Annotated in this window: 50 protein-coding genes, 1 other RNA gene, 1 pseudogene and 1 riboswitch (1 of these 53 only partly in view); of the genes and pseudogenes, 12 read left to right on the top strand and 40 right to left on the bottom strand. The window is 59.8% G+C overall.

Annotated elements, in window-relative coordinates; genetic code table 11:
- Nucleotides 1-820, top strand: partial view of a diacylglycerol kinase family protein gene (locus tag DWW51_RS04010; RefSeq protein WP_117773614.1) — the 3' portion only. The gene continues 143 nt to the left of window position 1, outside the view; the window shows 820 of its 963 coding nt (coding positions 144-963); the start codon falls outside the window, past its left edge; it ends in the stop codon at nucleotides 818-820.
- An 87-nt stretch (nucleotides 821-907) separates the two neighbouring features.
- Here DWW51_RS04010 and DWW51_RS04015 read toward each other — a convergent pair.
- From DWW51_RS04015 to DWW51_RS04030, 4 genes and pseudogenes are all read right to left on the bottom strand, one after another.
- Nucleotides 908-1,216, bottom strand: a pseudogene (locus tag DWW51_RS04015) (peptide chain release factor-like protein); the annotation flags it as partial.
- Nucleotides 1,217-1,372: 156 nt separating this feature from the next.
- The gene (locus tag DWW51_RS04020) at nucleotides 1,373-1,951 is read right to left on the bottom strand and encodes a xanthine phosphoribosyltransferase (RefSeq protein ID WP_117773615.1); all 579 of its coding nucleotides are present in this window, start codon (nucleotides 1,949-1,951) and stop codon (nucleotides 1,373-1,375) included.
- A 158-nt stretch (nucleotides 1,952-2,109) separates the two neighbouring features.
- The gene (locus tag DWW51_RS04025) at nucleotides 2,110-3,414 is read right to left on the bottom strand and encodes an MFS transporter (RefSeq protein ID WP_117773616.1); all 1,305 of its coding nucleotides are present in this window, start codon (nucleotides 3,412-3,414) and stop codon (nucleotides 2,110-2,112) included.
- A 142-nt stretch (nucleotides 3,415-3,556) separates the two neighbouring features.
- Entirely contained in the window at nucleotides 3,557-4,840 is a 1,284-nt protein-coding gene (locus DWW51_RS04030; RefSeq protein WP_117629414.1) for an O-acetylhomoserine aminocarboxypropyltransferase/cysteine synthase family protein, read from the bottom strand.
- 233 nt (nucleotides 4,841-5,073) lie between these two features.
- Between DWW51_RS04030 and DWW51_RS04035 the strand changes: the two genes are divergently transcribed.
- Nucleotides 5,074-5,520 (top strand): C-GCAxxG-C-C family protein, encoded by a 447-nt coding sequence (locus tag DWW51_RS04035; RefSeq protein WP_117635734.1) that lies wholly within the window; start codon nucleotides 5,074-5,076, stop codon nucleotides 5,518-5,520.
- A 67-nt stretch (nucleotides 5,521-5,587) separates the two neighbouring features.
- Here the strand turns inward: DWW51_RS04035 and DWW51_RS04040 are convergent, their stop codons facing one another.
- From DWW51_RS04040 to rpsA, 3 genes are all read right to left on the bottom strand, one after another.
- A complete protein-coding gene (locus DWW51_RS04040; RefSeq protein WP_197032166.1) occupies nucleotides 5,588-6,226 on the bottom strand; it encodes a YigZ family protein in 639 nt (212 codons plus the stop codon).
- 213 nt (nucleotides 6,227-6,439) lie between these two features.
- An RNA gene (rnpB, locus tag DWW51_RS04045) (RNase P RNA component class A) lies at nucleotides 6,440-6,801 on the bottom strand.
- Nucleotides 6,802-7,124: 323 nt separating this feature from the next.
- Nucleotides 7,125-8,291: a 30S ribosomal protein S1 gene (gene rpsA / locus DWW51_RS04050; RefSeq protein WP_022095232.1), complete on the bottom strand. Its 1,167-nt coding sequence runs from the start codon at nucleotides 8,289-8,291 to the stop codon at nucleotides 7,125-7,127.
- Nucleotides 8,292-8,606: 315 nt separating this feature from the next.
- On the opposite strand from rpsA, the gene DWW51_RS04055 reads away from it, so the two are divergent.
- A complete protein-coding gene (locus DWW51_RS04055) occupies nucleotides 8,607-9,365 on the top strand; it encodes an HAD family hydrolase (protein WP_117773618.1) in 759 nt (252 codons plus the stop codon).
- Here the strand turns inward: DWW51_RS04055 and DWW51_RS04060 are convergent.
- A complete protein-coding gene (locus DWW51_RS04060; RefSeq protein WP_117773619.1) occupies nucleotides 9,362-10,681 on the bottom strand; it encodes a serine dehydratase subunit alpha family protein in 1,320 nt (439 codons plus the stop codon). The two genes, DWW51_RS04055 and DWW51_RS04060, sit on opposite strands and share 4 nt — an antisense overlap.
- A 271-nt stretch (nucleotides 10,682-10,952) precedes the next feature.
- On the opposite strand from DWW51_RS04060, the gene rpiB reads away from it, so the two are divergent.
- Nucleotides 10,953-11,420 (top strand): ribose 5-phosphate isomerase B, encoded by a 468-nt coding sequence (rpiB, locus tag DWW51_RS04065; RefSeq protein ID WP_035138007.1) that lies wholly within the window; start codon nucleotides 10,953-10,955, stop codon nucleotides 11,418-11,420.
- Nucleotides 11,421-11,600: 180 nt separating this feature from the next.
- On the opposite strand, the gene ndk is transcribed toward rpiB, so the two are convergent.
- The 3 genes from ndk to DWW51_RS04080 all read right to left on the bottom strand — a co-directional run bounded on the left by ndk (nucleotide 11,601) and on the right by DWW51_RS04080 (nucleotide 15,468).
- Nucleotides 11,601-12,005 (bottom strand): nucleoside-diphosphate kinase, encoded by a 405-nt coding sequence (gene ndk / locus DWW51_RS04070; RefSeq protein WP_055251725.1) that lies wholly within the window; start codon nucleotides 12,003-12,005, stop codon nucleotides 11,601-11,603.
- Between the two features lie 384 nt (nucleotides 12,006-12,389).
- On the bottom strand, nucleotides 12,390-13,820 hold the full coding sequence (gene argH / locus DWW51_RS04075) for an argininosuccinate lyase (RefSeq protein ID WP_117773620.1): 1,431 nt from the start codon (nucleotides 13,818-13,820) through the stop codon (nucleotides 12,390-12,392).
- 421 nt (nucleotides 13,821-14,241) lie between these two features.
- Nucleotides 14,242-15,468, bottom strand: a complete 1,227-nt coding sequence (locus DWW51_RS04080) for an argininosuccinate synthase (RefSeq protein WP_055251721.1) — start codon at nucleotides 15,466-15,468, stop codon at nucleotides 14,242-14,244.
- 554 nt (nucleotides 15,469-16,022) lie between these two features.
- Between DWW51_RS04080 and DWW51_RS04085 the strand changes: the two genes are divergently transcribed.
- A complete protein-coding gene (locus DWW51_RS04085) occupies nucleotides 16,023-16,850 on the top strand; it encodes a Cof-type HAD-IIB family hydrolase (RefSeq protein WP_117773621.1) in 828 nt (275 codons plus the stop codon).
- A 276-nt stretch (nucleotides 16,851-17,126) separates the two neighbouring features.
- Here the strand turns inward: DWW51_RS04085 and polA are convergent, their stop codons facing one another.
- On the bottom strand, nucleotides 17,127-19,871 hold the full coding sequence (polA, locus tag DWW51_RS04090) for a DNA polymerase I (protein ID WP_117773622.1): 2,745 nt from the start codon (nucleotides 19,869-19,871) through the stop codon (nucleotides 17,127-17,129).
- Between the two features lie 166 nt (nucleotides 19,872-20,037).
- Here polA and DWW51_RS04095 point away from each other — a divergent pair, with 166 nt between their 5' ends.
- Complete coding sequence (locus DWW51_RS04095; protein WP_117773623.1) at nucleotides 20,038-21,435, top strand: aminopeptidase; 1,398 nt, start codon at nucleotides 20,038-20,040, stop codon at nucleotides 21,433-21,435.
- 103 nt (nucleotides 21,436-21,538) lie between these two features.
- Entirely contained in the window at nucleotides 21,539-22,348 is an 810-nt protein-coding gene (locus tag DWW51_RS04100; RefSeq protein ID WP_117773624.1) for a YaaA family protein, read from the top strand.
- A 40-nt stretch (nucleotides 22,349-22,388) separates the two neighbouring features.
- Here the strand turns inward: DWW51_RS04100 and DWW51_RS04105 are convergent, their stop codons facing one another.
- Nucleotides 22,389-22,904, bottom strand: a complete 516-nt coding sequence (locus tag DWW51_RS04105; protein ID WP_117773625.1) for a hypothetical protein — start codon at nucleotides 22,902-22,904, stop codon at nucleotides 22,389-22,391.
- Between the two features lie 63 nt (nucleotides 22,905-22,967).
- Nucleotides 22,968-23,083: riboswitch (TPP riboswitch) on the top strand.
- Between DWW51_RS04105 and thiC the strand changes: the two genes are divergently transcribed.
- Nucleotides 23,076-24,410, top strand: a complete 1,335-nt coding sequence (gene thiC / locus DWW51_RS04110) for a phosphomethylpyrimidine synthase ThiC (protein WP_099431544.1) — start codon at nucleotides 23,076-23,078, stop codon at nucleotides 24,408-24,410. (Overlaps the previous riboswitch by 8 nt.)
- A 178-nt stretch (nucleotides 24,411-24,588) precedes the next feature.
- On the top strand, nucleotides 24,589-25,419 hold the full coding sequence (gene thiD / locus DWW51_RS04115) for a bifunctional hydroxymethylpyrimidine kinase/phosphomethylpyrimidine kinase (protein ID WP_117640313.1): 831 nt from the start codon (nucleotides 24,589-24,591) through the stop codon (nucleotides 25,417-25,419).
- 340 nt (nucleotides 25,420-25,759) lie between these two features.
- Here the strand turns inward: thiD and DWW51_RS04120 are convergent, their stop codons facing one another.
- The 4 genes from DWW51_RS04120 to DWW51_RS04135 all read right to left on the bottom strand — a co-directional run bounded on the left by DWW51_RS04120 (nucleotide 25,760) and on the right by DWW51_RS04135 (nucleotide 28,884).
- A complete protein-coding gene (locus DWW51_RS04120) occupies nucleotides 25,760-26,419 on the bottom strand; it encodes a GDSL-type esterase/lipase family protein (protein WP_117640314.1) in 660 nt (219 codons plus the stop codon).
- A gap of 78 nt (nucleotides 26,420-26,497) precedes the next feature.
- Nucleotides 26,498-27,628: a TIGR02452 family protein gene (locus tag DWW51_RS04125; RefSeq protein WP_117640315.1), complete on the bottom strand. Its 1,131-nt coding sequence runs from the start codon at nucleotides 27,626-27,628 to the stop codon at nucleotides 26,498-26,500.
- A gap of 137 nt (nucleotides 27,629-27,765) precedes the next feature.
- Nucleotides 27,766-28,461 (bottom strand): Bax inhibitor-1 family protein, encoded by a 696-nt coding sequence (locus tag DWW51_RS04130; protein ID WP_117640316.1) that lies wholly within the window; start codon nucleotides 28,459-28,461, stop codon nucleotides 27,766-27,768.
- An 84-nt stretch (nucleotides 28,462-28,545) separates the two neighbouring features.
- Nucleotides 28,546-28,884, bottom strand: a complete 339-nt coding sequence (locus DWW51_RS04135) for a hypothetical protein (protein ID WP_117640317.1) — start codon at nucleotides 28,882-28,884, stop codon at nucleotides 28,546-28,548.
- A 250-nt stretch (nucleotides 28,885-29,134) separates the two neighbouring features.
- Here DWW51_RS04135 and DWW51_RS04140 point away from each other — a divergent pair, with 250 nt between their 5' ends.
- The 3 genes from DWW51_RS04140 to DWW51_RS04150 all read left to right on the top strand — a co-directional run bounded on the left by DWW51_RS04140 (nucleotide 29,135) and on the right by DWW51_RS04150 (nucleotide 31,692).
- Nucleotides 29,135-30,184, top strand: a complete 1,050-nt coding sequence (locus DWW51_RS04140; protein ID WP_117640318.1) for an inorganic phosphate transporter — start codon at nucleotides 29,135-29,137, stop codon at nucleotides 30,182-30,184.
- A 67-nt stretch (nucleotides 30,185-30,251) separates the two neighbouring features.
- Complete coding sequence (locus DWW51_RS04145) at nucleotides 30,252-30,875, top strand: DUF47 domain-containing protein (protein ID WP_117640319.1); 624 nt, start codon at nucleotides 30,252-30,254, stop codon at nucleotides 30,873-30,875.
- Between the two features lie 286 nt (nucleotides 30,876-31,161).
- Nucleotides 31,162-31,692: a nitroreductase family protein gene (locus DWW51_RS04150; protein WP_117773627.1), complete on the top strand. Its 531-nt coding sequence runs from the start codon at nucleotides 31,162-31,164 to the stop codon at nucleotides 31,690-31,692.
- Between the two features lie 165 nt (nucleotides 31,693-31,857).
- Here the strand turns inward: DWW51_RS04150 and DWW51_RS04155 are convergent, their stop codons facing one another.
- The 23 genes from DWW51_RS04155 to DWW51_RS04265 form a co-directional block, all read right to left on the bottom strand.
- On the bottom strand, nucleotides 31,858-32,535 hold the full coding sequence (locus DWW51_RS04155) for a DivIVA domain-containing protein (RefSeq protein WP_117640320.1): 678 nt from the start codon (nucleotides 32,533-32,535) through the stop codon (nucleotides 31,858-31,860).
- Nucleotides 32,536-32,596: 61 nt separating this feature from the next.
- Entirely contained in the window at nucleotides 32,597-32,884 is a 288-nt protein-coding gene (locus DWW51_RS04160) for a YggT family protein (protein ID WP_164473347.1), read from the bottom strand.
- Nucleotides 32,885-32,899: 15 nt separating this feature from the next.
- Nucleotides 32,900-33,622 carry a cell division protein SepF gene (locus tag DWW51_RS04165; protein WP_055251691.1) on the bottom strand — a complete coding sequence of 241 codons (723 nt, stop codon included), beginning with the start codon at nucleotides 33,620-33,622 and terminating at the stop codon, nucleotides 32,900-32,902.
- A 60-nt stretch (nucleotides 33,623-33,682) separates the two neighbouring features.
- Complete coding sequence (locus tag DWW51_RS04170; protein WP_117584221.1) at nucleotides 33,683-34,420, bottom strand: YggS family pyridoxal phosphate-dependent enzyme; 738 nt, start codon at nucleotides 34,418-34,420, stop codon at nucleotides 33,683-33,685.
- Between the two features lie 119 nt (nucleotides 34,421-34,539).
- Nucleotides 34,540-35,397: a PhoU domain-containing protein gene (locus DWW51_RS04175; protein WP_117584222.1), complete on the bottom strand. Its 858-nt coding sequence runs from the start codon at nucleotides 35,395-35,397 to the stop codon at nucleotides 34,540-34,542.
- Between the two features lie 92 nt (nucleotides 35,398-35,489).
- Nucleotides 35,490-36,293, bottom strand: a complete 804-nt coding sequence (pstB, locus tag DWW51_RS04180) for a phosphate ABC transporter ATP-binding protein PstB (protein WP_089571588.1) — start codon at nucleotides 36,291-36,293, stop codon at nucleotides 35,490-35,492.
- A 12-nt stretch (nucleotides 36,294-36,305) separates the two neighbouring features.
- Nucleotides 36,306-37,211 (bottom strand): phosphate ABC transporter permease PstA, encoded by a 906-nt coding sequence (pstA, locus tag DWW51_RS04185; RefSeq protein ID WP_117773628.1) that lies wholly within the window; start codon nucleotides 37,209-37,211, stop codon nucleotides 36,306-36,308.
- A gap of 3 nt (nucleotides 37,212-37,214) precedes the next feature.
- On the bottom strand, nucleotides 37,215-38,141 hold the full coding sequence (pstC, locus tag DWW51_RS04190) for a phosphate ABC transporter permease subunit PstC (protein ID WP_117564650.1): 927 nt from the start codon (nucleotides 38,139-38,141) through the stop codon (nucleotides 37,215-37,217).
- A gap of 1 nt (nucleotide 38,142) precedes the next feature.
- Nucleotides 38,143-38,979, bottom strand: a complete 837-nt coding sequence (locus DWW51_RS04195) for a phosphate ABC transporter substrate-binding protein (protein WP_117564651.1) — start codon at nucleotides 38,977-38,979, stop codon at nucleotides 38,143-38,145.
- A complete protein-coding gene (locus tag DWW51_RS04200; RefSeq protein ID WP_117584224.1) occupies nucleotides 38,976-39,776 on the bottom strand; it encodes a polyphenol oxidase family protein in 801 nt (266 codons plus the stop codon). The genes DWW51_RS04195 and DWW51_RS04200 overlap by 4 nt, the downstream gene beginning before the upstream one ends.
- A 210-nt stretch (nucleotides 39,777-39,986) precedes the next feature.
- Nucleotides 39,987-41,141 carry a cell division protein FtsZ gene (ftsZ, locus tag DWW51_RS04205; protein WP_055251674.1) on the bottom strand — a complete coding sequence of 385 codons (1,155 nt, stop codon included), beginning with the start codon at nucleotides 41,139-41,141 and terminating at the stop codon, nucleotides 39,987-39,989.
- A 199-nt stretch (nucleotides 41,142-41,340) separates the two neighbouring features.
- Nucleotides 41,341-42,129, bottom strand: a complete 789-nt coding sequence (locus DWW51_RS04210) for a cell division protein FtsQ/DivIB (protein WP_231501570.1) — start codon at nucleotides 42,127-42,129, stop codon at nucleotides 41,341-41,343.
- Nucleotides 42,130-42,553: 424 nt separating this feature from the next.
- Nucleotides 42,554-43,465: a UDP-N-acetylmuramate dehydrogenase gene (murB, locus tag DWW51_RS04215; protein WP_117773629.1), complete on the bottom strand. Its 912-nt coding sequence runs from the start codon at nucleotides 43,463-43,465 to the stop codon at nucleotides 42,554-42,556.
- Between the two features lie 5 nt (nucleotides 43,466-43,470).
- Nucleotides 43,471-44,889: a UDP-N-acetylmuramate--L-alanine ligase gene (murC, locus tag DWW51_RS04220; protein ID WP_117773630.1), complete on the bottom strand. Its 1,419-nt coding sequence runs from the start codon at nucleotides 44,887-44,889 to the stop codon at nucleotides 43,471-43,473.
- A 97-nt stretch (nucleotides 44,890-44,986) separates the two neighbouring features.
- On the bottom strand, nucleotides 44,987-46,102 hold the full coding sequence (murG, locus tag DWW51_RS04225) for an undecaprenyldiphospho-muramoylpentapeptide beta-N-acetylglucosaminyltransferase (protein WP_117773631.1): 1,116 nt from the start codon (nucleotides 46,100-46,102) through the stop codon (nucleotides 44,987-44,989).
- Nucleotides 46,092-47,585 (bottom strand): putative lipid II flippase FtsW, encoded by a 1,494-nt coding sequence (gene ftsW / locus DWW51_RS04230; protein WP_117773632.1) that lies wholly within the window; start codon nucleotides 47,583-47,585, stop codon nucleotides 46,092-46,094. Before ftsW ends, murG begins: the two co-directional genes overlap by 11 nt.
- 36 nt (nucleotides 47,586-47,621) lie before the next feature.
- The gene (gene murD, locus DWW51_RS04235; RefSeq protein WP_117773633.1) at nucleotides 47,622-49,028 is read right to left on the bottom strand and encodes a UDP-N-acetylmuramoyl-L-alanine--D-glutamate ligase; all 1,407 of its coding nucleotides are present in this window, start codon (nucleotides 49,026-49,028) and stop codon (nucleotides 47,622-47,624) included.
- 9 nt (nucleotides 49,029-49,037) lie between these two features.
- Nucleotides 49,038-50,057 (bottom strand): phospho-N-acetylmuramoyl-pentapeptide-transferase, encoded by a 1,020-nt coding sequence (gene mraY, locus DWW51_RS04240; RefSeq protein WP_117746963.1) that lies wholly within the window; start codon nucleotides 50,055-50,057, stop codon nucleotides 49,038-49,040.
- 3 nt (nucleotides 50,058-50,060) lie between these two features.
- Nucleotides 50,061-51,485 (bottom strand): UDP-N-acetylmuramoyl-tripeptide--D-alanyl-D-alanine ligase, encoded by a 1,425-nt coding sequence (gene murF, locus DWW51_RS04245; protein ID WP_117773634.1) that lies wholly within the window; start codon nucleotides 51,483-51,485, stop codon nucleotides 50,061-50,063.
- 125 nt (nucleotides 51,486-51,610) lie between these two features.
- A complete protein-coding gene (locus tag DWW51_RS04250) occupies nucleotides 51,611-53,311 on the bottom strand; it encodes a peptidoglycan D,D-transpeptidase FtsI family protein (RefSeq protein ID WP_369832559.1) in 1,701 nt (566 codons plus the stop codon).
- Nucleotides 53,312-53,493: 182 nt separating this feature from the next.
- Nucleotides 53,494-53,964, bottom strand: coding sequence for a hypothetical protein (locus tag DWW51_RS04255; RefSeq protein WP_117636013.1), 471 nt, complete (start codon nucleotides 53,962-53,964; stop codon nucleotides 53,494-53,496).
- A gap of 90 nt (nucleotides 53,965-54,054) precedes the next feature.
- Nucleotides 54,055-55,020, bottom strand: coding sequence for a 16S rRNA (cytosine(1402)-N(4))-methyltransferase RsmH (gene rsmH, locus DWW51_RS04260; protein WP_117756997.1), 966 nt, complete (start codon nucleotides 55,018-55,020; stop codon nucleotides 54,055-54,057).
- A 20-nt stretch (nucleotides 55,021-55,040) separates the two neighbouring features.
- A complete protein-coding gene (locus tag DWW51_RS04265) occupies nucleotides 55,041-55,475 on the bottom strand; it encodes a division/cell wall cluster transcriptional repressor MraZ (RefSeq protein ID WP_006234269.1) in 435 nt (144 codons plus the stop codon).
- Nucleotides 55,476-55,853 lie beyond the last annotated feature (378 nt).

A 55,853-nucleotide genomic window follows, 5' to 3' on the forward strand; every position in this document is an offset into this window, starting at 1 on the left:
GCGTATGGGACACGCCAAGGAGCTGGCCGCACAGGCTCAGGGCTATCGCACCGTTATCGCCCTTGGCGGCGACGGCGTGATTCACGAGGTCGTCAACGGGCTTATGACGCAAGAGCAGGACGCCCGCCCCACTCTTGCCGTCCTGCCCGTGGGCTCCGGCAACGATTTTGCCCAGACGCTCGGTATCGACGATTTCTCCGGCAAGGATTTTGGCGCGCTGCTCACCTGCGAGCTGCAGCGTCAGGACATCGGGCGCATTCGCTCGTGGAGCCCTGCGAGCGGCAGCGGCGAGGCTACCGTTGAGTACTACGACCAGACGCTTTCGGTCGGCATCGATGCCGCCATCGGCCTGGGCACCACCGAGCTGCGCAAAAAGACCGGCTTGACGGGCGCGCCGCTCTACACCCTTTCGGGACTTGAGCAGTTTGGCCTGCGCTACCGCAACTACCCCATGACAGTCAGCTTTGACGGCGCGCCCGCCGAGCGCGTGAGGGCGATCATCATGGCGATTCAGCTTGGTCCTACCTATGGCTCGGGCTATCGCATCTGCCCCGATGCCGACCCCTGCGACGGCATGCTCGACGTCTGCTACGCCTGCGGCCCCGTCCCTCGCGCGGTAGCCCTGCCTATGTTCCTTTCGGCCAAGGACGGCCACCATACCAAGTTGCCACCGGTTCGCATGCGCCGCTGCCGCCATGCCGAGCTAACTTTTGAGGAGCCCGACTACCCCATCCAGGCCGACGGCGAGCCCATCGTCGCCTCGCGCATCGAAGTCGACATCCTACCCGGCGCCCTCCAAGTCTGGCACCCAACCCGCTAACCCCACCTAAGTTGCGGTGAAATAGGGACTGTTTATGCAGTTAAAGCCGCGAAACAGTCCCTATTTCACCGCAACTTATTGAGAAGATCATTCCTCCCCGCCCGGCTTGCGACGGTTAGCCTTTTTAATCGCATTGAAGTGCTTGTCGTTGAGCCTGCGCTGGCGCGATCGCTGGGGCACTTTGGTCTTGACGCGACGGCGCGGCGGACGGCCACGACGCTCAAGCTCTGCGCGCAGCTTACGCAGGCAGCTCGCGCGATTCTGAAACTGACTACGGCTCTCGCGCGCCGTCACAACAATCCCCGTGGGCCCATGCTTCATACGCACCGCCGAGTCCGTCGTGTTCACGCCCTGCCCGCCCGGACCCGTCGCACGAAACACCTGCACCTCGCAATCGCGCGCCAACTCCTCGGCCGACATCTCGGCATAGCGCGCATACTCGCGCCATTCCATCTTGTTCTCGTCCATATCAGCACCTCCCCTCATACAAAAAAATGTGACAAAGGGACAGTCCCTTTGTCACATCGCATACCAATCGCTTGTGTTGCGCGCTTAGGCGAAGGTGATCTCGCCGTTCTCGCAGTCCATATCGGCGATACGGGCTAGGCTTTCAACGCGGAAGCCGCGCTCGCGGAGCTTATCGCCACCGCCCTGGAAGCCCTTCTCCACCGCAATGCCAATGCCGGATACCTCGGCACCCGCAGCCTCGCAGATCTTGATAAGACCCTCAAGCGCGCAGCCGTTGGCCAAGAAGTCGTCGATGATCAGGACCTTGTCGCCCTCGGACAGGAAACGCTTACCAACGATGACCGGGTACTCCTTTTGCTTGGTAAAGGAGTAGATGGTCGTGGCATACTGCTCGCCGTCGAGGTTGATGGACTGCGCCTTCTTGGCAAAGACCACCGGCACACCGCCAAAATGCTGAGCCGCGATGCAGGCCATGCCAATGCCCGAAGCCTCAATCGTCAGGATCTTGTTGATCTCGACGCCCTCGAACAGACGGGCCCACTCGGCGCCCATGTGGTCGAACAGCTCAACGTCGCACTGGTGGTTGAGGAAGGCATCAACCTTAAGGACGTTACCGGCCTTTACGATGCCGTCATGGCGAATACGATCCTCAAGCTCCTGCATGGCGCAACCCCTTCTCGCGGCAAGGATGCCGCGCGATTAATAAACGTTGTTCGATAGTCTACCACGGACCGACCCCCGACCGCCCCACAAGCCGCATCGCACCACAAACCAGTCTTTTTGGGACGGCGCGAATACGTGGCAGGCAGCCTCCCAACACGCTAATGGCGGGCGCGCATCCTCACCAAACGAACCATCGAGAGGACAAAGCCCACGGCTGCCACGGCCATCAACACATAGAACACCGAACGAAAACCAAACAGGAACACATCCGGACGGCCTGCAACAAAACTGGTCACGGCCTCGCCCATCGCCACGCTCATCTGCCCATAGAGGATATGCGACGCCACCGTAATGCCCACTGCCATACCCGCATAGCGCGCAAGGCTACCCAGGCTGCCAGCAAAGCCGAGCGCTTCGCGCGGAGCCGAGCCCATATACAGGGAGTTATTGGGGCTTTGGAAAATCGACGTACCAAGCGACATAAATGCGACACAGCACACGATCAGAGGGATGGAAGCGTGCTCGTCGAGCGTGCTTACCGCAAAGAGACCGCACACGTACACACCCAGGCCGACTGCCGTGGGGCCCTCGCAGCCAACGCGGTCCGAAACCGTACCCGAAAGCGGGCCGATAAAGGCATTCACCATCGGCAGCGCTAAAAAGAGTAGTCCAGAGATGTCGGAACCAAAGCCGTGAGCGTCCTGAAAATAGAACGGCAGGATAAACTCGGATGCGCCAATACCAACGAACACGATGAGCATGCAAGCAAGGTTGATGGTGAAGGCCGAATTTGCAAAGCAGCGACGAGCAGCCTCAACCAGGGACATGGGGCGCTCGCCGGCCTCCGGCTTAACATGCGGTAGTGTATAGAGTCCCACGATAAACGAGATGACGCCAATGGGCAGGTTGATGAGGAAGATGCTCTCCCAGGGAAAGCTTGCCACCAGCATGCCGCCGAGCACGGGGCCGCACATCATGCCGAGGGCCACGAAGGTCGCGAGAATACCCATGGCACGACCGCGCTCGCGCGCCGGAAACGACTCGGTGATGATACCCATGTTGTTAGCCATGGCCGCCGCGCAGCCGACGCCCTGCACAATGCGTGCCAGAATAAGAACTTCGAGCGAACTCGAAAGGCCGCAAAGCAGCGAGCCGGCCGTAAAAACGATTACGCCCAGCTGGAATACGCCCACCTTGCCGCGCACGTCGCCCAAGCGGCCAAACGGCAGCATAGCCACGCATGTCGCAAGCAGGTACACCGAGCTCACCAGCTGGATGCGGTCGAGGCCCACGCCCAGCTCCTTTTGCATCACGGGCAACGCCACGGTCACGACGGTCGAATCCAGACACGACATAAACGTCATGATGAGCACGGTAAACAGAATCGCCCATTTGTTCTTGCCATGGGTGTCGCCCTCAAGGGCAAGGTGCTCGCGGCGCAGCTGCTCTGCGGTTTTCTCCATATCCATCCTTTCGAGTGGCACAACGCAAAAAACGGGGCCCCAATCGCCTGCGAACAGTCGCGATTGGGGTCCCGCCTACGGAATCGGAACTATATGTCACCGGAACCCCAAGAGGCTCCGTCGCTTCATACGAGAAGCTAGCCTAGCACTGCTCGAGCGCCTGCTCAAGGTCGGCAATCAGATCGGCCGTGTCCTCGAGGCCGCACGACAGGCGCACCATGTCGGCGGAGATGCCGCAGGCGATGAGCTCCTCATCGTTCATCTGACGGTGCGTAGCGTTAGCGGGATGCAGGCAGCAGGTGCGAGCATCGGCCACATGCGTGGCGATCTGGGCGAGTTTAAGGCTCTTCATAAAGGTCTCGGCCGCCGCGCGACCACCGTTAAAGCCAAAGCTCACGACGCCGCAGGTACCGTTGGGCATGTACTTCTGAGCCAGGTCATAGTACTTATCGCCCTCCAGGCCCGGATAGCTCACAAAGCGCACCTTGGGATGGCTCTGCAGGAACTTAGCAACGGCCAGGCCGTTCTCACAATGACGCGGCATACGCACATGCAGGCTCTCGAGCGAGCTATTCAGGAAAAACGCCGCCTGCGGGTTCTGCATGGGGCCGAGGTCGCGCATGAGCTGAGCGGTTGCCTTGGTAATGAAGGCACCCTCGCGACCGAACTTCTCGGCATAGGTCACGCCGTGATAGCTCTCGTCGGGCGTGGTGAGACCCGGGAACTTGTCTGCATGGGCCATCCAGTCAAACTGGCCGTGGTCGACGATCACGCCACCCAGGTAGGCCGCATGCCCATCCATGTACTTGGTGGTAGAGTGCGTGACGATGTCGGCGCCCCACTCAAAGGGACGGCACATCACGGGCGTCGGGAAGGTGTTGTCGACCATCAGCGGCACGCCGTGGTCATGCGCGGCCTTGGCAAAGCGCTCAATATCGAGCACGGCAAGGGCGGGGTTGGCAATCGTCTCGCCAAAGACGAGCTTGGTATTGGGCTCAAAGGCTGCCTCCAGCTCCTCATCGGTGCAGTCGGGGGCGACAAACGTGCAAGTCACGCCCATGCGGCCCATGGTGTGGGCGAGCAGGTTATACGTACCGCCGTAGATAGCAGAGCTCGCGACCACGTGATCACCGGCACCGGCCACGTTAAAGATCGCGAGGAAGTTCGCGGCCATGCCCGAACTCGTGAGCATCGCAGCGGTGCCGCCCTCCATCTCGCAGATCTTGGCGGCGACCAGATCGCACGTGGGATTCTGCAGACGGCTGTAGAAGTAGCCCGACTCCTCCAGGTCAAACAGCTTGCCCATGTGCTCGGACGTGTCGTATTTCCACGTGGTGGACTGGTAGATGGGCACCTGGCGCGGCTCCGCATCGCCCGGATGATAGCCGCCCTGAACGCACGTGGTACCGATAGTCTGCTCGCACATATCCAACTCCCTTACTTGGGTTTTGTTTTATTCGGTTCACAATACCGCTACCCCGCACCCCTCTCAACCCATCCCGCCGATAGGTTATGGGACAAATTAATCAGGTTTATTTGTCCCAAATCTTAAGAAAGTGTTCGATGGCGAAAAACAATGAGATATGCACTGCGGTCTCGATAAGCGAATGCGCCAGCAAGGGTACCATAGGCGGGTACACCGCAATCAAGGAGACACCGATGAAGCAGATTGATACCACTCAGCTCAACACTGCCACCTGCCAGGCTCAGGCTGCCGAATACCACGCCCGCGGCTTTAACTGCGCGCAGGCCGTCGCCTGCACGCTCGCGCCCGCCGTCGGGCTCGACCCCCAGGTCGCCTTTACCCTCACCGAGGGCTTTGGCGCCGGCATGGGCGGCATGACCGAAACTTGCGGTGCCATCTCGGGCGCCGTGGCCATCATGGGCTTTGTAATGAGCGATGGCATGGAAAACCCCAAGACCAAGGGCCAGACCTACAAACTGTCGCGCGAGATTGCCAAGCGCTTTGGCGAGAAGAACACGACGACCGTCTGCGGCACGCTCAAGGGCATCGGATCGGACAAGGGTCCGCTCCGCAGCTGTCCCGGTTGCATCGACGATGCCGTCGAAATCGCCTGTGATGTACTAAAGCAGCTCGCCGAGTAAACGGCAGCGACATAAAACGACGGTCGGTGTGCTTGGGATCCGTCCAAAAGCACGCCGACCGTCGCCGTTAGAACTCGGCAAATTCGGGAGTGCTGACCTCAATCTCCTCGCACCCCGCCATAAGCTCGCGCATCTTAGCGCAAAACGACCCCTGCTCCCCCGCCTTAAACACCAAATGAAGTGTCACGGCATCCGCGTACTCGGTATCCGAAACCTTGGCACCGGAATCCTGGGCCAAGCGAAGCACCTGCTCATACTGCGGATAGGCCACATGCACGTCAACAGGCACGACACTCGTCATCTCGACGATCTGCCCGGCCTCCTGAGCCGCGGCCACCGCCGCCTGCGTCGCCGCGGTATAGGCGCGTACCAAGCCACCGGGCCCCAACAACGTACCACCAAAATAGCGTGTCACTACGCAGCAAACATTTTTGAGCTCCGCACCGCGCAACACCTCGAGTGTCGGCATACCGCTCGTGCGGCTCGGCTCACCATCATCGCTCTGGCGCTCGCGTCCATCGACCAAAATCCACGCGGGAACATTGTGTCGAGCGTCGTAATGACGCTTGCGAACCATCTCGATAAAGGCATTCGCCTCGTCCTCGGACTCAATATGGACCAGCTGGGCAATAAACCGGCTCTTGCGGTCCACAAACTCGCCCGAAACCTCAATATTCGATTGCAGAGTAAAATAGCTGTCCAACAAAGCCCCTCAACAAAACTAAGCGCGGCAACAAACAGCCTCAATAATACGATAACCCTAGTAAAAAGAATGGCAACGCCGATGATTCCGTCAACGAAAGCGAGAACCCGTCAGCGCGAGCAAGGTGCCTTGAAAGCCGAGGGCATTGACCTTATGGTCATGCCCGAAGGTTTGAAAGGCAGATTGCCGCGCTGACGGGTTCGCAGCGTCAACAAAGTGCCGAGTGGGCCGATAAGCCGGGTTCTGTCGTGAACGGTCATTTATCTTGTCTGCACGTTACCGTGCAGCTCCACGCACGCTACCCGAACGCGGACCGGGCCGGCCCATAGCGTTCCTATTCGCGCTTGCTCCGGATGGGGCTTGCCAAGCCGCCGTGTTGCCACGACGCTGGTGGTCTCTTACACCACCGTTTCAGCTTTTCCCTTTACGCCTTGCGGCGCAGGTGGGAGTCTTCTTTTCTGCGGCGCTTTCCGTCGGATCACTCCGCCCGGCCGTTAGCCGGCATCCCGCCCTCTGGAGCCCGGACTTTCCTCACGCGTACTGCAAGCAGCACATCGCGCGACCGTCTGGCCCACTCAGCAGTGCAAAAGTGTAACACACCGTTGCCGCAGGCAATGGCACAACGCAAACGCTCGACACGATAAACCAAGAACCGCCATGCGCTACAATGGTCCTGTCGATGGGCAACGTCGTCAGTCGAGACGCGACCGCGCTCCGCACCCCTCCGTCTACTCGGTGTGTTCCCGCCTCCTCCCCGAGGCGGGATGTCGGCTTTTTTCATGCACCGACAATCCAATAGCCTGTGGACAACCCGGCAGCATTGCGCATCTCGGCGCCAAATGCAAAAAGGGACCCGTCCATTACGGACGGATCCCTTAAAACAAGTGATCGTCAAACCGAATTACTCGGCGTCAGTCTCCTCGTCCTTCTTCTCGGAAGGCAGCGGGGTAACCTCGATCTCGACGCCCAGAGTCTCAGCAGCAGACTTCATGGACAGGGAGATACGACGACGGTCGAGATCGATCTCCATGACCTTGACCTGAACCTTGTCGCCCACGTGGGTGACCTGAGAAGGCTGATCGACGTGCTTGTTGGCCATCTCGGAGATGTGCACCAGGCCCTCGATGCCCTCGCCCAGGTCGACGAAAGCGCCGAACGGGACAAGCTTGGTCACAGTGCCCTCGACGATAGCGCCGACGGGGTACTTCTTGACCAGTGCGCGCCACGGATCCTCGGTGGTCTGCTTGAGACCCAGGGAGATGCGCTCGCGGTTGAGATCGACGTCGAGAACCTCGACCTCGACCTCCTGGCCGACCTTGACAACCTCGGAAGGATGGTTGACGTGGTTCCAGGAGAGCTCGGAGATGTGGATGAGGCCGTCGATACCGCCGAGGTCGACGAAGGCGCCGAAGTCGACGATGGAGGAAACGGTGCCCTGGAGACGCATGCCAGACTTGAGCTTGGACAGGATCTCGGAACGCTCGGCCTTACGGGACTCCTCGAGCACGACGCGACGGGAGAGGACGACGTTATTGCGGTTGCGGTCCATCTCGATGACGCGAGCCTCGATGCGGGTGCCCATGTAGGAGGTGAGGTCCTTGACGCGACGGAGGTCGACGAGGGAAGCGGGCAGGAAGCCACGCAGGCCGATGTCGAGGATCAGGCCGCCCTTGACAACCTCGATAACCTCGCCCTCGACATTCTCGCCGGAGTTGAACTTCTCCTCGATGCGGTTCCAAGCACGCTCGTACTCGGCACGCTTCTTGGACAGGACCAGACGACCGTCCTTGTCCTCCTTCTGGAGAACCAGAGCCTCGATGGGATCACCGAGTGCAACGATGTCTGCAGGGTTAGCGTCCTTGCGGATGGACAGCTCGCGGACCGGGATAACGCCCTCGGACTTGAATCCGATGTCAACGAGCACCTCGTCATGCTCGATCTTAACGACAGTGCCGTTAACGAGATCGCCCTCATCAAAGTCGGTAATCGTACCGTCGATGAGGTTGTTCATCTCCTCCTCGTTGACATCGTCAAGAGAGAAAATGGACGAGTTCTGAATCTCACTCAAAGGTGGACCCCTTTCGAACTACGGGGCCCCGATTGCTAGGACCTACAGAAGGGTGCGACAAGCACACAACGTTTAGGAACACTCGGGAGCCGACAGATACTAATGTGACGCTTATGCAATCACGTTCGTATAGGTTACGGGGAAATGAGTTCGATTTCAAGCGTGAACTGCGATTTTTTACTCGTGTGGAGACTTTTTCGTAATCTTATGAACACACGTCTCCGCAACTTGACGATAACCAGCCAGGCATTCGGCTTTGGGGTAAAGTATCCGGAGCCAACGATTCTAGATCGATTTTTCGAGAAAGGTGCCCGCGTGCTCAAAGCAGTCGTTTTCGATATGGACGAAACGCTTCTTAGCATCAACCTCAACGCGTTCATCCTTCGCTATTTTAAGGATGTCTCTTCGATGCTCGCGGATATCGGGCGCCGCAGCCGCGGTGGCACGATGGCACGCCTCGGCACCATCCTGGTCGACCTCAACGCCAATCGCCGCAGCGGCACGGACAACCGCACCAATCTTGAGTTTTACCAAGAAGAGGTCGAGCGCCGATGCGGGATTTGCCTCTCGGACCCACTTATCTACGAGGCGTTTACCTACTACGACCGCGAAGTTCTTCCGTACAAGAATGACGAACTCATCAACGCCCATGCCATGCCGGGCGCACACGCCGCGCTCCAGGCCGTACAGGGCGCAGGGCTGCGCTGCGCGCTCTTTACCAACCCCAGCTTTCCGCAGGGGGCCATCGAGTGCCGCATGGGTTGGGGCGACCTGGCCGACGCCCCCTTTGAGCTCGTCACGCACATGGGAAACGCCACCCGCTGCAAGCCTGATGCCACCTACTATCTAGAGCAGCTTCAGGTGATGGGGCTCGAACCGCACGAGGTCCTTATGGTGGGCAACGATCCCAAACGCGACTTCCCTAGCCCCGCCTGCGGCATTCAGACTGCCTATGTAGGCCAGGGCAAGCCCAACCGAGTCACCTGGCGCGGAACCATGGAAGGCTTCGCCCGCGACTTTAACGCCGTAGTAGAGGCCTTCTACGAGCACCAAGTAGCCGACGAACTGTCCTAGCACACTTGGGTTTTGCCGATCATGATGTTGAGGATCTCGACGTCGGTATCTTTCATGCCCACACGGCCTACGTAGCCCATACTGGCGATTGTCTGCTCAACGGTATCTTGGATCAGGCCCTCGCCGGCGCGGAAGCCGCGGCCCTGCATGGCCATATCGTGGCCCAGAATCGCCGCATCGACGGCAGCGGAAATCTTGGCGGCACAGCTCGCCTTGGCGCCGTCGCACACGATACCGCCCACGTTGCCGAGCGTGTTCGAGACCGTCGCACCAATCTGTTCGCGCGTGCCGCCACACAGCCAGGTAATCGCGGCACCGGCACCGCACGCGGCGCAAATAGCGCCGCAAAACGCCGAGAGCGCACCAATATAGCTCTTGATATGCACGGCGATAAGGTCGGACAGCATCACGGCGCGCACCAGGCGCTCGTTGTCGCAACGCAGGTAGTCGGCATACTCCATAACGGGCAGCGCACAGGTGATGCCCTGGTTGCCCGAGCCGCACACAATGGCGACCGGCAGCGCACAGCCGTTCATACGGGCATCGGACCCGGCGGCCGCACGGGCACGGGCACGGCAGGCGACGTCGTCGGCACGAGCGCCCAGCAGCGTACGGCCTACCTCGGCGCCCCAAGCGTGCGCCAGGCCCTCGGCGCTTATTGCGCCGTTCAGCTCAATCTGACGTTCAACGGCGGCGCGAGCACCCTCGATGTCGCCGTCCTCGATAAAGTCGATGATGGATTCGATCGACATGGGCGTGTCGGCCTTATCGGCGGCACGCTCGGCCACGACGCGCTCGGCGCAGGCGGCACACTCCCCCGCCGACTTGCCACACACCGGAATACCGTCGAGCGTATGGCACGTAACATTCGTGTGGTGGTCGGTGATCTCGACGACCGCGGTATGGCCCCCGGCAGTGGCAGTTACCTTGATATAGAGGTTAGGCACACCCTCGACAAGCGACACGTCGCAGTAGTCAGCGTCGGCGAGCAGCTCGGTCACGCGAGCGCGGTCTGCATCGTCAACACTCTCGAGCACCTCGAGCGCGCTCTTGGCGTCACCGCCCACGGCACCCAGCACGGCCGCAGCCTCGATACCGTGCATACCGCCCGAGTTGGGCACGGTCACGCTCTTAACGTTCTTAATGATGTTGCCCGAGCAGGCAACGTCCATATGATCGGGTTCGCAACCGAGCGTCTGGCTCGCCAACGCCGCTGCATAGGCAACGGCAATAGGCTCGGTGCAGCCGAGCGCACAGACAAGCTCGCGGTTCAAAACATCGCAAAACGCGGCATCACGGATGGAATCGGTAGGCATAGGTATCTCCTGCTTGCATAACGGGCTGGACTCTCAAAAAAGTTGGCTCCTTTATTTGATAACAATGCATCAAAAACCGCAACCATGGTTCCGGCGGACGGCGCTCAAGCACAAACTGGCGGCATTCATTCATGAAAAGCGGGTCTTGTTGCCTGCTAAAGCGTTTGATCAAAAAACGCCCGAGCGTTTACACAAAAGTCGCGCTATCATGCAGTCGAACGCGGTAAACACCTTTAGCATTTGCGCCGCACAGACCAGAGAGGAACCATCCATGAAGATCGGTATCGGTAACGACCACGCCGCCGTCGAGCTCAAGAACATCATTTCCGAGCACCTGAAGGAGCGCGGCTGCGAGGTCGTGAACTTTGGCACCGACACCTCCGAGAGCTTTGACTACCCCATCGCCGGCTACAAGGTGGGTAAGGCCGTTGCCAACGGCGACGTCGACCTGGGCATCCTGATCTGCGGTACCGGCGTCGGGATCAGCCTGGCTGCCAACAAGGTCGAGGGCGTACGCGCCGTCGTGTGCTCCGAGCCCTTCAGCGCCAAGCTCTCCCGCATGCACAACAACACCAACGTGCTCGCCTTTGGCGCCCGCGTCGTTGGCTCCGAGCTCGCCAAGATGATCGTCGACGAGTGGCTCGACGCCGAGTTTGAGGGCGGCCGTCACGAGCGTCGCGTTAACCTCCTCAACGAGATCGACCACACGCGCGGCCTTAAGATCGTCGACGAGGCCTAAAGATTCACAAAGCCATACGACGCTAACGCCAGCCCCCGCCCGGAAGAAACATCCGGACGGGGGCTCTTTAGTAGATTTGTGGGGGTTTACCAAAAGTCTACTGGAATAAAAAGGGCGCCGCGGATGAAGTTCCGCGGCGCCCAAGCCACACGCTAACAGCTTTAAGGAGTCAAAGCTGGTTTAGCCAAAAAAGCGCTTGATCTCGATCTCGGCGTTCTCCAGGCAGTCGGAGCCGTGGATCACGTTGGCGTTGACATCGACAGCAAAGTCGCCGCGAATGGTGCCGGGGGCAGCATCAAGCGGGTTGGTGGCGCCCATAAGGGTGCGCATCTTGGAGACAGCGGAGAGGCCGGAAACGACCATCTTGACGACCGGACCGCTCGTCATAAAGTCGCAGAGACCGCCAAAGAAGGGCTTGTCGGCCAGATGGGCGTAGTGCTCCTCGACGGTAGCGCGCTCGAGCGTGGTCATCTCCATGCGCTCGATGACAAGGCCGCTGCGCTCAATACGAGCAACGATCTCGCCGATCTTGCGGTCGCGCACGGCGTCGGGCTTAATCATGATGAAGGTCTTCTCGATAGCCATAAGGTAGCCTTTCAAGTAGGTTCGCGCGTGCCCAAGTCCCATTCCGGCACCCGCCTGGACTGCATCGTAACAGAGTTTTAGCTGCAGTTAAACAAAAAGCTGTTTATTGAAACGCTGCAATTTATTAAAGCGCTCCATATGTGTCGCTTCTGTTTCGAAGCCCGATTAGAGTACCATCCGACCGCTCATCAACCACATCGAACAGAGCGGGCGGTCGGTTGCCACCCGCGAACGTACCCCCTTCACAACCTGCCCAAAGGTCCTACAGAAGTTCTCGACAAGCCCCTCCCCCATAGCAGCAAAATAGGGGCGCCCGCATCAGCAGACGCCCGTAAAGCAAAAACGATTTATCAATAAATGGACAATACGTCTTCAGCCAAACCTCTACTTTGCCCCGTGACCCATCTCGACAACCTTGGTCAGCGATCCAAACACGCCCTCGTCGGCCACGAGCTGCGCCTCGGCACGCTGCAGCTGCACGGCAACGGCGGCAGGAGCGGTGCCGCCCTCGGTCGTGCGCGCGGCAACGATCGACGGGATGTCGAGTGCCTCGGTAATATCGCGCTCAAAGAGCGGGCTTGCCTCCTGGAACACCTCAAACGGCAGGTCCTCAAGATTGCAGCCGCGCTTCTCACACATCAGGACCAGATGGCCCACCACGGCATGCGCCTCACGGAACGGCAGGCCACGCTTGGCCAGGTAATCAGCAACATCGGTGGCGGCAAGATGACCCACACCGCACTCGCGCGCCATGGCATCCTCGTTGACGGTCCAAGTCGAAATCATACCGGCCATAACCGACAGGCACTGCATGAGCGTGTGGGCGGTATCGAGCGCGCCCTCCTTGTCCTCCTGCAAGTCCTTGTTATAAGCAAGCGGCAGGCCCTTCATGGTCACGAGCAGCTGCACCAGGTTGCCGTACACGCGACCGCTCTTGCCGCGGATAAGCTCAGCAAAGTCGGGGTTCTTCTTCTGCGGCATGATAGACGAGCCGGTGGAATACGAGTCAGAAAGCGTGATAAAGCCGAATTCGGAGCTCGACCACAGCACGATCTCCTCGGAAAGACGCGACAGGTGCATGGCCATGACGGAGCCGGCGCAATGCAGATCGAGCAGGAAATCACGGTCGGAAACCGCATCGAGCGAGTTGGGAATCACACCCGCAAAGCCAAGCTCGGCAGCCGTCATCTGGCGATCGAGCGGATAGCTCGTACCGGCAAGCGCGGCGGCACCCAGCGGGCAGTTGTCAGCGGCATCAAAGGCGGCCTTCAGGCGTGTAAAGTCGCGCGCGAACATCCAGGAATACGCCAGCAGATGATGCGACAGCAGCACGGGCTGAGCATGCTGCATGTGCGTGTAGCCCGGCAGAATCACCTTGTCGTACTTCTTGGCCGCATCCACCAGCACATGGCGCAGCTCAAGATTGGCCTCCATGAGTTCCTTGGCCAGCGCCTTGACGCCCAGACGCGTATCGGTCGCCACCTGGTCGTTGCGCGAACGCCCGGTATGCAAGCGCTTACCGGCCTCGCCGATGCGGCGCGTCAGCTCGCTCTCGATGGACATATGAATGTCCTCATCGTTGATATCGAAGGTGAAGTTGCCGGCATCGATATCCTGTTCGATTCCGGTCAGGCCCTCGGCAATCGCCTGCTCGTCCTCGGCACTGATGATGCCCTGGGCCGCCAGCATCTTGGCATGCGCCTTAGAACCGGCGATATCCTGCTTATAGAGATGTTTGTCGACAGGCAGCGACGCGCCAAACTCCTGCGTGACCTCGGCCACTCCCGCCTCAAAACGACCGCCCCAAAGAGCCATGGAACCGTCCCCTTTCTCCAAATACCAAAACAAGCGCCCAAAGCAATGAGCCATGTCGCTAAAGCGATTTTTCAACCGCTAGTTTTACACATTCCCCACCGTGCACGGGAACATGCAGCTAATTTGCAAAGAAGTGACGCACCTGGCACTTGGCGCCCTTCGACTCCCGCCAACCGCATTGAACATAATGGATACTCCTCGGATATATAAAGGTGTAAAGCCCTCAAATTGATAGAGAGAGCCCCGCCGGACAACCCCGGCGGGGCTCGGACTCAGCCGCAGGCGCGGCATCATATATGCGGGCGGAACGTAGGGGCCACCGATGTTAAGAAGTGCCAGCAAGCATAACGAAAGGCAGGGACCCCGTGCGCCCGTTACGTATCACGCGGATGGGCCGCGCGGATACCAAGGAAGAGAAGCCTTAGGCCTGGGCTGCAGCAGAGCTGGGACCCTGGACCTTAGCCCACGTCTTGAGCGACAGCGTATCAATCTCGATAAAGCCGGCGCTGGCCTTCTCGTCAAACGTGGTGTCACGGTCGTAGGTGGCGAGACCGTAGTCATAGAGGCTGAAGGGGCTCTTGCGGCCGACGACATGGCAGTTGCCCTTGAAGAACTTCAGGCGAACGGTACCGGTCACGAACTTCTGGGTGTCGGCCATAAAGGCGTCGAGCGCGTTTTTGAGCGGGCTGTACCACTGGCCGTTGTATACGGCGGTGGCCCAATCCTGCTCGAGTTTGATCTTGGTCTTGAGCAGGTCGCCCTCAACGCAAATATCCTCGAGCGCCTTGTGGGCGGTGATGAGCGTCAGGGCGCCGGGAACCTCGTAGCACTCGCGGCTCTTGAGGCCCACCAGACGATCCTCGACCAGATCGAGACGGCCAAAGCCGTTGTCACCCGAAATCTTGTTGAGGGCGATGACGATCTCGGAGAGCTTCATCTTCTTGCCGTCGACGGCGACGGGCTTGCCGGCCTCAAACTCAATCTCGGTATACGTCGGGGTGTCGGGCGCGTCCTCGGGGTTCTTGGTCATAACCCAGGCGTCATCGAGCGGCTCGTTCCAGGGATCCTCCAGGTGACCGCACTCAATGGCACGACCCCACAGGTTGTCGTCGATGGAGTAGGGGTTGTCGTTGGCACCCTCGGGAACCGGCACGTTGTGGGCATGTGCGTAGGCGACCTCGTCGGGACGGCACTTCAGGTCCCACTCGCGAACCGGGGCAATAACCTTAAGCTCGGGGTCGAGGGCCTTGACGGCAGCCTCAAAACGAACCTGGTCGTTACCCTTACCGGTGCAGCCGTGGGCGACGTAGGTCGCGCCAAACTCATGGGCGACCTCGACAAGCTTCTTGGCGAGCAGCGGGCGAGACAGGGCGGAGAGCAGCGGGTACTTGTTCTCGTACATGGAGTTGGCGGCGATGGCTTTGGTCAGGAACTCATCGGAGAACTCATCGCGCAGGTCGAGCACCTGGCAATCAAGAACGCCCAGGTCGAGCGCCTTCTGCTTCTTGGCGTCCAGGCCGGTCTCCTCCTGGCCCACGTTGCCGCAGACACAAACGACATCGAGATTCTTCTCGTCCTGGAGCCACTTGACACATACGGATGTATCAAGACCACCGGAATATGCGAGAACGACTTTTTCCTTGCTCATGGCTGTTTCCTTTCGCCCTTGGTAGCTAATTAGAACATCGGTCAGTTGCAAGTCATTTCAAGGTCATATACCGTGCAATATCAGGTTAAATAGCAAAAATCAGCACATACATGCCCTAGAAACATGCAGCAATGTCGTGCTAAAACCCAACGACCTCAAAATGACTCTGTTGAGGCAATTCGCCCCATGCGGACAGAGACGATTGTTATCGTCGTCGGGAAATTGCGCGCTGGCGTCGGATGGCATTGTCTGCAGTAGTGATGATCTTTACGAACTGCATCTGCCTCTCCTTTCACCTATCGCCGGGCGCAATTCTAATATCGTAAACGGTACCTTTTCCTCGGTAAGCGGCTCTTTTGCCGTCTCCGTTTTCGATGGTCGCTATATTACGCTAAAGTGCCTGCTGTACAAGCGGCAAATTCAAATTACTGAAAAGTTTTTTCATTAGTTTGTGAAGCGTGGTGCAAATACGCTCCGTTCCTGCGACAATACGCTCAGTTACTGGTTGATGGTTATAACGTCTGAAACAATTTCGAAACGAAAGGCGCGCTTTTATGCAAACTTACGAATCGGACACCCATATCGGAAACATTAAGATTCTCGCCGTCGACATGGACAAGACGCTGCTGACCGACGAGCGCGTGTTGCCGCAGGGTCTTGACGAGCGCCTGGACAAGCTCGCCGACGCAGGCATCGTATTCTGCCCCGCCAGCGGACGGCCTGCCCCCAAGCTCGAGGAAATGTTCGAGGGCATTAAGAACCGCCTCGCCTTTTGTCCCGACAACGGAGCGTGCGTGATCTATCGCGGCAGCTATATCTATAAGAGCAACATCGATGTGGCGCTGTATCAGCAGGTGCTTGCTCGTGCCTCGGAGGACCCGCGCGCCGTTCCCGTCCTGTGCTGCTACGACGAGTTCTATGTGCTCGCCCGCGACCATCAGTACCACGACGAGATCAGCGTCTACTACAACACGATCAACTACGTCGATACCTTTGAGGGCCTTGACGTCGAGTCCAACAAGATCTCGATCTTCTTCCCCGCCTACGATGCCGAGCCCGCATTTCGCGAGGACTATAACCCCGCGTTCTCGGACCAGCTCTACGTTACCAATGCGGGCCGCGAGTGGATCGACTTTATGAACCTGGGCGTCGACAAGGGCTCGGGCGTGGCGCATCTGTGCGAGCAGCTCGGCATCGATATTGCAGACGCCGCAGCCGTGGGCGATACCTACAACGACATCCCCATGCTTGAGCGCGTCGGTCACAGCTTTATCGTGGACAACGCCGAGGAGCATATGAACGCACATGCTAAATGGCGCATTCCGAGCAACAACGACGGGGGCGTACTGACGCTCATCGACGCTATCCTGGCGGCACGTTAACGTTGCTCGTCGGACCTGGCCGGGCGAGTCGGGTAAGTTTTTCGTTCGGTCAGGTCCTGGGCTCGCTCGGAAAGCACATTTGGTGCTTTCCGGCTCGTGCGGAATCTACGAAAAACTTACCCGACTCGCCCGGCCAGGTCCTTGGGCTACTTGCTTGCCGCCTGGATGGCGTCTTGGCGCCTAGATACTTGGCTGAATTTAATTGAACGAAGGACGCTCCTTGTTGATGAGGGGCGTCCTTCTGTTTTCGGTTACTTTGGAACTGTGGTTGCTTTCCTATTTCGCGTCGGCCCAGGTTATGCCGGTGCTGGCTTCGGCGATGAGGGGTACACGTAGGTCTACGACGTGCTCCATGACGTCGCGGACCATGGCGGTAAGGCGCTCGACTTCGTTGACGGGGCACTCAAAGTCCAGTTCGTCGTGTACCTGCAGGATCATGTGGGCGGCAAAACCCTCTTCTTCCAGGCGGCGGCTTACGCGGGCCATGGCGATCTTGATGATGTCGGCCGCGGTGCCCTGCATGGGGTGGTTCATGGCCGTGCGCTCGCCAAAGCCGCGGAGTTGCGGGTTTTTGGCCTTGAGCTCCGGAATATGACGCCGGCGGCCGTACATGGTCTCGGCGTAGCCCGTCTGCTTGGCACGTGCCACCACGCTGTCGAGGAACGTACGCACGCCCGGGTAGGCCTCGTAGTAGCGATCGATCATATCGCGCGCCTCGGCCATCGAGATGTGCAGCGACTGCGACAGACCATAGGCCTGCTGACCGTACACGATGCCAAAGTTCACGGCCTTGGCGCGGCTACGCAGGTCGGGTGTCACCTCGGACACCGGCACGCCAAATACGCGCGCGGCCGTCTCGGCATGGAAGTCCTCGCCCTCGTTGAAGGCGCGCACCAGGTGCTCGTCACCCGAAAGATGCGCGAGCAGGCGCAGCTCGATCTGCGAGTAGTCCACCGCCAAAAAGACGCTGCCCTCGCCCGCCGAGAACGCCGTCTTGACGGTACGCCCCAGCTCCGAGCGCGTCGGAATGTTTTGCAGATTGGGGTCGCTCGAAGACAAACGCCCCGTCGCGGTGATGGTCTGGTTGTACGTGGTGTGCACACGCCCGTCACCACGGCGCAGCGGGCCCAGCGTGTCCAGATAGGTCGACTTAATCTTGGACTTCTCACGCCAGTCCAAAATCAGGCGCACGATCTCGTGGTCGCGGGCAAGGTCGCTCAGCACCTTGGCGTTGGTCGAATAGTAGCCGCGCTTGGTCTTTTTGAGGCCCTTGGTCGGAAGTCCCATAACATCAAACAGCACGTGCGAGAGTTGCATGGGGCTGCCGATGTTAAAGGTCTCGTCGCCGGCCAGGTCGCGAATGCTGCGCTCGACATCGGCAATCTGGGTCGCCAGGCCCTCGGACAGACTGTGCAGGCGGTCGGGGTCCACGAGCATGCCCGCGCGCTCCATCTTGGCAAGCACCGGCACGAGCGGCATCTCGATCCCATCGAACACGTTGGCGGCGTTCTCGCGGGCCATGCGGTCACGCAGCGGTGCAACCAGCGCCAGCGTCAAGGCCGCCGTGCGAGCGGCGGGCGCAGGAGCGTCCTCGCCAGCACCCTCTGCGCCGCGCGCCGCAGGCAGCGCCATCTGCAGATACGTATCGGCCAGATACACCTCGTCAAACTCGGAGCGGTCGGAATCCAACAGGTAGGCGGCAACAACGGTATCGAAGATGCGCGTGGAATCGACTGCCAGCGGATCCATGAGCTCGAGCTCAGAAGAATCGATGGGCGAAAGCTCATGCAGAAGCGCCTTCATATCCGGGCTCGCCACACGGCCTTCCATAAACAGACGCGCGAGCACGCCGGCAATCACGCCGTGGGCGAAGTTGAAGCCCTCAACCTCAGCCGCCGCACCACTGTCGCCCTCCTCGAGCGCAAACAGGCCCTTGGACGTCGCCAACCACAGCGTGCGCGTCAGCCCAAAGAGCGCGCCCTCTTCCTTGTCATCGTCCACCACGGCGGCGACCCACTCGCCGGCATCAATCACGCGGGAGACCTCAGCCGCAACGGCACCAAGCGCGCCAGCATCGCCGGCGGCTGCGCGCAAAACGGCGGGAATCTCAAACGTGCTGGCAGCTGCCCCGCCCTCGCCGCCGATCAGCGCCAAGAAACGGTTCTGCATGGCGGTGATACCAAGCGTGCCCAGCGCCGCGGAAACCTCATCGGCGGAAAACGCCGGGAAGGACGTCGCCTCAAAATCGAGCTCAACGGGTGCATCGGTGCGGATGGTCGCCACCTTACGGCTCAGCAGCGCGTCGTCGATGTGTGCGCGCAGGTTTTCTCCCATCTTGCCCTTGACCTCGTCAGCATGCGCGATGACCTCGTCAAGGCTGCCGTACTGCGCGATGAGCGCACTCGCCTTTTTGGGGCCGATGCCCGGTACGCCGGGAATGTTGTCCGACGTATCGCCCTTCAGACCGTAAAAATCGGGCACGAGCGCCGGCGTGATGCCGTGATACAGGTCGTCCACGCTCTCGGGCGTCATGATCGCCACGTCGGACAGGCCCTTGCGAGTCGAGACCACGTTAACGTGCTCGGTCACGAGCTGATACATGTCGCGGTCGCCGGTCACCAGCAGCATGTCGCAGCCGGCCTCCTCGCCCAGGCGCGCCATGGTTCCCAGGATATCGTCGCCTTCCCAGCCCTCGGACTGCAAAATGGGCACGTTGAGCGCGGCGAGCAGCTCCTTGATCATGGGGAACTGCGCGTGCAGGTCGGGGTCCATGGGCGGGCGCTGCGCCTTGTACTGCGGCAGCATCTCCATACGCACGCGCGGCTTGCCCTTGTCAAACGCCACGACAACGCCGTCGGGATTAAAGGCATCGATCATCTTGAGGAACATGTTCAGAAAACCAAAGATCGCGTTGGTGGGGCGACCGTCCGGCGCGTTCATGGTCGGCGGCACGGCGTGGAAGGCGCGATGCATGAGCGAGTTGCCGTCGATGACGGCAAAGGTACGGCGCTTTTCAGACATATTGAATACCTCGCTTTGGGCTGGGCACGGTTTGCTCACACCAGTTTACACGCTCCCCGCCCCGCGGCCACCGCACATCAGGCTTCCCTGCCGCCGCGGGCCCGCGCGTGATACGATGGCTCACGGTACATCAACCAGCACGATCGATCCGAAAGGAGCCTGCGTCATGGAGCGTCCCAGCGCATGGAAAAAGTACACGCCACAGCAGATCGAGGAGCTCGAGGAGCTTTGCCGCGGCTATAAGCGGTTTTTGAGTGAGAACAAGACCGAGCGCCTGTGCGTCAAGGCCGGTATCAAGATGGCCGAGGAGGCGGGCTACGTCAATCTGGAGACCGTGATCGCCGAGGGCCGCGCGCTCAAGGCCGGCGACAAGGTGTACGCCGCCAACCACGGCAAGGACCTCATGCTCGTCAACCTGGGCACCGCCCCGCTCGAGCAGGGCTTTAACATCCTGGGCGCCCACGTGGACTCGCCGCGCCTGGACCTCAAGCAGAACCCCGCCTTCGAGGCCGGCGACATGGCTTATCTCGACACGCACTACTATGGCGGCGTCAAGAGCTACCACTGGGTCGCTTCCCCGCTCGCACTCGTGGGCGTCATCTGCAAAAAGGACGGCACCACCGTCGACATCAACATCGGTGACAAGGCCGACGACCCGGTCTTTACCATCTCCGACCTGCTGATCCACCTCTCGAGCGAGCAGATGGCCAAGCCCGCCAAGGACGCCGTCGACGCCGAGATCCTCGACGTGATCGTGGGCGGCCGCCCCGTCAAGTTTGACGAGGACGACAAGGACGCTCCCAAGGAGCCCGTCAAGCAGATGTTCCTGGATATCCTCAAGGAGCAGTACGACGTCGAGGAGGAGGACTTCCTCTCCGCCGAGATCGAGGTCGTGCCCGCCGGCCCCGCCCGCGACATGGGTCTCGACCGCTCCATGATCTTGGGCTATGGCCACGACGACCGCGTCTGCGCTTACCCCTCCATGCTCGCCCAGATCAACGTGGCAGACGTCGAGCGTACGAGTATCACGCTCATCGTCGACAAGGAGGAGATCGGCTCCGTGGGCGCCACCGGCATGACGAGCCGTTTCTTCGAGAACACCGTCGCCGAGATCATGACGCTCGCCGGCGAGAGCAGCCCGCTGGCCCTGCGCCGCGCACTCGCCCGCAGCCGCATGCTCTCCTCTGACGTGTCCGCCGGCTTTGACCCGGGCTACGCCGGCAAGTTCGAGACCAAGAACGCCGCCTTTATGGGTCGCGGCCTGTGCTTTAACAAATACACGGGCAGCCGTGGCAAGGGCGGCTCCAACGACGCCGACGCCGAGTACGTCGCTCTCATCCGCGACATCATGGACGAGGCAGGCGTGGACTTCCAGACCTGCGAGCTCGGCCGCGTCAACGCGGGCGGCGGCGGCACCATCGCCTACATCATGGCCGAGTATGGCATGAACGTCATCGACTCCGGCGTTGCCGTCCTGTCCATGCACGCCCTGTGGGAGGTCGCCAACAAGGCCGATATCTACGAGGCCTATCGCGGCTACAAGGCCTTCATCGAGCGCGCCTAACCGACCCTTCATCCGTTGCGGTGAAATACGGACTAAACTGGCCCATAAATGGCCAAAACAGACCGTATTCCACCGCAACTTCCTTTTTGGCAGAGGAGAGTCCATGCTGCAGGTCATCATTTCGCCCGCCAAGCAGATGCGTGCGGCCCAAGATGCTTTTGAAGTCCTGGGCATTCCACCTTTTGCGCACGAGACGGCTCACCTCCACCGCGCACTGCTAGATATCGAGCGGAATGAAGGCAGCGGTGGCCTGCAGGCGCTCTGGAACGTGAGTGACAAACTGCTGGGGCCTTGCCTCAACACCCTGCATGAGTTCCGGCCCATCCTGAATAACAGCGATCTCGACAATCCCGCACTCGCCCGCCACCTCTCCCCTGCCGTCATGTCCTATCACGGCATTCAATACCAGAGCATGGCACCCGAGGTGATGGATTCCGCGCAGCTCGCATGGCTGCAAGACCATCTGTGGATCCTCTCGGGCCTTTACGGATGCGTACGCCCCTTTCATGCCGTTGAACCGTATCGGCTGGAGATGGGCGCGAAGCTTGCCGTCGACGATGCCCGAGACCTCTACGCGTTTTGGGGCGACAAGCTCGCACGGGCCATCGCTCCGGCGGGCTCCAACATCACGATCGTCAACCTCGCCAGCATAGAGTATGCCAAAGCCGTTCTGCCCTGCCTCGCGTGCGACGCCACGGCCGTCACATGCCTCTTTGGCGAAGGCATTCGCAACGGCAAGCCCATCCAGCGCTCGACCGCCAGCAAAAAGGCGCGCGGCTCCATGGTGCGCTGGATGGCAGAAAACAAGCTCGAGGATGTAAGCGGGCTCACCGCGTTCGATGTTGGCTATCGCCACTTTCCCGAGCTTTCAAATAAAAACACTTTGGTCTTCCTGAACGAACAGGCCTTGTAGGACCACCGCCGCTTTTGAATGTGCTGCCTAGGCACGGCGTCTATTCCGCTAAGCCATCGGCCTTTGCAATCCCGTTTGTCGAGCCGTCCTGATAGACAATCTTGACGTGCTCTACCTCGGACACCGCAACACCCGATGGGGGTTCCAAGCGCCATTCCGTCAGCGCGATATCCATCGTCGTGGGCACATCCCCTTGATCTTTGAGCTCGACCGACAGCGTCTTAAGCGACGCATCGAAGGTCACGCGCTCGATCTCTTCACCAGGAATGGAACCGCCGCTCAGCTGCAGCTGGACAAATCCATCGCGCGGATACCAATAGTCGCCCGGCGCGGCAACGGTATTGCCACCCGCGACCTTCACCGTCATTATCGGTAGGCTATCATCAGCCTCGAACTCCCATGCAGCGCCGCCGCGACCACCAAACGTCCAGATACAAACGGCAATCACCAGCACAGCAAGCACCGCAAAACCAATCGCGACAAGGCCATGGTGCGCACGGCTTTCCTCGGCCGATACATCCCATTGCGTCTCTCGATATAGATGCTTGTCTTCCATGTTCGCCTCCCCACAGGCACGCTCGTTAGGCCAATCGTACCCATTCGAGCTATACTTGAGCCCATTACATAAACGGGGAGCTTGCAGGACAAGACGGCAGGCTGAGACTGGGCGCGCCCGCCCTGACCCGCAAACCTGATATGGGTAATGCCAACGAAGGGAGCCGTGCCAATGAGCACACAGACCGAGCCCAAGCTCGTCACGCAAATCGACTTCGCCCGCGCCGGGCAGATCACGCCGCAGATGAAGGAAGTCGCCGAGCGCGAGCATCGCGACCCCGAGTACATCCGCGAGCGCGTGGCCGACGGCCGCATCGCCATTCCCGCCAACATCGTGCACATCAAAAAAGGCATGCGCGCCTTTGGTGTCGGCGAGGGCCTGTCTACTAAGGTCAACGTCAACCTGGGCATCTCGGGCGATAAAGCCGATGCCGCCGAGGAATGGAAGAAGGTCAAGATCGCCGAGGACTTTGGCGCCGACGCCATCATGGACCTTTCCAACTCGGGCAAGACGCGCCAGTTCCGCCAGCAGCTCATCGACGAGACGCCGCTCATGGTGGGCACCGTCCCCATGTACGACGCCATCGGCTACATGGAAAAGCCGCTGGTCAAGCTTACCAAGGATGACCTGTTCGAGGTCGTGCGCGCGCACGCCGAGGACGGCGTGGACTTTATGACCATCCACTGCGGCATCAACAAGTCGGTCACCAAGACCTTTAAGGAGACCGGCCGCCTCATGAACATCGTGAGCCGCGGCGGCTCGCTGCTGTTTGGCTGGATGGAGGTCACCGGCAACGAAAACCCCTTCTACGAGTACTTTGACGAGCTGCTCGAGATCTGCCACGAGTACGACGTGACGATTTCGCTCGGCGACTCCTGCCGCCCGGGCTGCCTCTACGACTCCAACGACGCCACAGAGACTGCCGAGATGATCGAGCTGGGCAAGCTGTGCAAGCGCGCTTGGGCTGCCGGCGTCCAGGTCATGGTCGAGGGCCCGGGTCACATGGCGCTCGACGAGATCGCCGCCAACATGAAGCTACAGAAGCGCCTGTGCCACAACGCCCCGTTCTATGTGCTGGGGCCGCTGGTGACCGATATCGGCGTGGGCTACGACCACATCACCGCTGCCATCGGCGGCGCTATCTCCGCCAGCTCCGGTGCCGACTTCCTGTGCTACGTGACGCCGGCCGAACACTTGTGCCTGCCCAACGCCCAGGACGTGCTCGATGGCCTCATGGCTACCAAGATCGCCGCACACGCCGCCGATATCGCCAAGAAGGTGCCGCACGCCCGCGACATGGACGACAAGATGGGCCAGGCACGCCGCAAGCTCGACTGGGACGCCATGTGGAAGTGCGCGCTCGACCCAGTTACGGGCAAGAAGCGCTACGAGGAGTCTCCCGCCGCCACCGAGGGCACTTGCACCATGTGTGGCAAGATGTGCGCCGTCCGTACCGTTAACAAGGTGTTCGAAGGCACAACGATCGACCTCGGCATGGAGGATTAACGCGTCACCGGAGCCGCAATCGGTAACATGGTGTTCGTCAATTGTTGACATGTGAACATTTGCTTACATTTGCGTAAAGATTGCATCGCCCGCCCGGGTTCGGAATACAGCCGGCCCGGGCATCTTTATAATGCAGACTTAAAGACCCATTTGAATCCGACCGGACAAGGGAGTGAGCATGGATCGCAGTAAGGTACCCGCCGTTCTATCCATCGCGGGATCCGATTCCAGCGGCGGTGCCGGCATTCAGGCCGACATCAAGACCATCACGGCGCACCGCCTGTATGCCGAGACGGCCATAACCGCCATTACAGCGCAAAACACACTGGGCGTCACCGCCGTGCAGGATATCTCGCCAGATATCGTAGCCGCGCAAATTGACGCTGTCTTTGACGATATCCGCCCAAGCGCCGTCAAGATCGGCATGGTTTCTTCTGTCGAGATTATCGAAGTCATCGCCGACCGCTTGAGCGCCTGGAACGCAACGAACGTGGTCGTCGACCCCGTCATGGTCGCCACCTCGGGCGCGCGCTTGATTGCCGAGGATGCCTCCGAGGCACTCACCCGCCGCCTGTTCCCACTAGCAACCGTCATCACGCCCAATATTCCCGAGGCCATGGCCCTGCTTGACTACGAGGTCGACTCCGAGCGCACACAGCAAAATGCTGCCATGCTCCTCACCCGCCGCTTTGGTTGCGCATCCCTCGTTAAGGGTGGGCATCTTGTCAACGAGGCTAACGATGTATTGGCCGAGCCCGCGCCACTCGATGACGAGGGCAACCATCTGGGCGATCCGCTCACTACGTGGTTTCGCCACAAGCGCATTGAGACCAGCAACACGCACGGCACCGGCTGTACGCTCTCATCCGCCATCGCTTGCGCGCTGGCCCAGGGCATGGAACTTGCCGACGCCATCAACGCCGGCAAGGCCTACCTGACCGGCGCTCTCGCCGCTGGCTTTGACATGGGCAAAGGTTCCGGCCCCGTCAACCACATGTGGCAGTATTAAGATTCACAGCCCAGAGCCACCGCAAAGGGGGCAGGCACCTTTGCGGTGGCTCCCACAAACATCTCGATCTGTAACAGTTAGAGCCCATTTTTCGGCCCACCTGTTACAGATCGAGACATTCAAATTCCGCTGAGAAGATAATCTCAATCTGTAACAGTAACTCGGCAAAATCGACCCTAGATGTTACAGATCGAGACAAACGACCGATATCGACCTAAATAATCTCAATCTGTAACATCTAGCCCGTTTTCGACCTTACAACTGTTACAGATCAAGACAAACAAACGATCCAAAACCACCGCAAAGGGGGCAGGCACCTTTGCGGTGGCTTGGGCTCGCGCTACTCACCGAGCATCTCTTGGAGCTTGGCTGCCACGGCATGTCCCAAGCTCTCGTGGCTTTCGGGCATCATATGCAGATAGTCGATATCGCCCGGCTCGGCATAATCGGCGGCATTCAAAAAGTCGCAGCCAAACTGCTCAGCCACATGCGCGTAGTACTCACCAAAATGTTCCGAGGCTTCTACGGAATGCTCGTCAAAGTCGGTCATATATACATCGGCGATCTGCGGCTTAATCTTGATAGGTGCCATCAGCAGAATCCGTGGGCAGGGCGCGGCATCGGTCCAGGCAAACGCACGGACGGCGCGAATCAACGCCATGGCACCACGGGCGATATCGGAAGCTGTCACGCCAAAGACCGTCTTACAGTCGTTGGTGCCCAGCATGATCACAATGGCGTCCAGCGGCTTATGGGCCTCGAGCAGCATCGGAAGTGCGCGGATGCCGTTAAGATTGGTGTCCAGATGGCACATGTCGTCGCGTACCGTCGTGCGGCCGTTGAGGCCTTCTTCAATTACATGCCAGCCCTCGCCTAAGTCACGTTGGGCCACGCCGCACCAGCGCACATCCTGCGCATAGCGCACCGCGGTGCCGTCGCGCATGCCCGCCGGATCGTAACCATAGGTGTTGCTGTCGCCAAAGCATAGAACGTTTTTCATCGTAAGCCCCTCGCTCAGTAAAAAGCCGACGGAAGCAGCCTCTCCCGTCGGCTCGACCTATCTGTCAGCACGTACCGATTACAGGTACTTGCGCCAATCGTCCTCGTCCTCATCATCCTCGGTAGCAGCCTGGGCCTGCTCGGCGGCGCGAGCTGCCGCAGCGCGAGCGGCAACCTGGGCATAGGACTCCTCGTTGCGCTCGGGGAAGTTTGCCAGCACGTGCTCGAACTTGGCAAAATCCTCATCCCAGCGCGTAGAAGGCACGGCAAAGAAGACTTGCTTGACCTTGAAGTCGCCCGATGCGAGCTCCTTGCGGAAAATCTCGGCCACGGCCTCGGCATCAAAACCGTTGTTGTCGCAGCCCCAAGCGCCCAGTACGAGCTTCTCGCGACCCAGCTCGTCGCAGATGGCGAGCACAAAGCGGATACGGTCGCGCAGCGCGTCCAGCAGCGCATCGTCGCTCACGCGGTACTCCTGGCGTGCGCGCTTGGCATTGGGCGCGGCGGCCACGATCACATCGGCATACGCATGCACGTGGTTGCGGTCAAAACGCACCGCAGGCACTACCAGCGCACGGTTGCGGTAGAGCTCGCAGTTGATATTGCGGCGACGGTTCTCGCCATACCACTTGCGCTGCTTGTCGAGCACGTTGTACAGATACGAATCGGCGCAGAGCGTAGCCTCCTGGCCCAGATAGCCCTGGATGTAGCCGCCACCCGGGTTGGTGAACGAGGCAAAGGCGAGCACTGCCATGTCGCAGAACTGCGCATAGCCACGGCCGTTGTCCAGAATGGCCTGCGTGGCGGAGGCATCAAGCACGGTGACCTCGGGCAGGGTCGGAGCGGGCTCCTCGGCAGGCGCGGACTCGGTCTCTGCGGGTTTCTCGGCAGGCGCAGACTCGTCCGTGACCTCGGTCTCGACGGACGCAACCTCAGCGGCCTCGACCTCGACGGACTCAGACTCCTCGGCAACCGGCTCCTCGGCAGCCGCAGCCGCTTGGGCCTTGGCCTTCATCGCCGCGACAAAGCCGGCAGGCATACCGTCAAACTCGCGAACACCGGCAAGCGAACGCTCGATATCCTTGGCGCACGCTTCGGACACAGTTGCCACGTGACGCTCGGCGGCCTTAGCACGGGCCTCGCGCTTGGGATTGGGCTGACCCGCTCGGTTGGACCTGCGGTTACGGTTCCTGTTGTCGACGTCTGCCATACGTGGCCACCTTTCCTGTCGCTGCCGCTATCGGCTTTTCCCATCCATGATACCCCGCCGCGTACAAAAAAGACGGCCCCGAAGGACCGCCTTTCGCATCGATTTGCACGCACGGCAAGCACCGCCGCAATTCGCCACTAATCGCGACGGCCAAGGATGTTCAGGATGCGCAGGAACACGTTGATAATGTCCACGAACAGATTGGACGCCATGAGCACGGCGTTGGGCAGCGTAGGCGGCACCGTCGTGGCAACATAGGTGTCGTAGCCAATAAAGCCGGCGAACACCACGATCACGATCAGATCGGTGATGGTCTGCGAGACGCCCATGAACATCAGCACGATCTCAACCAGAATAGTGGCGAGCAGAATGCCAAAACCGATGCCATATACGCGCTGGAAAAACTTGGGGAACGTCACGCCCAAAGCGCCAAAGACAAAGGTGATAGCGGCCGTGGCGATAAAGGCAGTGTTGATGGTGGGCAGGTCGTAGTTGGCAAGGCCAAACGACGCGGTCAGGCCAAAGGTACTCGCAAAGATTACGTAGCCCACAAGGGACAAGCCCACGGACTGCTTGCTGGCGGCGGCCGACATCATGACCATGCCGACGATGGTCAAAATAAACGAGCCAAAGACCAGCGGCAAGGCGGCGCCGCTCATCATCATGCGCGCAAACGACATGGTGCTCGTAAAGTAGGCGCCAGCGCCCATGGCGCAAAAGCCCAAGAAGATCAGGGCAGACATGGCGAGATTGTACGCGCGCGGCGACATCTCCTTGGCGCGGCTTGCGCCGGTCTCGACGGGGCCGTTCTGATAGCCCTGGATATCGTTCATAGGTTCGTCCTTTCAAAAAGCGCCACAAATAACGGCGCAGTAGCTGACAAGATTCCTGTCATTGTACCCGAATGCCGTACGTCCTTACCCACGGCGCTCGCCCTCGAGCGTACGGTCGAATGCCCACACCCACCAACGCATCAGATGGGCCTGCGAGCCATCTGGTCGTTCGCGCGTCTGGTCCTCCAGATACAACTCGGTCGCATGACCGCCAAAACGGACCCTATAGGTTGCCGTACGAATGCCGTGAACCGTCAGGCCAAACCCAGTGGTCGAGACAATCTCGTCAATCGTAAAGCAACGACCGTCGACCCAGCAGACGGTGACCGGCACAACCTGTCCGCCCGCGAGGATGCGAGCCACGACGTCCACATACTGCTTGTGCACGCGTCGAGTTTTGCCATCTGTCTGTCGATATTCCATGCCCCCTATTATCGAACGCATGTTTGCATGTTGTAAAGCGAACAGACTGTGGTTTTTGGAGTGTCGTAGCAATCGCGCGTGTCCGCATGGCGTGATAGCAAAAAGAACACCCACGGTCAACAGGGCTAATATTCAATTTTAGTGCCAAAAAATTACTTCTCCCATCAGAACTCGGCAAAGAAACCCGCAGGAGGTGATACGATTTATCATGTTTTTGTAACGTGTCTGCAAACTTCGAGAAAGCCCATATATGGACGTAACGTTCTCAACCTTCCTCGGCCAAATTGTGTCGAACCCAGTCCTTGCCGTCACCGTGATCCTCGCGTTGGGCGCCATCTTCGTCAACGGATGGACCGACGCGCCCAACGCCATCGCGACCTGCGTCACTACGCGTTGCATGCCCGCCCGCGCCGCCATTCTCATGAGCGCCGCATTCAACTTCCTCGGCGTGCTCATCATGACGCACTTTAACGCGAGCGTCGCCAATACCATCTCGCATATCGTTGACTTTGGCGGAAACAGCACCATGGCGCTCGCCTGCCTGTGCGCGGCGCTCTTCTCCATCGTCGTCTACGGCGCCACGGCATCGCGTTTTGGCATCCCCACCTCGCAAAGCCACAGCCTTATCGCCGGCCTGACCGGTGCCGCTATCGCCCTCGGCGGCGCGAGCAGCGTCAACGTCCACGAGTGGATGAAGGTCATCTACGGCCTGGCGCTCTCCATCGGCCTGGGCTTTGTCATGGGCTGGGTCCTGTGCAAGCTCGTCTCGATTCTTTTCGCCGCCGCCAACAGGCGACGTGCCAACGTCTTCTTTAAATACGCTCAGATCGCGAGTGCCGCGGCCATGAGCTTCATGCACGGCGCGCAGGATGGACAGAAGTTCATCGGCGTGCTCTTTTTAGGCGTGGCCTTTGCCAGCGGCCAGACGAGCGTCGGCGATGCCGGCATCCCCATCTGGATTATGCTGCTATGCTCGGCCACCATGGGCATCGGCACCAGCGTGGGCGGCGAGCGCATCATCAAGTCCGTTGGCCAGAGCATGGTCAAGCTCGAAAAGTACCAGGGCTTCTCCGCCGACCTGGCGGGCGCCGCGAACCTGCTGCTTGCCACCCTTACCGGCATCCCCGTGTCCTCCACGCACATCAAGACCTGCGCCATCATGGGCGTCGGTGCCGTCAAACGCCTCTCGGCCATCAACTTCGGCGTCGTCAAGGACATGATGTTCACCTGGTTCTTCACCTTCCCCGCCTGCGGACTCATCAGCTTTGTCATGGCCAAGCTGTTCATGATGTTCATCTAGTCAAACCGAACGTCCATCCGGACCGTAACACCTCGCCCACCCGTCTTCGCCTCGAAAGGACCCACTCATGGCAAAGAAACCCGATTCGTTCTACTTTGACAACTACGTCGCCTGCGCCGACCTCGCCGTCCAGGCCGCCGAGCTGCTTACCAAGATTTTCGAGAACTTCGATCCCGCAAAGATTCACGATATGCTCGACAAGATGCATGCGATCGAGCATGCGGCCGACAAGAAGCACCATGAGCTTGAGGACGCCCTGCTCACCGCCTTTATCACCCCGCTTGAGCGCGAGGATCTGGACCTGATGAGCTGCTCGCTCGACACCGTGCTCGACCGCATCGAGGGCGTCGTGCAGCGCGTCTACTTCACCAACATCCAGAGCATCCATCCCGATGCCATCGTGATCGCCCACAAGGTGACCGACGCCTGCTGCGCCATGAAGGACCTTATGGTCGAGCTTCCCAACTACCGCAAGTCCAAGACTCTGCGCGAACTCGTCATCCAGATCAACACCATCGAGTCCGAGGCTGACGAGCTCTATATCAACGCCATGCGTAACCTGCACGTTAACGGCAAGGACCCGCTCGAGGTCATCGCCTGGCGTGACGTGTACGCCTTCCTGGAGTACTGCGCCGACTGCTGCGAGAATGTGGCCGATGTCGTGGATTCGATTGTCATGAAGAACAGTTAATTGGGGGTACATGTCCCACCGGTCGCGGGCCCGGCCACTAATAACCTTTTTCACTCCGGCTGCAAGCAGAGTCGTTCAAAAGGTTATTAGTGGCCGGGCCCGCTCCCTTATGCACCACCATTGGGAACTTTGGCTGATAGATTTAGCGCGATGGGGGTTTGGCTGAAGGGACCTTTGGTATCCGTTCGGACACTTTGGCCCTTGATGAGCGTTTGGCTGATTGCTGCTTTGGGTACTCTTTGGGTTACTTTTGGTTTGTTTGATTTTTAATTTTAGGAGGGCTTGTATGTCTTATTTGGATCTGGCTCGTGGTCGGTATTCTTGTCGTTCTTTTGAGGACCGTTCTGTTGAGCAGGCTGTGGTGGATGCCATTGTTGAGGCTGGGCGTATTGCTCCTTCTGCTTGTAATAATCATCCAGCCCGTGTGATGGTGCTGGATACGCCTGAGCTGTTGGAGAAGGCTGCTGCTTGTCAGCCTCGGTTTGCTCGTGATGGGTCTATCTTTGGAGCTCCGCTTGTCTTCCTTATTTGCAGCGTTACCGATGATGCTTGGGTGCGCCCGTATGACCAGATGAATTCCAGTGAAATCGATACGTCCATCGTGTGCGACCAGATGATGATGGAGGCCACCGAGCAGGGCCTGGGAACGTGCTGGGTATGCCATTTTAAGCCTGAGATGGCACAGGAGCAGTTCAATCTGCCCAAGGGCGTCTATCCCTATCACATGCTCGTCTGTGGCTATCCCGCCGACCACATCGCCGATCCCGAGCATCGCGAGGCCCGCACTATTCCCCTCTCCAACTTCCTCCTCAAGTAGTTTTTAGACATACCTTAAAATCTACCTTTTACCACGCGCCCTTCGCCGAGTTCTGTCCTATCGCATGCAGAGCTCGGCGTTTTGTTTCCCAACCCGTATACAGCCACAAAAAAGGAGCCCGCAGGTGCGAGCTCCTCTTACGGACACTAGATTGTAGTTCTGGTGTTAGTCCAGGTCGTCGGCGGCAAAGTTGTCGATCGGGGCGAAGGGATCGGCCACGGGGACAACCGGATCGGCGACGGGCAGCGGCTCGGCGGCGGGAACGGTCACCGCGGGAGAAGCGGCAGAACCGACCGGCGTGGAGGCCATGAGGTCGGCCGGGAAGGAGTTCTGGGCGTCGTCCATAAAGTGCTGGATGAGCTTGAGATACTCGGCCTTGAACTCCTCGCGGGAAGCCTTCAGACGGTCGATTTCCTCGAGCTCGGCCTGCTTCTCGGTCAGAGCCTGGCGGATAACCTCGCGGGCCTTGGCGTCAGCCTCGTTGCGGATGCGATCAGCGTTCTCGTTGGCGTCGTTGACAATTGCCTCGGCGGTCTGCTGGGCAGCGATCAGGGCAGCGGAGATCTGACGCTCCTGAGCGGAGAAGTCGGGTGCGGGAGCGGCCACAGGAGCAGCGGGAACGGCCTGAGCGGCGGTATCCTGGGCCTGGGCAAGCTGAGCCTGCGCGTCGGCAAGCTGCTGCTCGGTGGCGGTCAGGCGACCCTTAAGATCAACGATCTTGGCAAGCATAGCGTCAACCTCGGAGGACAGCGTCTCCAAGAAGACGTCGACCTCGGCAGGATCGTAGCCACGCTTGGCCTCAGAGAAAGTCTGAGCCTGGATGTCTGCAGGGGTAATAGCCATAACAAGTCTCCTTTTTCATCGCCTCGGCGCTACACGCCCGACGTAAGTTACTAAGTCAGTTCTATACGAGTATACCTATAAGAAGCTGCAGAATCAGCCTCTGCACCAACTGCAACGCAATAATCGCAACGACCGGCGAAAAATCAACGCCGCCCATCGGCGGGATAAACCGACGAAAGAGGTTGAGCCACGGGCCGCAGACGCTATCGAGCACTGCAGCGATATCCTGCAGCAGGCCGCCCTGCTTCATGGGAATCCACGTCATAAAGCAATAGACCACGATGAGCGTGGAGTAGAAGTTGAACAGCGTGTTGACCAGCTGGACAATGGTGTAGATGTTGATGAGAATCTCCTCGTCTTGGGTTTACTTAAGGTAGCCGTCGGCACGAAGCTTCTTGAGGTCCGAATCCTTAACCTCGCAGCCGGCGGGCAGCACCATGAATACGCGGTCGCCTACCTCCTTGACCGTGGCGCCCAGACCGCAGGCAAAGCCGTAAGAGAAGTCCAAGACGCGCTTGGCAACTTCGGTGCGTACGCCCACAAAAATCAGTGCGACAGGCTGCTTGGTGCGAACGCGGCGCACCACGGTCTCCACGTCGTCATAGCTCTCGGGGCGCAGGACATAGGCCGGCAGCTGCGGTGTGGCGTTGATGATATTGCTCGCATAGGCCGAGGCATCGCTCGGTGCAGGCGCGGGCGCAGCGGCGGCACGGGCGCGGGTGTTCTCGGCGTAGCTAGACGGCGTGTCATAGGCACCAGGACGATAACCGCTCGCAACACTGTCCTGCGAGCGCGAAGGCGGGTTATACGTTGTGGCATGGCGAGAGTCATCGCCGACCAGCTGACCGGAGCGCGTATACACGGCAACCGACTCAGCTTCACCGCGGCGCGTCTGACCAAGCAGGCCGTTGCTCGGCTCGTCTTGGGTGTAGAAGCCCTCGCCCGAAGCACCGCTGTAGCCGTTGCCCTGATAACTATCGTCATAGCCGTCATCGTAGCCGTAGTCGTCGTCCTGGCCATAACCCTGGTCGTAACCCTGCTGGCCGCCCAGGTGCATCTTATTTTTAATCTCGTCAAGGAAGCCCATGGTTGTGTCCTCTCGCGGTTTAGTGCAGGCGCCCCGATAATCAGTGCGCACTTCAGAGCCTTATTTTACTGCAAACTCCGGGCTAAATACTACCCTGCCCAGGCGAACGAGCGTAGAGCCCTCCTCAAGGGCAGGCTCAAAGTCCTCGCTCATGCCGCAGGAAAGCTCAGGCAGGTTCAAATCGGGATGCGCCGCCTCCAGCTCATCCCTCAGCTCACGAAGCCCCGCAAAGGTGCGGCGTGCCACATCCTTATTCCCCCGGGGCGCCATAGTCATAAGCCCCTGCACGCAAATTCCCTCAAGTTCCGCAAGCTCACCCGCGGCGGCGCGAATCTCATCGGGCGAAAAGCCTCCCTTCGACTCCTCACCACTCACATTGACCTCAATGAGCACACGCTGGGGGCCGGCGAGCTCGCCTGCCTCAATCTTGCGGACAGCACGGCTCGAGATCGCCTGCGCCAGATGCAGCGAACCCACCGAGTGAATCAGCTCGGCTGAGCCCAGCACCGCATTGATCTTATTGGTCTGCAGGTTGCCGATCATATCGAAGCGCACCTCGGGCAGCTCCGGATGCTCCGCCAGACCCGTGAGCTTGCGAACCAGCTCCTGCGGGCGGTTCTCGGCAAAATGGCGATACCCCGCCTGGATGGCGGCAACGGTCTCATCGACACCAACGGTCTTGGACACGGCAATGAGGCTCGCGGCGTCGTGGGGACGGCCTGCGCGATCGAGCGCCGCATAAAAACGTTCCAGAATCTGCTCGCGGCGAGCGCGCATCAAGTCCAAATAGTTATCCATTGCCAATCGCCTCCGCTGACGGCCAAACAAGTAGTCCCATGCTAACGCAAGAGCGCGGCCCCGCATGTGCAAGGCCGCGCTCACTTAGGTATTTACAATCTTTCGACGAACGGGATTACTTACTCCTCGTCGTCCTCGTCATCGTCCTCGTCCTCAAGATGATCGAGCAGGTAGCGAAGTCCCTCGCTGACCTCGTTAACGGGCACCTTGGCAACGTAGCGCGCATCGACGGCGGGCCTCATGATGACGCCCTCGCCCGAAGGCACGCGCATGCTCTCGAGCTCGTCCTCGTCCGTGCGGGCGATATCGCCGGCATTCATGCGCTGACCAGTCAGCAGGAAGGTCAGGCGGCAGGCGGCATCGATGGAAATCGAGGCGATGCGATCGAGGTAGCGCGAAACCATGATGGCGCGGCGCAGGTCGTCATAGTTGCTGTCGTCGTCCATAAAGTCGCCCGTATCCATACGGTTAAAGGTGCGGAAGAACTTCTCGTAGGCGGCGTGCACTGGCTCGTCCTCGACGGCCAAGTTGCAGATGATGGACATGTCGTTGGTGACGAGCGCAGAAAGCGAAGAGCCCAGCACCTGGTAGACGGCCTCAGCCTCGGCCTCGACCGTGCCGACAAGCTCCTTGGGCAGCGAGATGTCGGCCTTGATCATATGACGCGTGGCACGGCAGATCTGACGGACCTTATCGGTCATGCGTTGCAGGTTAAAGTCGACGTAGATGATCGTCTGAAGCAGGCGGAAGTCGGAGGCGACCGGTGACTGCGTGGCAATCAGGTTGTAGCAGACGGCCTCCAGGTTGGCGCAGCGTGCGTCAATCGAAAGCGTGCGCTTCTTGGTCTTGGTGGCGAGCTTGCGGTCGTCGGTCACATAGGCCTTAACGGCATCGTGGAGGGCCAGATCGACGGCCTCGTAGATGCTCAGCATCTCGTGACGGGCCTCGATGAGCTGACGGGAAAACAGTTTGCGCATGGTTCACTCCAATCAGTTGGGTGCGGTCATGCCGCCCGCACAGTGAATACGCACCGGACCAGGTCCGATCGGATTGGGACTAGTCGCACCGATCAGCCAAAGCGGCCGGTGATATAGTCTTCCGTCCGCGAATCTACCGGGCTTGTGAAGATCGCGTCGGTTTGACCATACTCGATGAGCGTGGCGGGCTCGCCGGCAACTTCCTGCAAGAAGAATGCGGTGTAGTCGCTGATACGAGCTGCCTGCTGCATTGAATGCGTGACGATGATGATCGTCATCTCGGGCGCCAGCTCGGCCATCAGATCCTCAACCTTAGAGACGGACGTGGGGTCGATGGCGGAGCATGGCTCATCCATCAGAAGGACATCGGGCTGCACCGCAAGCACGCGCGCGATGCACAGACGCTGCTGCTGACCGCCCGAGAGCGCCAAACCATCCTTGTTGAGCTGATTGGATACCTCTTTCCAGAGGTTGGCGCGTTTGAGCGATTCTTCCACGATGTCATCGAGGTCGCTTTTGCTAGTCACGCCCTGCAGACGAGGGCCAAAGGCGACATTCTCGTAGATGGATTTGGGAAACGGGTTGGGCTGCTGAAAGATCATGCCCACACGACGACGGAGGTCGACCGGGTCGACACCCTCGGCATAGATATCATTGCCGTCGAGCGTCATGGTGCCCTCGACGCGCGTACCCTCGATCAGGTCATTCATGCGGTTGATGCAGCGCAAAAACGTCGACTTGCCGCAGCCCGAAGGGCCAATGAAGGAGGTGATGGCGTTTTTGGCGATGTTGAGGTCGAGCCCCGTCAGCGCATGAAAGTCACCGTACCAAAAGTTGAAATCCTTGGCCGTAATGGCCGCTTGCTCCAGCGTGGGAGCGGACTGATAAACGGACATGGGACTCCTTAACTAGCGACGCTTGCGCGACAGGAAGCGCGCAAACAGGTTGAAGGCCAGAATGATCAACATCAGCAAGAGCGCGGTGCCGTAGGCTGCGTTCATGTTGATGCCGTCGTTGGCAAGCAGGTACAGGTGAACGGTCATGGGGCGGCCGGAATCGAGCGGCGAGATAGGTAGATTGATGGCCTGGCCCATGGTGTAGAGCACCACGGCGGTCTCGCCAATGGCACGGCCGATGGCAAGGACAATGCCCGTGGCAATACGGCCAAAGGCAGAAGGAAGCACGATCTTGGAGACAACCTGCCACTTGGTGGCGCCCAGGCCGTACGCGCCCCAACGGATATAGCGCGGAACGGCGCGAATGGCCTCTTCGGTGGTGCGCATGACGATGGGAAGCATCAAGAGCGCAAGCGCCAGGGCGGCCGAGACCATCGAAAGGCCCAGACCCATAGCCTCGACAAACAAGGCGTAGCCAAACAGGCCCATAACGATGGAGGGCACCGAGGCCAAAGCGTCAGCAGCGTAGCGAATGAGCTCGACGATCTTGCCCTGCTTGGCGTACTCGGCCAGATAGACGGCTGCCAGCACAGCGATCGGCGTGCAGATAAGCATGGCGAGCGCCGTCACATAGACGGTCGAGACGATCGTGGGCCAAATACCGCCCTCGGCGTTGACGCCCTGGGGCCAACCGAAGATAAAGTCGAGCGAGATGTGTGGCAGGCCGTTGATGACCACGTAGGCGATGATAGCGACCAGCACCAGCGTGGTGATGTATGCCGCGGCACGGAACACGCCAAGCATGATCTTGTTGGACAGGTCCTTGTTGATGCGGCCCTTCTTGCCGTGGGAAAGGGCACGCTTGATGCGCTCGCGCGACGAGGTCGTATCGACCGTCGTGTCAACGGAATCGGACATAGCCTACCCCCTCTTCTTCTTGGAAACCAGGCGGACGATGCCCACCAGCGTGGCGGAAATGATAAACAGGACCACGCCCATGCCGAACAGCGCCGAGCGATGCAGACCCGAGGAATAGCTCATGTCGAGCGCAATCTGGCTCGTGAGCGTCGAGATGGGGCTCGCAATGCTGTCGGGAATAACCGGGGCGTTACCCACGACCATGAGCACGGCCATGGTCTCGCCGATGGCACGGCCCATACCCAGCACGATGGCATCCACGATACCCAGCTTGGCGGCAGGTAACACGACCTTATAGATAGTCTGCCACTTGGTGGCGCCCATGGCATACGATGCCTCGCGAATGCCCATGGGAATGGAATTGAGAGCATCGATGGTAAGCGTCGTGATGGTGGGCACGATCATAATGGCGAGCACGAACCACGCCGTCAGCGCGCCAAAACCAAGACCGCCGGTCAGTTGTGCGATAAACGGGCGGATGATGATCATGCCAAAGAAGCCATAGATGATAGAAGGGATGCCGGCCAACAGGTCAACGGCAGGGCTGATGAGCTTGCGCACGCGCTTGCTGGCGATCTCGACCAGATACACGGCCGTGCCCACGCCTAGGGGCACACCCATGGCGAGCGCGCCGACGGTCACCAGACCCGAGCCGGCAAGCAGCGACACGATGCCGTAGTGACCCTCAGAGGGCGCCCACGTAAAGCTAAAGAAGTCCGCCAGACCGATGTCGGTAAAGACGGGCAGCGCCGAGTACGTGGTAAAGACAAAAATCAGGATGACGGTAACAACCGCCAAGAACGCGCAGGCAAAGAAGATCCACTGCAGCGCCTTCTCCTTGATATAGGTGCTGCGCGATACGAGCGCCAGCTCGCGCTTCTTGGGCGCCTGACCATTCTGCTCAGTCTGGGAGTTTTCCTGTGCTTCCATGCTACTCACTCCCCTTCTCGTCGTTGGTGACGGGGATAAAGCCCGCCTCGCGAATCTGCTTGTCCATCTTTTCGGACGTCACATAGTCGATGTAATCCTGCGCCTGCTGCGAAGGCGCACCCTTCACAAAGAAGTAAAGGTCGCGTGAGATGGGATAGCCGCCGCTCGCGACCGTCTTCTCGGACGCCTCAACATGATTGACCGAGACGGCCTTGACCGAGGTCTTGGCGTTGAGGCTATCGACGAAGCCCAGCGAAATGTAGCCAATGGCACCGTGCGAACGAGATACCACGTCGCGCACCTGGCCCGTGCCCGAAAGAACGGCCGAGCGGCGATCGAACGGGGTGCCGTCCATCACGATGGTGCGGAATGCTTCACGCGTGCCGGATGCCTCGTCTCGGTTGATGACCTGAATCTTCAGGTCCTCGCCACCGACCTCTTTCCAATTAGTAATCTTGCCGGCATAGATATCGCGGAGCTGCTCGGTCGAGAGGTTATCGACCGGGTTATCGTCGTTCACGATGACCGCGATACCGTCGTGGGCAATGACGATGGGAGTCAGGCCCAGATCCTGTTCGTCGGCATTGAGTCCACGGGAGGAGCTGGCGATATCGGCCGTGCCAGCGCTGACGGCTTCGATGCCAGCGGAAGAGCCCAAACCGGAAACGAGCACGTCGATGCCAGTCTCCTCCTTAAAGCCCTCTGCCGCAATCTCGGCGATAGGAAGGCAGGTCGTGGAGCCGGCCACGGTAATGGAAGAGGTAGAAGATCCCGAAGAACAGGCGCACAGCGTAAGCGTAAGCACAGCGGCGCTCAGGACCGATACGATCTTTCTCATAGCATCACGCCAATCGCGGCATGGCGCCCACAGGTGCCGTCCTCGTTACGGTAGGAATAAAAGCGGTCGTTCTGACGCACAGTCGAAAGCTGGGTATCCACGATATTATCCGCGTCCACACCGATATCTACCAACGCCTCACGAATGGCGGCAGATAGATCGAGCATGCGAGAAGCGCCCGCATCGATGCACGAAAACTCGGCGGCAAAGCGGTCCATGAGTTCCTGGGATACCTCATATTCGTCAGCCAAGATATGGGGGCCGATATAGGCGGAAACGTCGCTCGCATCGCAGCCGGCAGCATCGCAAAGCGCCTGGCACGCCTTGGCAGAAATACGTGCAATCGTGCCCTTCCAACCGGAGTGCACCACGGCAAACCCGCCGGGGGCCACCAGCACCACGGGAACGCAGTCGGCAAAGCAGAGCAGCACGGGCACGTCATGGGCCGTACAGACGATGGCATCGCAGCCCTCGGCAATCTGCTCGCGAACAGCCTCAAGATCGTCGGCGCCGTTCGAAGTCACCGTAACGATATGGTCACCATGTACCTGATTGGGCACGAGCAGATTATGCTCGCACTCAGTGGCACCCATAGCTTCGAGCGCTCGACGACGATTTTCTTGAACAGCAAAGGGGTCATCGCCTACATGCGAGCCCAGGTTGAGCGAGGAGTACGCATCTTCAGAAACGCCACCGGTGCGCTCGGTAAAGGCAAAACGGACATCGGATGTCGCGCCCTCCACCAACGTAACTCCATCATGGTCGACACGCGAAACGTTGTCCGCACGTGCTGCCATACTAAAGCCTCCTAATAACACAAGTACCGCGGCGTCGCCGCGCAGTCCGCGTTTATACGGCTGTCATACTTCCTTAAAAGGATACCCGCAGCGGTAGGGACCAAACGTAAAGGGAACGTAAGGAGATTGGAGGCTTTCGTTTACAAACGAGAAACAAAACGGGGTGCATCCAAATGGACACACCCCGTGCAGGTCGTTGAGAAAAACGAACTAGAAGCTACCGCGCTTCAGGAAGTCGGGAAGCTCGAACTGGTCGTTGCCAAAGTTGGGCAGCTCGGTACCACCGACGTTGCGGGTCGGAGCGGCCTGAGCCGGGCTGGCAGCCGGAGCGGTGCGCTGCGGCTCAGCGGAGGCAGCGGCCTTGCTCTGAGACTGCTGAGCAGCAAAGAGCTCATCCTGACGGTTGACATTGGAGTCGGAGAAGCCCGTAGCGATGACGGTGATACGCACCTGATCGCCCAGGGACTCGTCGACAACGGTACCGAAGATGATGTTGGCCTCGGGGTCGACGGCGTTGGCGACAACGTCGGCGGCGTCGCTGATCTCCTGGATGCCCAGGTCCTTGGAACCGGCGATGGAGAGCAGCACGCGCGTGGCACCATCGATGGAGCTCTCGAGCAGCGGGCTGGAGATGGCCTGCTGGGCAGCGTCGACGGCACGAGTATCCCCAGAAGAGGTACCGATACCCATCATGGCGGTACCGGCCTGCTTCATGATGGTCTTAACATCGGCGAAGTCCAGGTTGATGATACCGGGGACGGTGATGAGGTCGGTGATGCCCTGGGTGCCCTGGGAAAGGACGCCATCGGCAATCGCGAAGGCCTCGAGCATGGTGGTCTTCTTCTCGGCGATGTCGAGCAGCTTATCGTTAGGAATGACGATCATGGTGTCGACGCAATCGGAGAGGGTCTTGATGCCCTCCTCGGCGCTCTTCTTACGCTTGCGGCCCTCGAAGGTGAAGGGCTTGGTCACGACGGCGACGGTCAGTGCGCCGACCTCGTTCATCGCGATATCGGCAACGATGGGAGCAGCGCCGGTACCGGTGCCGCCGCCCTCGCCGCAGGTGATAAACACCATGTCGGCGCCAGCGAGCGCCTCGGCGATGTCGTCGCGGGACTCATCGGCAGCCTTGCGGCCAACCTCGGGGTTGGCGCCGGCGCCCAGGCCGCGGGTAAGGTCGGTGCCGATGTGCACCTTGATATCGGCATCAGAGATCGCGAGTGCCTGAGCATCGGTGTTGATGGCAACAAACTCGACGCCGCGGATGCCCTCTTCGATCATTCGATTGACCGCGTTGGTACCGCCGCCGCCGACGCCGACCACCTTAATGACGGCAAGGTAGTTGTTGATCTCTGTCTCGTGCATGTCGGTCCTCCGAACAAAGGTTATAGCCATAGCATGGGTCGACCCCTGCGCACATTAACCTTCAGGTTGAAAGTAAATGCAAAGGTAAACCGTATTATGTTTGCACATTATGAACGTATCAGTCAAATAATTGACCGTGAAAACCAAACAAACCAGATAAACGGCGTGGTATGGCCCCTCAACAAAGCATCAACCAGCGCTACGAGGTCGGAGCATTCCTAAATGTGTAGTTGCCTGGAGAGCGCACATTGATATACGTTACGCCCTCTACCTGCGAAAGCAACTTGGTGACTACGCGTTCCTTCTTGGCGATATCGTCCGAATCGCCCAGCGACACCTCAATGCCGTTATTGAGGTTTGCCGAGATGGCTTCGACCGAAGGCGTGGAAATATCCTTGACTTGTCCCAAGAACTCGCTCGAAAAACCACGCACATAATCCAGGCCGGCCTTAACGGCTTTGGAGTTAACCGCCTGGCCGGAAACTGGAGCGACATCCGCCGAGACATCAGTCAACAACACCGCGCCATAATGCTTGGCGAGCGCCAGCGCGGCATCGATTCCGGTCAAGGTATTTGAGCCCTGCCCTGTCGTGATGACGTTGCCCTGGTCGTCCACTTCGACCGACGTCGACAGCGGGGCGATCCAGGTGTCATCGTCTCCGATAGCCCAGGCAAGGTCGTCGGAGCTGATATACGCAATGGCGATAACTTTACGCTCCGTCGGCGTGATGATAAGCGTATGGGGAAACTGGCGCTGGACATCCACGCCCGAAACCCACGGGTTCTGCTTGAGATCCTCGGTAATCTGGTCGGGATCGACGTTAAAAAGCGACGTTCCCTCGGGCAAGTCGATCAGCTGGATAGCATCGTGCTTCGTCACATGCTCGCTGCCTTGAATCTGAATATCAGTGGCAGTAAACAATCCAGAGTTGATCACCACGATGGCAACGACGACGAGCACGGCCAAGACGGCCAGAACGCCGCCCACGATTTTGCCTTTGCCTGTAACGACAGAAGCGGCGTCTGATGTTTTATTTGCCATCGCTCCAAGTGAAGATAACGGGTTGAAACCTTTTTTACTCGAAGGCTTCTTGGCGGTAGCCGGCACCGATGTCAGCGAGCGCGGTTTCGATGCGCCCAGCGTGCGACCTGGACGCGCCGCTTTAGTTCCCGTCGAGGGCTTGGGAGCTGCCATGGGACGGGCAGGCTTGGCGCCCATAACAGGCTTTGACGTCACCGAGGGACGCGAGGACTTTTTTGCGGCTGGACGATTACCGAGCTGCGAGCCGACGACCGGACGACTGGTCTGTCGAGCATGCCCGACAGACTTAGAGTGCGCGACGGTATTGCGTTGAGGTTTGGCAGGCGCGCCGGAACGCCCTCCGGCGCGGCGGAAGGTGGGTTTCGATGCTCTAGAAGCCGAGGAATTTAACTTCCGGTCTGAGCTCGATGCCATACGCCTCCCTCACCTTTCCGTGCACATGTCTGATAACCGCGGCAACGTCATCGGCCGAGGCAGTTCCGTTATTAACGATAAAATTAGCGTGAACGGGCGAAACTTCCGCGCCGCCAATCGAAAAACCCTTTAATCCACAATCCTCGATAAGCTTGCCCACACTCGCATCGGGCGGGTTGCGAAAGACAGACCCGCAGGATGCGCGACCCATGGGCTGCGTACGCTTGCGCCTCGTCAGGTACCGCTCCATGCGCTCGCGAATGTCGGCCTTGGGCGCCGGTTTAAGCTTGAACACGCACTCGAGGATGATCTCATTGCGGGGAAGGCTACATTCGCGGTAGTCCCAAGTGATCTCGGACCCCGCATAATGCTTGATACCGGATGCCGGGTCAAACGTTACGACATCCTCAACCAGCGAGCCAATCCACTCGGTCCGTGTGCCGGCATTCATGGATATCGCACCGCCGACCGAACCAGGAATGCCAACGGCAAACTCAAGGCCCGAGAGGCTACGCGACAGGGCATCGTTGACCAGGCGCGCAAACATCACGCCCGCACCGACCGTCAGCGTACAACCGTCATCGGCAACAACCGTGCGCTGAAACTCACGTCCCAGCGAAATAACGGCGCCGCGATAGCCGGCATCGGCAACCAACAGGTTGGACCCCTTGCCGATAATCACCCACGGCACCTGCTCGCGGTCAAGCACCGCCACGGCGCGACGCAGGGCATGGTAGCTATGGCACGTCACAAAGAGGTCGGCCTTGCCGCCGATTCGATAGCTTGTATGGCGCGCAAGACGTTCGTCCTCGACCACGTCCGTGTCGATCATGCCCGAAAGCGCCATGACGGCGTTAAACAGACCCATAGGGGTTAAGCGTCTTTCTTGGCAGTCAGATACTCGATGAACTCGGGGCCGACGGTCGTAACGTCGCCGGCACCCATGGTGAGCAGCAGGTCGCCCTCGCCCACGAGCTTCTCAAGCTCCTGGTTGAGCTCAAGACGGCTGGAGCAGTACACGACCTCTTTGCCGGGGTGCTTGGCGCGAACGGTATCTGCGAGCATCTTGGAGGTAACGCCCGGAATCGGCATCTCGCCGGCGGAGAACACATCGATCAGCAGCAGCTTGTCGGCGTTGGCAAAGGCATCGGCAAAGTCATCGCACAGAGCCTGCAGGCGCGAATAGCGGTGCGGCTGGAACACGACGTCGACATGCTTGTAGCCCAGCGAAGAGGCAGCAGCGAGCGTCGCCTTGATCTCGGTGGGATGATGGCCGTAATCGTCAACCACCGTGATGCCGTCGATATCGCCCACGTGGGTAAAGCGGCGGCGGACGCCCTCAAAACTCGAAAGTGCCTTAGCGGCGGCGTCGATATCGAGGCCCAAGACATGGGCGACGGTCAAGACAGCAGTAGCGTTGAGCATGTTGTGACGACCAGGGTTGCTCTTAATCTCGACAGCGTGCTCGGTGCCGTCCTCAAAGCGAACGATAAAGTCGCTCTGGATGCCCTTGACATCCGGATGTACGCAGACGATGTCGTTGTTCTCGGCAAAGCCATAGGAAAGCACATGACGGCCCGTCGACTTGGCAAGCTCGACCAGATGCGGGTCCTCGCCGCAAACGATGACGGTGCCGTCCTCGCCCACCAGCCCCATAAACTTGGCAAAGGTGGCCTCGATCTCCTCGATGCCCGAGTAGTGATCGAGATGGTCGGCCTCGACGTTGGTCACGATGACCACGTTGGGGTTCAGGAACAGGAACGAGCTGTCGGACTCGTCCGCCTCGGCGACAAAGTAGTCACCCGAGCCGTTCTTGCCGTTGGTGTCGTAGCCCTCGACGATGCCGCCGATTAAAAAGCTGGGGTCCAGACCCATGCGATCGAGCATCGTGGCGCACATTGAAGACGTCGTGGTCTTGCCGTGCGTGCCGGCAACGGCGATGGTGGTGTAGCCGTGGCCCAGGGCCGAGAGCATCTTGGCACGGGGCCACACGGGAATACCGAGCTCGCGGGCACGCACGAGCTCGGGGTTGGACTCGGGAATTGCGGTGGAGACAACAACCACGTCGGGCTTGACCTCGTCGATTGTCGCAGCCTCGTGGCCCACGTGGACCTTCACGCCGGCGCGGGTAAGCTGGCGAATATAGCGCGACGTCTTAAGGTCGGAGCCGGTAACGGTATAACCGCGCTCGTGCAGGACGAGGGCGATGCCGCTCATGCCGGCGCCACCGATACCGATAAAGTGGGCGCTCTTGAACTCGGGCGCTGAGGTTGCAGTCTGGGAATCAGCCATGTGCTCGTGTACTCCTTGCGTAAACACTGCCTGTAACCCGTTAACTGTACCGCACCTACCGCATCCGCGCGAGGGCGACCGGCGATATCCCGTCTAACTAACGCAATCCCTCTACCGCGTCGGCCAAAAGTGCGGCGGCACGGTCCTGGCCCAAGCCACGCGCCGCCTGACGCATGGCATCACGCGCCGCAGCGTCATCGATCAGGTGCAGCAGCTCGTCGGCAAAGGCTGGGGCATCGATATCGATATCGGCGCATAGCACGCCGGCACCGGCGTCGACCAGGTAGCGCGCATTCGTGGTCTGGTGGTCGGCCGTGGCGTGCGGATACGGCACGAGTACCGAGGGCACGGCAAGCGCGGCAATCTCGGCCACGCTCGAGGCACCGGAACGCGAGAGCACCAGATCGGCCGCAGCCAGCATATCGCCCATGTTGTCGATGTAGGGCTGGACACGATAGCGCTTCGCCTCCTCGGGCGTCAGCGCCAAAGCGCGCTCGGTCTCCTCAAAGCCGTCGGCACCCGTCGAATGCAAAATGTAGAGATTCTCGCGGGTCAGCAGCTCACCCTTGAGCGAGGCAACACGCTCGTTGAGATGCTGAGCACCAAGTGAACCGCCAAAGACGAGCAGAAGCGTCGCGTCCTCGGGCGCGCCGAGCGTCTTGCGACCGCGAGCGCGATCGCCCTCAATCACCGAACGACGCACGGGATTGCCCGTCATGAGCACATGGTCGGGGTCGCCCTCGCGCTCAAAGACCGCGCGGGCCGCAGGAACCGAAATGCACACGCGGGCGGCATGCGAGTTCATCATCTTATTGGCCAGACCCGGAACAGAGTTCTGCTCGTGCAGCAGATACGGAACGCCGGCGCCCTTGCACCAACCCAGCAGCGGAACCTCAACGTAAGCACCAAAGCCGATAGCGGCATCGGGCTTACCGACCTTCGAGAAGTGACGAGCAAGCGCACGCTTCGCCTTGTTGACGCGCCACAGCGAGGTCAGCGCCGTCCAAGGACGGGAGCGATCGAAGCCCGTAACCGTGATGGGCACAAAATCGAATCCGGCCTCGGGAACCAGACGACCCTCGAGCTTGCGCGATTGGCCCACGAACACAACGTGATGACCGCGGTCACGCAGCTCCTCGGCCAAGGCGAGCGCGGGGTTGATATGTCCTGCCGTGCCGCCAGCTGCAATAGCAACGGTCATCTTATCGGTCATGGTAATCCCTTCGTACACGCGGCCCCTGGTCATCGGTGCGCAAACGCGCCGACGGGTCCGAATTCAAATCGATTCGATTATATCCGCCGCCCGCATTGCGAGGAGTGGGGCGCTGCGGACGACCTTGCGGCGCTGTTCGCTGACGCGGACGGGCCGCCGGCTCGGTCGCAGAGCCATCCAGGACGGTAAAGCCGTTACGCGAAGATCGCTCGCCACGCACGTGGGGCACGCCGGCGGTACTCTCATCCATAACGGCAAAGCTCTCGCGGCGACGGTCGTACTCATCGCGACGGGCGCTCTCATACGAAACGCGCAGGATCAGACCAGCGAGCATGAGCGACACAATAATCGACGAGCCGCCGTAGCTAATAAACGGCAGCGGCTTGCCCGTCATGGGAAACACATTGAGAATGCCCAGCGCGTTAATCAAAAACTGCACCGCAAGGATGACCGCGGAACCCGATGCCATAAGTGCTCCGCGACGGTCAGTCGCCTGCTCGGCAATGCGAAACGCCGAGTAGACCAACATCGCAAACACCAAGAAGAACAGCACGGTTCCGATAAAGCCAACTTCCTCGCCGATAATAGCCAAGATGTAGTCGTTGTGTGCCTCGGGCAAATACGAGTACTTCATGGTGGAGTTGCCGATACCACGGCCGAACAGTCCGCCCGAGGCAAACGCCATGATGGCAAGCGTGGCCTGATAGCCGTCACCATATTCGTCTGCCCAAGGATTCCAAGCAACCTGGACACGCGTCATACGATACGGCTCGGCGATAAGGGCAATCGCAATGACAGCGATGCCGGCAACGACCGTCCAAACGATATATTTGGGGTCCAATCCCGCAAACAACGCCATGCATATGAGGGTCAACAAAATGATCAGGACGGTACCAAAATCGGGCTGAACAAAGATCAGGAAGAGCGAAATTCCCAGGTAGCCGCCCATCTTGCGAAGAAACTCGTTGATGTTGCCGCCGGGCGAAAAGATACGGTCGAGCATGATTGCCGAATACGCGATGGCGAACGGCTTTAAAAACTCAGACGGCTGGAACTGAATACCGGCGATGTTGAGCCAGCGCGTGGCGCCACGACTGCCGCTACCCATAAAAAACACCAGAACCAGTAGCCCCATCATGCCCATGAGGAAGATCCTGAGCACGTCTTCCCCAAACCAACTGTCCGGCAAGACGCGCACGATGGCAACCATAGCCAGCACGCCAACTCCGGCAAACGCGGCCTGTCGAAACAGGAAAAACGTCGCCGAACCATTCTCGTGCAGCGCCTCGACCGAAGATGCCGAGTACACCATCAGCAAGCCGAAGCAAACCAAGCTAAACAGGCAGGCCATAAATATCAAACGGGGGCGCATGATGCGGGCGGGGACGCCGGCAATATAGCGCTCACTGAACGTCTGCCCGCCGCGTCCGGAACGCGGCGTGCTACGCAGCGAGGAAGCACGGTCCGAGTCGGGCCTCCTCATATCACTTCGGGGGCTCTCCTCTCTCACCGGCAACCCCTATTCCGTTTGCGATTTCGCTGCTGCGGCAAGCTGGGCAACGCAGTCCTTAAACACGCGACCGCGCTCCTCGTAGCCCGAGAACTCGTCAAACGAAGAGCAAGCGGGCGAAAGCAGAATCACGTCGCCGCGGCTCGAGAGCGAGCGGGCAACGTCAACGGCATCGCGCAGATCATCGGCCTGGGCGATATCCACGTCACCATCGACATCGGCCTCGTCCATAGCGGCGGTAAAGCGCTCGCGCGCATCGCCAAAGCAAACGACCGAGCGCACGTTGTCCATAACGACGCGGGCAAAGTCCGCAAGCGGCGTACCCTTGTCGTGGCCGCCAAGCAGCAAAATCACATCGTCGTCGGGAAACGCCGTCAGGGCCTTTTCGACCGCATCGGTGTTCGTTGCCTTGGAATCGTTGACATAGCGCACGCCATCGATCTCGCCGCAGGGTTCCACGCGGTGTTCGAGCGGCTGGAACGATGCCAAACCGCGGCAAATGCCCTCGGGATCGGCACCGACGGCCAGAGCAGCCGTGGCGGCACATAAGGCATTGATGACATTGTGATGGCCCGAGATCTTGAGCTCGGACGTGGCGACAAGCTGAGTCTCGACGCCCTTCAGGCGGACGACCATCTTGCCGTCGCGCACAAAGGCGGCGTCTGCACCCTCGGGCTCGTCAAAAGCGACCTTGCAGATGCGGCGACCCGGCGTATAGATGTACTCATCGAACTCATGGATGCCGGCATCCTCAACGTCGATAACCACGAGGTCGTCGTCGACCATATTCTCGAACAACTTGATCTTGGCAAGCGCATAGTTCTTGTGGCTCTTGTGCCAGCCCAGGTGGTCGGGCGTGATGTTGAGCAGCACCGCCACGCGAGGATGAAGCTCGGCGGTCGTAGCAATCTGATAACTCGACAGCTCAGCCACAAACCACTCATTGTGTGCGCGGCCGTCGATCTCGTTCACCGGCGGCTCACCGATATTGCCGACGGCCACGCTGGCTTCACCGGCGGCCTTGAGCAGATAATCGGTCAGCGACGTGGTAGTTGTCTTGCCGTTGGTGCCCGTGATGGCGATCCAATTTTGGGGAGACAGGCGATAGGCAAACTCGGGCTCGCCCATAATCTGAGCGGCATGCTCACGCCCGGCCTTAAAGAAAGCCGAGAACTCCGAGATTCCCGGGCATGTCACGCACACGTCATAGGCACCCTCGACCTGCTCGGTGCCGTAGACAAACGACGCGCCCTGCGCCTCGAGCGCACGTGTGGCGTCATTGGGCTCGGAGGTACCGCCGCCATACACGGTCGTGGCGCTCACGCGCTCGGGGTGAGCCAACGCCCAACGGGCGACATCGAGACCGGATTTACCCTGCCCCAAAACAAGCAGGCTAAAGACATCAGCAAGAGGCATGAAAGACCACTATCCCAACTGGAAGAACAGGGCGAGGCCAACGGCACCAAAGGCCGCGGCGATAATCCAAAAACGGATAACGACCTTGGTCTCGGCCCAGCCCTTCTTTTCGAAATGATGATGAATGGGCGCCATAAGGAAGACGCGCTTGTGCGTAAAGTGGAAATAGACAACCTGAATCATGACCGACAGGGTCTCGACGATAAACAGACCGCCGATGATGAGGGAAACGACTTCGGTGTTGGTCATGATGGAGGTGCAGGCAAACGCGGCACCCAGAGCAAGCGAGCCGGTATCGCCCATAAAGATGCTCGCCGGGTAGCAATTGAACCACAAAAAGCCCAGGCAGGCACCGGCGCACGCCGTGCAGAAGATGGACAGGTTCACGTCACCGTGCAAAAACGCCATGGCGGCCATGGCGAGCATGGCGATCATGGAAGTGCCACCGGCAAGACCGTCCAGACCATCGGTCAGGTTCACGGCATTGGAAAGACCGGCAATCATCAGCCAGCAAAATACAATGTAGAGCCACGGGAACGAAAGGCCGCAGATGGTGGTCGAAAGAACACCGAGGTCAATCGTCAGGCCGCCGGGAAAACGAATCTCGGGGGCGACGCCGCACCAATTGACGGCGAGCACGGTAAAAGTGACGCAGATGATGGTCAGACCGATCATCTTGGCGTGAGGCGTCAGACCGAGCGAGCGACCATGCGTGACGGAGGTCAGGTCGTCGATGAGACCCAGAACGCCGGTGGCCAGCGTGGCAAGCAGCACGAGCACGAGCTCGGTGGTGAGCTTGCCCATCAGCAGGCAGGTCAGCGAGATCGCGACAAGGATGATGACGCCGCCCATGGTGGGCGTACCCTGTTTAATCAAATGACGCTTGGGGCCGTCGGCTCGGACCTGTTGGCCGATACCCTCGACCTTCAGCAGCTTAATCCACCACGGCATAAGCAGCAACGCAATGGCGGCAGCGATGCCAAGTCCCAAAAAGGCCTGATACGTAGGATACGAGGGATTGCCGAACATGGGCTAGCACACACCTTCCACAAAGCGGTCGAGCTCAACGAAACGGGAACCCTTGACCAGTACAACATCATGATTTTCAAGCGCGCCGCCCATGCGGTCGAGCACCTGCTGATAATCGGAGAACACCTGGATGCGGTCCTCATCCATACCCATCATACGTGCGGCATCGGCCATGAGCTGAGCCAGCTCGCCGCCGACGCACGCGAGCATGTCGAGCTTCTTGGCGGCGGCATAGGCGCCCACGAGCTCATGCATGCGGGGAGCCTCGTCGCCCATCTCGCCCATCTCGCCCAAGATCGCCATGCGCGAACCGTCACAGATAAGCGAGCACAGCAAATCGAGGCCGGCAGCCATAGACTCGGCACTGGCGTTGTAGGAGTCGTCGATGATGCGTGCTCCGCTCTTGGCGCGCTTGATCTCCTGACGGTGGCCGGTGATCGTAAGGCCCCTAAAGGCAGCATCGATCTGCTCGGGCGTCACGCCCAGACGATAGGCGATCGCGGCGGCCTTGACGGCATTGGGCACGGACTGCACGCCGGGAATGGCCAGCATGGTATCGACCGTGTCGCCCTGACCAAAGTCGAGCGTAAAGACCGGATGGCCCTCGTCGTCGACGCGAATGTCGCGTGCGCGGACCTCGTCGTCGTCCGAGACACCGGCCAGCATCACGTCAATACCCGCAGGCTGGGCGAACGTATCGCGAATGAACGGCGTAAAGTCGTCCTCGCCGCCCAAAACCAGCAACGGCGAGAAGTCGCCGGCGGCGCACATGCCCTGAACGATCTCGGCCTTAGCGCGGGCGATGTTCTCGCGGCTGCCCAGGATACCGATGTGGGAGGTTCCAATCTTGCTCACAATGGCAAGATTGGGGTTGGCAGACTGGGACAGGCGCTCAATCTCATGAAAATGGTTCATACCCATCTCGAGCACCAGAACCTCGGTATCGGCCGGAGCGGAAAGCACCGTGAGCGGCATGCCGATCAAGTTGTTGAAATTGCCCTTCGTGGCCCAGACGCGATAACGCTTGGCGAGCACGGCGGCGAGCACGTCTTTGGTCGTCGTCTTGCCAATCGACCCGGTAATGCCGACGACCAGGCAGCCAAGCTCCAAGCGATATACATGCGCCAGGCGCAGCAAGAACTCCTCGGGGTCGTCGGTCAGCAAGATGGCGCATCCCTTGTCCTGCGCCAGCGAAACCAGCTCGGCATCGGGCTCGCGCGTCATCACGACGGCACCGGCACCCGACTCGATGGCACGGGAGGCAAAATCATTGCCGTCGACCTTTTCGCCGGGGAAGGCGACAAAGATCGTCCCCTCCTCGACCTGACGCGAGTCGATAACGCACCCGCGGCATACTCGATCGACTTCTTCCGTCACGGTTCGGGCCCCCGTTGAGGCCGCGAGGTTGTTGACGGCGATCTCTATCATTGCAGCTCCCCTGTAAACCTAATAATGCTATCGGCGTATTGTATCCCAGTGCCATGCGCGCGTGGTGCAGGGCATGTGAACACCCTTCAGATCAAACGGCAGACCACGCTCAAGATTGTAACCCCCTACTTCGTGCGCGGGATACCCAGCACGTCGAGCGCGTTGGCCATAATGGACTGGAATGGCACCGCGGCGGCATCCGAGCCGCTCGGTGTTCCATCGAGTGTGATATAGCACAGCACCTTGGGCGATTGTGCCGGCGCAAAGCCCATAAAGGACGACATATAGTTCTCCTTGAGGTAACCCCCGTTCTCGTCAGCACGCTCGGCCGTACCGGTCTTGCCCGCCACGTCATAGCCATCGACCGCACCGCCAACGCCCGTGCCTTCGGACACGACCGTCTGCATGCACGATGTCACCTGGGCGGCAGCGTCCTCCGAAATCGCACGCTCGCCTTCGCCCCAGTCCTTCTCATCGCCCTTGCTGGACTTATAGAAGTGCGGAGTCATCATCACGCCGCCGTTCGCGATGCCGCCCACGGCACGTGCGACCTCAATCGGCGAGACGGACAGCGCCTGGCCAAAGCTCATCGAGCCCAGCGTGGCGCCGTCGTACTGGTCGCGCTCCTTGACGATACCCAGACTCTCACCCGGAAAATCGACACCGGAGCTATGACCGATGCCCCACTTGTCCACATAGGTGGCAAAATCATCGGCACCGATCTTGCGTCCCACCAGGACAAAGCCCACATTGGACGAACGGCGCATCATCTCACGCACGTCCATGGTCATGGTGTAGTCGCGCTTATCGGCGTCGGTAACGGTGTCGTCGCCGACCTTAATGCTCGCCGGCACCTCAAACGACGTGCTCGAACGCACGGCGCCCAAGTCGAAGCCGGCACCGGCCACAAGTGTCTTAAAGACCGAGCCGGGCTCGTAGGCATCGGTAACCAGACGCAAGTTCATGTCCTCGGTCTTGGCGTTTTCCAGATCGGTCTGGTCATATGTCGGATACGAGCATGCCGCCAGAATCTCGCCCGTCGTGGGATCGGTGACCAGGGCCGAGCCATTCTTGGCCTTGGTCTTTTCGACTGCCTCGGCCAGGGCGTCCTCGGCGGCACGCTGGATATTGACATCGAGCGTCGTCACGATGTCCACGCCGTCAACCGCCGCCACCTTTTTATAGGCGCCGCCCGCGATATAGCTACCGTCCCTCGCCCGCTCGCGCACCAGCGAACCGTTCGTTCCGGTCAAAAGCTTGTTGTACTGTTTTTCCAGGCCCGTCAGACCGTCGTTGTCCACGTTTACCACGCCAAGCACCTGCGATGCCAGGTTGCCATAAGGATATACGCGCTTCATGGCCTGCTCAAAGAGCACGCCGGGCAGATTCTTCTTCTCCAGCGCCGCAGCATCGTCCTCGTCCACCTGGCGTTTGATATACACCCAGGTGCCATCGGACATAACGAGATCACGACAGGTTTTCTTATCGATGCCCGTAGCTTTGACCAGTGCCGAGACCGTCTTGTCAACGTCCTCGATAAGCTGAGGATTCACGGCGATGTTGCGGCATTCGACCGACGACGTCAACACGTTGCCGTTACGGTCGTAGATGGTACCGCGCTTGGCATACAGCGTCTGCGCAAGCAAGCGACGTGCATCGGCACGGTCGCGTAACTTATCGGCTTCCACGATTTGATAGTCGGCAAGGCGAAGGACGCCCAAGCCCAAGCCAAACCCGATGAAGCCCATGACGGCTTTGCGACGGGGCAGCGGCGTGCCCGTGAGCCATTCGGTCGACGAGCTCTTGCGCGGTCTGGTGTTATGCATTTGAGGACCACTCGAGCCACGGAGACGCGACGCGGGGTCGTTGCCATAGGACGGTCTCGCGTTGTAAGATGGCCGACCCGTTCCTTGATAACCAGAACGTCCCCGCGATGAGGGACGTCCAGAACCGCGACCCCGGTCGGAGCCGCGGCGATAGTCATTTGTCATACTCAGCTACCGTCTTGTTACTGAGCGGTCGCGGTCGAGCTGGCGCCCGCGGCTGCATCCTGCGAAAAATCAAGTGTAACGCTCTCGCTGGGCTCCACCATGCCATAAGCGCCCGCAAGGTCGCGAATGCGCGTGTCGGCACCATAGACCGAATGCATGACCTCCAGGTCGGAGCTCTCATCGGTCGCCTTCTCGAGCGTGTTGGTAAGCGCGGCATTGCTGTTGAGCACCTGGGCCGTAACGCCGGCGAGCGCCACACGGGCGACACCGATCGTCATGAAGATGGCCGCAATGATGCAAAACGTTTTAAGAACGCTCATGAAAACCGGGCTTACCGCCTGGTTTGCCTGACGGCCCGCGCCCGTGTAGACATCAAAGCGCGGCGTGCGCTGCTCGCGGGGAGCAGCGGGAGCCTGCGGTGTCTCACGATAGGCGGGCATGGCGCTCATATCATAGGCGAGTGCTGCGTTTGAAGTGTTGTAGCCCATGATATGCCGCCTCCCATCCCGAGTACGTTGGTAGTGTGTTTAAGCTTCGTTTATGGTGCGAGCGGGAGGTCCAATATCGCGCGGTCGCGTCTACAGACGCTGCGCCACGCGGATCTTGGCTGATCTCGCCCGAGGGTTGCGCGCAACCTCATCGGGTTGGGCAACCAGGGGTTTGCGGGTGATGACCTTGAGTATCGGCACGTTGCCGCACACGCACACCGGAATCTCCGGCGGACACGTGCACCCCTGGCTCATCTCCTTAAAGTGGTTCTTTACGATACGGTCCTCGAGCGAGTGATACGAGATGACGCAGATACGTCCGCCCGGGTTGAGCCACCTGGTGGCGGCATCAAGCCCTCGTTCGAGCACATCGAGCTCGTGATTGACCTCGATGCGAATGGCCTGGAAACTTTTCTTGGCCGGGTGTCCGCCATGCCGACGAGCGGCAGCCGGGATACCCGCCTTGATGATCTCGACAAATTGGCCGGTGGTTTCGATCGGTTCTTGCTCGCGGCGGCGCACGATCTCGCGCGCGATCTGCGAGGCGAACTTCTCTTCGCCGTAGACGCGTAGAATCCGGGCGAGGTCGTGTTCGTTATAGGTGTTGATGACCTCAGCTGCGTTTAAGGTGTTATTACCCGGATCCATCCGCATGTCCAATGGGGCGTCCTCGTTATACGAAAAGCCCCTGCCAGGGATATCGAGTTGCGGCGACGAAACGCCCAAATCGAACAGGAAGCCATCGACCCCGGGCACCTCGGCCGAGCAAAGCAGCTCGTCCAAGTCGCCGAAGTTGCCCTTCAGCAGCTGGTGCGGAACGCCGGGAACCTCGCGGTCCAGACGGGCGCCAGCGGCCTCGAGGGCCATGTCGTCCTGGTCGACGCCGAGCAAAAGGCCCGTCTCCCCCACCTGCGCGGCCATCTTTACCGAATGGCCGGCACCGCCAAGGGTGCAATCGCAGACAACGGAGCCGCTCTTTAGCCGCAGCGACTCAAGCACTTCGCCGAGCATGACAGGTTCATGCCGATATTCTTGTGTCAAGATCCCACGCTCCATCCGTTACCCGTGCCTTGCCCTTACGAGAAGAAGAGGTCCAGCAGAGCCTCATCGTCATCGTCCTCATCGGCCGCGGCGCGATCCCAAACCTCAAGGTGGTCGTAGTTGCCCACAACCGTGACCTCGCGGTCGAGGTTCGCCTGCTTACGGAGAGACTCGGAAAGACCGATACGACCGGCGCTGTCCACGTCCATCGACGTGGTGCGCTTGTTGATCGCCCTCATGAGCTTCTGGTCATTAATGTCACGCGGGTTAAAACCCTCGTGGCCCTCACGACCCGCGAAGAGTCCTTCGACCCACTTATCGAAGGCCTCGGCAGAGAACACGTACAGAGCATCGACATCCAGGGCTTTGAACACGCGAACGTGCTCTCCAAGCTCCTCGCGAAGGGGTGCAGGCAGGGACAGACGACCTTTTGCATCGAGATTGCGCTCGTATGCACCAGTCATTCCCATGTGCGCCCTCCCCTCGGTTACTCAGATGGCACGTACGCGGGGAACCACCCCGCCTGTCGACGTCATTAATAATATGGGGAAGCGCCCCATTTTTCAACACCTTTCCCCACCCCTTCCCCCACCCCGCCCCACCACTCCACCCACCATATATTGCAAAACACCCCCAATCATATGTTCGAAAACACAATATGTTGTGTTTACAGCAACGGCGGGATGCCACCTGTGGCACCCCGCCTTTCAACCTCAACCTTCAAGTTGACCTTGAGGCGATTTTTGCGTCCCTTTACATGCCGTTCACATCGCCCCCAAACTCCCCCACCCAAGGCACATGCGGCCCGCCACCGCGACGACAAGTGGCAAAAATGGGACGGGGCCCCC

Source organism: Collinsella sp. AF15-51 (assembly GCF_003462845.1).
In the GTDB taxonomy this organism is placed as follows: domain Bacteria; phylum Actinomycetota; class Coriobacteriia; order Coriobacteriales; family Coriobacteriaceae; genus Collinsella.

Coding starts and splice junctions, on each gene's coding strand:
- DWW51_RS04165 (WP_055251691.1), bottom strand. CDS start 33,622: ATGGGCTTCCTTGACGAGATTAAAAATAAGATGCACCTGGGCGGCCAG.
- DWW51_RS04200 (WP_117584224.1), bottom strand. CDS start 39,776: ATGGCAGCACGTGCGGACAACGTTTCGCGTGTCGACCATGATGGAGTT.
- murG (WP_117773631.1), bottom strand. CDS start 46,102: ATGACCGATAAGATGACCGTTGCTATTGCAGCTGGCGGCACGGCAGGA.
- DWW51_RS04175 (WP_117584222.1), bottom strand. CDS start 35,397: ATGCGCAAACTGTTTTCCCGTCAGCTCATCGAGGCCCGTCACGAGATG.
- DWW51_RS04100 (WP_117773624.1), top strand. CDS start 21,539: ATGCTGCAGGTCATCATTTCGCCCGCCAAGCAGATGCGTGCGGCCCAA.
- pstB (WP_089571588.1), bottom strand. CDS start 36,293: ATGTCCGTTTATCAGTCCGCTCCCACGCTGGAGCAAGCGGCCATTACG.
- DWW51_RS04085 (WP_117773621.1), top strand. CDS start 16,023: ATGCAAACTTACGAATCGGACACCCATATCGGAAACATTAAGATTCTC.
- DWW51_RS04170 (WP_117584221.1), bottom strand. CDS start 34,420: ATGGATAACTATTTGGACTTGATGCGCGCTCGCCGCGAGCAGATTCTG.
- rsmH (WP_117756997.1), bottom strand. CDS start 55,020: ATGGAGCGTGGGATCTTGACACAAGAATATCGGCATGAACCTGTCATG.
- DWW51_RS04120 (WP_117640314.1), bottom strand. CDS start 26,419: ATGAAAAACGTTCTATGCTTTGGCGACAGCAACACCTATGGTTACGAT.
- DWW51_RS04105 (WP_117773625.1), bottom strand. CDS start 22,904: ATGGAAGACAAGCATCTATATCGAGAGACGCAATGGGATGTATCGGCC.
- DWW51_RS04035 (WP_117635734.1), top strand. CDS start 5,074: ATGAAGCAGATTGATACCACTCAGCTCAACACTGCCACCTGCCAGGCT.
- murD (WP_117773633.1), bottom strand. CDS start 49,028: ATGCCTCTTGCTGATGTCTTTAGCCTGCTTGTTTTGGGGCAGGGTAAA.
- polA (WP_117773622.1), bottom strand. CDS start 19,871: ATGTCTGAAAAGCGCCGTACCTTTGCCGTCATCGACGGCAACTCGCTC.
- DWW51_RS04020 (WP_117773615.1), bottom strand. CDS start 1,951: ATGCAGGAGCTTGAGGATCGTATTCGCCATGACGGCATCGTAAAGGCC.
- thiD (WP_117640313.1), top strand. CDS start 24,589: ATGGATCGCAGTAAGGTACCCGCCGTTCTATCCATCGCGGGATCCGAT.
- DWW51_RS04030 (WP_117629414.1), bottom strand. CDS start 4,840: ATGTGCGAGCAGACTATCGGTACCACGTGCGTTCAGGGCGGCTATCAT.
- DWW51_RS04140 (WP_117640318.1), top strand. CDS start 29,135: ATGGACGTAACGTTCTCAACCTTCCTCGGCCAAATTGTGTCGAACCCA.
- murB (WP_117773629.1), bottom strand. CDS start 43,465: ATGGGTCTGTTTAACGCCGTCATGGCGCTTTCGGGCATGATCGACACG.
- DWW51_RS04145 (WP_117640319.1), top strand. CDS start 30,252: ATGGCAAAGAAACCCGATTCGTTCTACTTTGACAACTACGTCGCCTGC.
- DWW51_RS04080 (WP_055251721.1), bottom strand. CDS start 15,468: ATGAGCAAGGAAAAAGTCGTTCTCGCATATTCCGGTGGTCTTGATACA.
- DWW51_RS04150 (WP_117773627.1), top strand. CDS start 31,162: ATGTCTTATTTGGATCTGGCTCGTGGTCGGTATTCTTGTCGTTCTTTT.
- rpiB (WP_035138007.1), top strand. CDS start 10,953: ATGAAGATCGGTATCGGTAACGACCACGCCGCCGTCGAGCTCAAGAAC.
- murC (WP_117773630.1), bottom strand. CDS start 44,889: ATGGCTGATTCCCAGACTGCAACCTCAGCGCCCGAGTTCAAGAGCGCC.
- DWW51_RS04060 (WP_117773619.1), bottom strand. CDS start 10,681: ATGCCTACCGATTCCATCCGTGATGCCGCGTTTTGCGATGTTTTGAAC.
- DWW51_RS04265 (WP_006234269.1), bottom strand. CDS start 55,475: ATGGGAATGACTGGTGCATACGAGCGCAATCTCGATGCAAAAGGTCGT.
- murF (WP_117773634.1), bottom strand. CDS start 51,485: ATGATAGAGATCGCCGTCAACAACCTCGCGGCCTCAACGGGGGCCCGA.
- ftsZ (WP_055251674.1), bottom strand. CDS start 41,141: ATGCACGAGACAGAGATCAACAACTACCTTGCCGTCATTAAGGTGGTC.
- DWW51_RS04025 (WP_117773616.1), bottom strand. CDS start 3,414: ATGGAGAAAACCGCAGAGCAGCTGCGCCGCGAGCACCTTGCCCTTGAG.
- DWW51_RS04130 (WP_117640316.1), bottom strand. CDS start 28,461: ATGAACGATATCCAGGGCTATCAGAACGGCCCCGTCGAGACCGGCGCA.
- ndk (WP_055251725.1), bottom strand. CDS start 12,005: ATGGCTATCGAGAAGACCTTCATCATGATTAAGCCCGACGCCGTGCGC.
- DWW51_RS04250 (WP_369832559.1), bottom strand. CDS start 53,311: ATGCATAACACCAGACCGCGCAAGAGCTCGTCGACCGAATGGCTCACG.
- pstA (WP_117773628.1), bottom strand. CDS start 37,211: ATGTCCGATTCCGTTGACACGACGGTCGATACGACCTCGTCGCGCGAG.
- DWW51_RS04255 (WP_117636013.1), bottom strand. CDS start 53,964: ATGGGCTACAACACTTCAAACGCAGCACTCGCCTATGATATGAGCGCC.
- DWW51_RS04155 (WP_117640320.1), bottom strand. CDS start 32,535: ATGGCTATTACCCCTGCAGACATCCAGGCTCAGACTTTCTCTGAGGCC.
- pstC (WP_117564650.1), bottom strand. CDS start 38,141: ATGGAAGCACAGGAAAACTCCCAGACTGAGCAGAATGGTCAGGCGCCC.
- thiC (WP_099431544.1), top strand. CDS start 23,076: ATGAGCACACAGACCGAGCCCAAGCTCGTCACGCAAATCGACTTCGCC.
- argH (WP_117773620.1), bottom strand. CDS start 13,820: ATGGCTCTTTGGGGCGGTCGTTTTGAGGCGGGAGTGGCCGAGGTCACG.
- DWW51_RS04095 (WP_117773623.1), top strand. CDS start 20,038: ATGGAGCGTCCCAGCGCATGGAAAAAGTACACGCCACAGCAGATCGAG.
- DWW51_RS04135 (WP_117640317.1), bottom strand. CDS start 28,884: ATGGAATATCGACAGACAGATGGCAAAACTCGACGCGTGCACAAGCAG.
- DWW51_RS04195 (WP_117564651.1), bottom strand. CDS start 38,979: ATGAGAAAGATCGTATCGGTCCTGAGCGCCGCTGTGCTTACGCTTACG.
- mraY (WP_117746963.1), bottom strand. CDS start 50,057: ATGTTCGGCAATCCCTCGTATCCTACGTATCAGGCCTTTTTGGGACTT.
- ftsW (WP_117773632.1), bottom strand. CDS start 47,585: ATGAGGAGGCCCGACTCGGACCGTGCTTCCTCGCTGCGTAGCACGCCG.
- DWW51_RS04125 (WP_117640315.1), bottom strand. CDS start 27,628: ATGGCAGACGTCGACAACAGGAACCGTAACCGCAGGTCCAACCGAGCG.